49 protein-coding genes (2 of these 49 running past the window's edge) are annotated in these 57,671 nt (G+C 61.1%); 16 read left to right on the top strand and 33 right to left on the bottom strand.

All coding sequences use genetic code 11. The features are described from left to right. Nucleotides 1–47, bottom strand: partial view of a class I adenylate-forming enzyme family protein gene (locus BLV41_RS07325; protein ID WP_083360646.1) — the beginning only. It extends 1,453 nt beyond the left edge of the window; 47 of the gene's 1,500 nt are visible here — the first part of the coding sequence; its start codon is at nt 45–47; the stop codon falls past the left edge of the window. A gap of 50 nt (nt 48–97) precedes the next feature. Here BLV41_RS07325 and ypfJ point away from each other — a divergent pair, with 50 nt between their 5' ends. Further along, nucleotides 98–1,003, top strand: coding sequence for a KPN_02809 family neutral zinc metallopeptidase (ypfJ, locus tag BLV41_RS07330; RefSeq protein ID WP_074711193.1), 906 nt, complete (start codon nt 98–100; stop codon nt 1,001–1,003). Nucleotides 1,004–1,171: 168 nt separating this feature from the next. On the opposite strand, the gene BLV41_RS07335 is transcribed toward ypfJ, so the two are convergent. From BLV41_RS07335 to BLV41_RS07360, 6 genes are read right to left on the bottom strand one after another with little or no spacing between them, the layout of a single operon-like run. Further along, nucleotides 1,172–1,522, bottom strand: a complete 351-nt coding sequence (locus BLV41_RS07335; protein WP_074711194.1) for a metal-sulfur cluster assembly factor — start codon at nt 1,520–1,522, stop codon at nt 1,172–1,174. Nucleotides 1,523–1,557: 35 nt separating this feature from the next. Continuing rightward, nucleotides 1,558–2,325, bottom strand: a complete 768-nt coding sequence (gene sufC / locus BLV41_RS07340; RefSeq protein WP_074711195.1) for a Fe-S cluster assembly ATPase SufC — start codon at nt 2,323–2,325, stop codon at nt 1,558–1,560. A gap of 40 nt (nt 2,326–2,365) precedes the next feature. Continuing rightward, a complete protein-coding gene (locus BLV41_RS07345; protein WP_074711196.1) occupies nt 2,366–2,722 on the bottom strand; it encodes a non-heme iron oxygenase ferredoxin subunit in 357 nt (118 codons plus the stop codon). Continuing rightward, nucleotides 2,719–4,035 (bottom strand): Fe-S cluster assembly protein SufD, encoded by a 1,317-nt coding sequence (gene sufD / locus BLV41_RS07350; RefSeq protein ID WP_074711197.1) that lies wholly within the window; start codon nt 4,033–4,035, stop codon nt 2,719–2,721. The genes BLV41_RS07345 and sufD overlap by 4 nt, the downstream gene beginning before the upstream one ends. Continuing rightward, nucleotides 4,036–5,511 carry a Fe-S cluster assembly protein SufB gene (gene sufB, locus BLV41_RS07355; protein WP_044572144.1) on the bottom strand — a complete coding sequence of 492 codons (1,476 nt, stop codon included), beginning with the start codon at nt 5,509–5,511 and terminating at the stop codon, nt 4,036–4,038. Continuing rightward, nucleotides 5,511–6,314: a helix-turn-helix transcriptional regulator gene (locus BLV41_RS07360; protein WP_044572142.1), complete on the bottom strand. Its 804-nt coding sequence runs from the start codon at nt 6,312–6,314 to the stop codon at nt 5,511–5,513. Before BLV41_RS07360 ends, sufB begins: the two co-directional genes overlap by 1 nt. Nucleotides 6,315–6,466: 152 nt before the next feature. Here BLV41_RS07360 and BLV41_RS07365 point away from each other — a divergent pair, with 152 nt between their 5' ends. Genes BLV41_RS07365 through BLV41_RS07375 form a run of 3 tightly spaced genes read left to right on the top strand, consistent with a single transcriptional unit; the run spans nt 6,467 to nt 9,197 of the window. After that, complete coding sequence (locus tag BLV41_RS07365; protein WP_074711198.1) at nt 6,467–7,444, top strand: ABC transporter ATP-binding protein; 978 nt, start codon at nt 6,467–6,469, stop codon at nt 7,442–7,444. Next, nucleotides 7,441–8,211: an ABC transporter permease gene (locus tag BLV41_RS07370; protein ID WP_074711199.1), complete on the top strand. Its 771-nt coding sequence runs from the start codon at nt 7,441–7,443 to the stop codon at nt 8,209–8,211. The genes BLV41_RS07365 and BLV41_RS07370 overlap by 4 nt, the downstream gene beginning before the upstream one ends. 14 nt (nt 8,212–8,225) lie before the next feature. Continuing rightward, complete coding sequence (locus BLV41_RS07375; protein ID WP_244516779.1) at nt 8,226–9,197, top strand: COX15/CtaA family protein; 972 nt, start codon at nt 8,226–8,228, stop codon at nt 9,195–9,197. Between the two features lie 268 nt (nt 9,198–9,465). Here the strand turns inward: BLV41_RS07375 and BLV41_RS07380 are convergent, their stop codons facing one another. Continuing rightward, nucleotides 9,466–10,437, bottom strand: coding sequence for a heme o synthase (locus tag BLV41_RS07380; protein ID WP_044572297.1), 972 nt, complete (start codon nt 10,435–10,437; stop codon nt 9,466–9,468). A gap of 391 nt (nt 10,438–10,828) precedes the next feature. Between BLV41_RS07380 and tkt the strand changes: the two genes are divergently transcribed. The 6 genes from tkt (at nt 10,829) to pgl (ending at nt 19,247) form a co-directional block, all read left to right on the top strand. Next, nucleotides 10,829–12,967 (top strand): transketolase, encoded by a 2,139-nt coding sequence (gene tkt / locus BLV41_RS07385; RefSeq protein WP_074713171.1) that lies wholly within the window; start codon nt 10,829–10,831, stop codon nt 12,965–12,967. A 216-nt stretch (nt 12,968–13,183) separates the two neighbouring features. Then, nucleotides 13,184–14,305, top strand: a complete 1,122-nt coding sequence (tal, locus tag BLV41_RS07390; protein WP_074711201.1) for a transaldolase — start codon at nt 13,184–13,186, stop codon at nt 14,303–14,305. 5 nt (nt 14,306–14,310) lie between these two features. Further along, a complete protein-coding gene (locus BLV41_RS07395; RefSeq protein ID WP_074711202.1) occupies nt 14,311–15,948 on the top strand; it encodes a glucose-6-phosphate isomerase in 1,638 nt (545 codons plus the stop codon). Between the two features lie 16 nt (nt 15,949–15,964). Then, the gene (zwf, locus tag BLV41_RS07400; RefSeq protein WP_074711203.1) at nt 15,965–17,509 is read left to right on the top strand and encodes a glucose-6-phosphate dehydrogenase; all 1,545 of its coding nucleotides are present in this window, start codon (nt 15,965–15,967) and stop codon (nt 17,507–17,509) included. Then, nucleotides 17,506–18,447 carry a glucose-6-phosphate dehydrogenase assembly protein OpcA gene (locus tag BLV41_RS07405; protein WP_074713172.1) on the top strand — a complete coding sequence of 314 codons (942 nt, stop codon included), beginning with the start codon at nt 17,506–17,508 and terminating at the stop codon, nt 18,445–18,447. The genes zwf and BLV41_RS07405 overlap by 4 nt, the downstream gene beginning before the upstream one ends. After that, on the top strand, nt 18,444–19,247 hold the full coding sequence (pgl, locus tag BLV41_RS07410) for a 6-phosphogluconolactonase (RefSeq protein ID WP_074711204.1): 804 nt from the start codon (nt 18,444–18,446) through the stop codon (nt 19,245–19,247). The genes BLV41_RS07405 and pgl overlap by 4 nt, the downstream gene beginning before the upstream one ends. 105 nt (nt 19,248–19,352) lie before the next feature. On the opposite strand, the gene secG is transcribed toward pgl, so the two are convergent. The 17 genes from secG to BLV41_RS07495 all read right to left on the bottom strand — a co-directional run bounded on the left by secG (nt 19,353) and on the right by BLV41_RS07495 (nt 39,489). After that, nucleotides 19,353–19,607 (bottom strand): preprotein translocase subunit SecG, encoded by a 255-nt coding sequence (gene secG / locus BLV41_RS07415; RefSeq protein ID WP_044572123.1) that lies wholly within the window; start codon nt 19,605–19,607, stop codon nt 19,353–19,355. 229 nt (nt 19,608–19,836) lie between these two features. Further along, nucleotides 19,837–20,652, bottom strand: coding sequence for a triose-phosphate isomerase (gene tpiA / locus BLV41_RS07420; protein WP_044572121.1), 816 nt, complete (start codon nt 20,650–20,652; stop codon nt 19,837–19,839). A 92-nt stretch (nt 20,653–20,744) separates the two neighbouring features. After that, nucleotides 20,745–21,983: a phosphoglycerate kinase gene (locus tag BLV41_RS07425; RefSeq protein WP_074711205.1), complete on the bottom strand. Its 1,239-nt coding sequence runs from the start codon at nt 21,981–21,983 to the stop codon at nt 20,745–20,747. Between the two features lie 7 nt (nt 21,984–21,990). Then, nucleotides 21,991–22,998, bottom strand: coding sequence for a type I glyceraldehyde-3-phosphate dehydrogenase (gene gap / locus BLV41_RS07430; RefSeq protein ID WP_044572117.1), 1,008 nt, complete (start codon nt 22,996–22,998; stop codon nt 21,991–21,993). A gap of 233 nt (nt 22,999–23,231) precedes the next feature. After that, nucleotides 23,232–23,855: a superoxide dismutase gene (locus BLV41_RS07435; protein WP_074711206.1), complete on the bottom strand. Its 624-nt coding sequence runs from the start codon at nt 23,853–23,855 to the stop codon at nt 23,232–23,234. A gap of 124 nt (nt 23,856–23,979) precedes the next feature. Further along, a complete protein-coding gene (gene whiA / locus BLV41_RS07440; RefSeq protein WP_044572114.1) occupies nt 23,980–24,960 on the bottom strand; it encodes a DNA-binding protein WhiA in 981 nt (326 codons plus the stop codon). Nucleotides 24,961–24,976: 16 nt separating this feature from the next. Next, nucleotides 24,977–25,981, bottom strand: a complete 1,005-nt coding sequence (locus BLV41_RS07445) for a gluconeogenesis factor YvcK family protein (protein WP_074711207.1) — start codon at nt 25,979–25,981, stop codon at nt 24,977–24,979. A 2-nt stretch (nt 25,982–25,983) separates the two neighbouring features. After that, complete coding sequence (gene rapZ, locus BLV41_RS07450) at nt 25,984–26,925, bottom strand: RNase adapter RapZ (RefSeq protein WP_044572110.1); 942 nt, start codon at nt 26,923–26,925, stop codon at nt 25,984–25,986. Nucleotides 26,926–27,102: 177 nt separating this feature from the next. Continuing rightward, nucleotides 27,103–29,091, bottom strand: a complete 1,989-nt coding sequence (uvrC, locus tag BLV41_RS07455) for an excinuclease ABC subunit UvrC (RefSeq protein ID WP_074711208.1) — start codon at nt 29,089–29,091, stop codon at nt 27,103–27,105. Between the two features lie 3 nt (nt 29,092–29,094). After that, a complete protein-coding gene (locus BLV41_RS07460; protein ID WP_074711209.1) occupies nt 29,095–29,763 on the bottom strand; it encodes a lysophospholipid acyltransferase family protein in 669 nt (222 codons plus the stop codon). Next, nucleotides 29,750–30,553 (bottom strand): HAD hydrolase-like protein, encoded by an 804-nt coding sequence (locus BLV41_RS07465; protein WP_244516781.1) that lies wholly within the window; start codon nt 30,551–30,553, stop codon nt 29,750–29,752. Before BLV41_RS07465 ends, BLV41_RS07460 begins: the two co-directional genes overlap by 14 nt. An 84-nt stretch (nt 30,554–30,637) precedes the next feature. Next, nucleotides 30,638–33,526: an excinuclease ABC subunit UvrA gene (gene uvrA / locus BLV41_RS07470; protein ID WP_074711210.1), complete on the bottom strand. Its 2,889-nt coding sequence runs from the start codon at nt 33,524–33,526 to the stop codon at nt 30,638–30,640. Nucleotides 33,527–33,676: 150 nt separating this feature from the next. Continuing rightward, nucleotides 33,677–34,060 carry a GntR family transcriptional regulator gene (locus tag BLV41_RS07475; protein WP_244516783.1) on the bottom strand — a complete coding sequence of 128 codons (384 nt, stop codon included), beginning with the start codon at nt 34,058–34,060 and terminating at the stop codon, nt 33,677–33,679. Further along, nucleotides 34,057–35,997, bottom strand: coding sequence for an ABC transporter ATP-binding protein (locus tag BLV41_RS07480; RefSeq protein WP_074711211.1), 1,941 nt, complete (start codon nt 35,995–35,997; stop codon nt 34,057–34,059). Before BLV41_RS07480 ends, BLV41_RS07475 begins: the two co-directional genes overlap by 4 nt. Further along, on the bottom strand, nt 35,994–37,763 hold the full coding sequence (locus tag BLV41_RS07485) for an ABC transporter ATP-binding protein (RefSeq protein ID WP_074713175.1): 1,770 nt from the start codon (nt 37,761–37,763) through the stop codon (nt 35,994–35,996). Before BLV41_RS07485 ends, BLV41_RS07480 begins: the two co-directional genes overlap by 4 nt. Before the next feature lie 200 nt (nt 37,764–37,963). Beyond that, complete coding sequence (locus tag BLV41_RS07490; RefSeq protein WP_074711212.1) at nt 37,964–38,662, bottom strand: PIG-L deacetylase family protein; 699 nt, start codon at nt 38,660–38,662, stop codon at nt 37,964–37,966. Continuing rightward, complete coding sequence (locus BLV41_RS07495) at nt 38,659–39,489, bottom strand: trans-aconitate 2-methyltransferase (protein WP_074711213.1); 831 nt, start codon at nt 39,487–39,489, stop codon at nt 38,659–38,661. Before BLV41_RS07495 ends, BLV41_RS07490 begins: the two co-directional genes overlap by 4 nt. 44 nt (nt 39,490–39,533) lie before the next feature. Between BLV41_RS07495 and BLV41_RS07500 the strand changes: the two genes are divergently transcribed. The 3 genes from BLV41_RS07500 to BLV41_RS07510 are packed head-to-tail and all read left to right on the top strand — an operon-like array spanning nt 39,534 to nt 43,886. After that, nucleotides 39,534–42,071 carry a DEAD/DEAH box helicase gene (locus tag BLV41_RS07500; protein ID WP_074711214.1) on the top strand — a complete coding sequence of 846 codons (2,538 nt, stop codon included), beginning with the start codon at nt 39,534–39,536 and terminating at the stop codon, nt 42,069–42,071. Between the two features lie 22 nt (nt 42,072–42,093). Next, nucleotides 42,094–42,612 (top strand): GNAT family N-acetyltransferase, encoded by a 519-nt coding sequence (locus tag BLV41_RS07505; protein ID WP_074711215.1) that lies wholly within the window; start codon nt 42,094–42,096, stop codon nt 42,610–42,612. Then, nucleotides 42,609–43,886, top strand: coding sequence for an alpha/beta fold hydrolase (locus BLV41_RS07510; RefSeq protein ID WP_074711216.1), 1,278 nt, complete (start codon nt 42,609–42,611; stop codon nt 43,884–43,886). The genes BLV41_RS07505 and BLV41_RS07510 overlap by 4 nt, the downstream gene beginning before the upstream one ends. Nucleotides 43,887–43,921: 35 nt before the next feature. On the opposite strand, the gene BLV41_RS07515 is transcribed toward BLV41_RS07510, so the two are convergent. Both BLV41_RS07515 and uvrB read right to left on the bottom strand, forming a co-directional pair. Next, nucleotides 43,922–44,896, bottom strand: coding sequence for an aldo/keto reductase (locus BLV41_RS07515; RefSeq protein ID WP_074711217.1), 975 nt, complete (start codon nt 44,894–44,896; stop codon nt 43,922–43,924). Nucleotides 44,897–44,960: 64 nt separating this feature from the next. Continuing rightward, nucleotides 44,961–47,045 (bottom strand): excinuclease ABC subunit UvrB, encoded by a 2,085-nt coding sequence (gene uvrB, locus BLV41_RS07520; RefSeq protein ID WP_074711218.1) that lies wholly within the window; start codon nt 47,043–47,045, stop codon nt 44,961–44,963. A gap of 160 nt (nt 47,046–47,205) precedes the next feature. Between uvrB and BLV41_RS07525 the strand changes: the two genes are divergently transcribed. Further along, the gene (locus BLV41_RS07525; protein ID WP_044572089.1) at nt 47,206–47,565 is read left to right on the top strand and encodes a DUF4190 domain-containing protein; all 360 of its coding nucleotides are present in this window, start codon (nt 47,206–47,208) and stop codon (nt 47,563–47,565) included. Between the two features lie 64 nt (nt 47,566–47,629). Here the strand turns inward: BLV41_RS07525 and coaE are convergent, their stop codons facing one another. Continuing rightward, entirely contained in the window at nt 47,630–48,541 is a 912-nt protein-coding gene (coaE, locus tag BLV41_RS07530) for a dephospho-CoA kinase (RefSeq protein WP_074711219.1), read from the bottom strand. A gap of 106 nt (nt 48,542–48,647) precedes the next feature. Between coaE and BLV41_RS07535 the strand changes: the two genes are divergently transcribed. Beyond that, entirely contained in the window at nt 48,648–49,325 is a 678-nt protein-coding gene (locus BLV41_RS07535; protein WP_083360926.1) for an IMPACT family protein, read from the top strand. A gap of 226 nt (nt 49,326–49,551) precedes the next feature. Here BLV41_RS07535 and rpsA read toward each other — a convergent pair whose 3' ends face one another. The 3 genes from rpsA to polA all read right to left on the bottom strand — a co-directional run bounded on the left by rpsA (nt 49,552) and on the right by polA (nt 55,434). Then, a complete protein-coding gene (gene rpsA, locus BLV41_RS07540) occupies nt 49,552–51,033 on the bottom strand; it encodes a 30S ribosomal protein S1 (RefSeq protein ID WP_044572087.1) in 1,482 nt (493 codons plus the stop codon). 406 nt (nt 51,034–51,439) lie between these two features. Continuing rightward, nucleotides 51,440–52,792, bottom strand: coding sequence for a GNAT family N-acetyltransferase (locus BLV41_RS07545; RefSeq protein ID WP_074711220.1), 1,353 nt, complete (start codon nt 52,790–52,792; stop codon nt 51,440–51,442). Between the two features lie 14 nt (nt 52,793–52,806). Further along, nucleotides 52,807–55,434, bottom strand: coding sequence for a DNA polymerase I (gene polA, locus BLV41_RS07550; protein ID WP_244517000.1), 2,628 nt, complete (start codon nt 55,432–55,434; stop codon nt 52,807–52,809). A 127-nt stretch (nt 55,435–55,561) separates the two neighbouring features. On the opposite strand from polA, the gene BLV41_RS07555 reads away from it, so the two are divergent. After that, nucleotides 55,562–56,020, top strand: a complete 459-nt coding sequence (locus tag BLV41_RS07555; RefSeq protein ID WP_074711222.1) for a hotdog fold thioesterase — start codon at nt 55,562–55,564, stop codon at nt 56,018–56,020. A gap of 94 nt (nt 56,021–56,114) precedes the next feature. Here BLV41_RS07555 and BLV41_RS07560 read toward each other — a convergent pair whose 3' ends face one another. Next, nucleotides 56,115–56,369 carry a hypothetical protein gene (locus BLV41_RS07560; protein WP_044572085.1) on the bottom strand — a complete coding sequence of 85 codons (255 nt, stop codon included), beginning with the start codon at nt 56,367–56,369 and terminating at the stop codon, nt 56,115–56,117. After that, nucleotides 56,369–57,671: the 3' portion of an inorganic phosphate transporter gene (locus BLV41_RS07565; protein ID WP_083360649.1), read on the bottom strand. The gene runs 158 nt beyond the window's last position; only the last 1,303 of its 1,461 coding nucleotides appear in the window; the start codon falls outside the window, past its right edge — the gene reads right to left on this strand; it ends in the stop codon at nt 56,369–56,371. Before BLV41_RS07565 ends, BLV41_RS07560 begins: the two co-directional genes overlap by 1 nt.

Genomic DNA, 57,671 nt, shown 5'->3' on the forward strand with positions numbered 1-57,671 from the left:
GTGGCGGCCCAGTGTTTGAGTTCATCGATGAATGGCATTGTTTTCATGGTAGATGAGATTTCCACCGCCAACGCCAGGCAGCCGCTACTCTAAGTGCATGACATTTAATGAAGGGGCCCGCCTGGACCCATCACAGGCAGAGGACCGCAGGGGCCGCGGCGGAATGGGACGCGGCGGCAAGGTGGGACTTGGACTTGGCGGTGGCATCGTGGTCCTGATTGGCGCCTTGCTGGGCATCAATCCCGACCTCTTGTCATCCCTGCTTGGCGATACCGGCGAGCAACCAGCGATCGAGCAATCCGGGGGCTCCGCGCTTGAAAGCTGCCGGACCGGCCAAGACGCCAATGACCGTCTTGACTGCCGCATCCTTGGCACGGCCAATTCACTTAATGCCTTTTGGCCCAGCTATCTGGAACCGCAAGGGATCTCCTACTCCGCACCAAAAACTGTGATTTTCTCAGGGAGCGTCAGTACGGCGTGTGGGCTGGCCAGTTCGGCCGTGGGACCGTTCTACTGCCCGGGCGACAACAAAGCCTATTTCGACCCTGATTTCTTCGCCCAACTTGAGACGCAGTTTGGTTCCTCAGGTGGCCCCTTGGCCCAGGAATATGTGGTCGCCCATGAATTCGGGCACCATGTTCAAGACCTGCTCGGTACCATCGGTCAGGCTCAGCAAGACCCGCAGGGCGCCCAATCGGCCTCCGTGCGCACCGAGCTGCAGGCTGACTGCTATGCGGGAATCTGGATGCGTTACGCATCCTCCCAAGCCGCTCCCGGCAGCGACCAGCCATTCCTGGTGGCGTTGACCCAGACGGACCTCAACGACGCCCTGTCGGCGGCGTCATCGGTGGGCGACGACAGGATTCAGCAGGCAGCTACGGGGCGCACCAACCCGGAAACCTGGAGTCACGGCTCCAGTGAGCAACGGCAAAAGTGGCTCTACACGGGCTATCAAAGTGCCGATCTGGCAGCGTGCGACACCTTCGCCGTACCCAAGGTGTAGCCAACAACCAAAAACGAAAGAACCGCCGTCGTCCAGGCCAAAGCCAGGAACGACGGCGGTTCTTTTATATGTGGACCTCTCACACACCCGGCACCATTTTTGGGGCCGGGGAGTGGCCTCGGGCGCCGCGGCGGCCACACCGACGACGTCGTATGTGGCCGCCGGGTACTAGATGTTGAAGCCGAGTGCCCGCATCTGGTCGCGGCCGTCGTCGGTGATCTTCTCCGGACCCCACGGCGGCATCCACACCCAGTTGATGCGCCATTCGTCAACGATGGGGCCAAGTGATGCTTCCACTTGTTCCTCGATGACGTCCTGCAGGGGGCAGGCTGCCGTGGTGAGCGTCATGTCCAACAGCAGGGCGCCGTCTTCGCCGTAACGCAAGCCGTAGAGCAAGCCCAGGTCTACAACATTGACGCCCAGTTCGGGGTCAATGACGTCCCGCAGGGCTTCTTCAACGTCTTCCAGGTTAGTTTGTCCAGCAACGCTGGCTGCACTTGTTTCGCTGATGTCAGTCATGATTCCTTCTTGACGGTGGTTGGTTGGCGAGGCGATTAAGCCGTTGCCGACTCAGCAACCAGGTAGCGGTCGTAACCTTCTTCTTCCAAGCGGTCGGCAAGTTCCGGTCCGCCCTGTTCGGCGATGGCACCGTCAACGAATACGTGCACGAACTGCGGCTTGATGTAGCGCAGGATGCGGGTGTAGTGGGTGATCAGCAGGGTGCCGAGGCCGCCGCCGTCGATGGCACGGTTCACACCTTCGGAGACAACCTTCAGGGCGTCAACGTCGAGGCCGGAGTCGGTCTCGTCCAGGACGGCGAACTTCGGTCGAAGCAGTTCCAGCTGGAGGATTTCGTGACGCTTCTTTTCGCCACCGGAGAAACCTTCGTTGACGTTGCGCTCGGCGAACTCGGGTTCGATGCGCAGCTGCGCCATGGCAGCCTTGACGTCCTTGGTCCACGTACGAAGCTTCGGGGCTTCGCCGTCGATCGCGGTCTTGGCGGTGCGCAGGAAGTTGGTCATGGTGACACCGGGGATTTCCACGGGGTACTGCATGGCCAGGAACAGGCCGGCGCGGGCACGCTCGTCGACGCTCATCGCCAGGACGTCTTCGCCGTCCAAGGTGATGGAACCGCTGTCGACGGTGTAGCGGGGGTGGCCGGCAATCGTGGAGGCCAGGGTGGACTTGCCGGAGCCGTTGGGGCCCATGATGGCGTGGGTTTCACCGGTGTTGATGGTCAGGCTGACACCCTTGAGGATCGCCTTGATGCCCTGTTCCGTCTCAATGCTGACGTGCAGGTCCTTGATTTCCAGAGTAGACATACTCTATTTTCTCCTAAAAGTTTGTGTGCGGGCCGCGGCGCTACTGCGCGCTGACGCCATTAAGAATGTTGGTGACGTCCACATAGACGTCGCTGCCGTGAATGCTCAGGGCAAAGACGGGCACGGGCTCGAATGCGGGCAATGTCAGCGGCTGACCTGTGGTCAGGTCGAAGGAGCTGCCATGTGCCCAGCATTCGATGGTGCCGTCCTCCACGTCGCCTTCGCTGAGGGAAATTTCTGCGTGTGAGCAGGTGTCCCCGATTGCGTGGAGTTCCCCGTAGGAATCCCGCACAATGGCGATGGGGTAATCGTCAACCTCAACGAGCAAGGATGATTTCACCTGTACATCGTCGGCTTGGCAGACAACAACGCCGGCTGGCGCGGAGGATTCACTCACTGTGGTGTCGCCGCCAATTCGCGTTCCACGGATTCGCGCAGACGCTCTTCGAGGGCAGGTACCTGAATGCGCTGGATGACCTCGTTCAGGAAGCCGCGAACCACCAGACGGCGGGCCACGTCTTCGGCAATGCCACGTGCCTGGAGGTAGAACAGCTGCTCATCATCGAAGCGGCCGGTGGCACTTGCGTGTCCGGCTCCTTCGATCATGCCAGTCTCAATTTCCAGGTTCGGCACCGAATCGGCGCGCGCACCCTGGGTCAGGATGAGGTTGCGGTTCATCTCGTAGGTATCGGTGCCTTCAGCCTGCTTGCGGATCAGCACATCGCCAATCCAGACGGCGTGAGCGTTGTCGCCCTGCAAGGCACCCTTGTAGGTGACACGGGATTTGCAGTTCTTCGTGGAGTGATCCACAAACAGACGCTGTTCAAGGTGCTGGCCGGCGTCGGCAAAGTACAGACCGTACATTTCAACTTCCGCACCGGTGCCGCTGTAACGGGCTGCCGGAGTGGTGCGCAGCAGGTTGCCACCGAGGTTGATGACCACGTGCTTGACCTTCGCGTCGCGGCCAACCAAAATGTGCTGGGCGCTGGCGTGTACGGCGTCGTCGTTCCAGTCTTGGATGCTGACAACCGTAAGGTTGGCACCGTCCTCGACGAGGATCTCAACGTTCTCACTCAGTACGGCGGAGCCGCGGTGGTCCAGGACAACAACGCCGGTGGCAAACTTCATGGCGTGAACCAGGATGTGTGCGGCGGCGGGAGTGTCTCCTTGGCCCGTGAGCGTCAACGTGGTGACGTTTTCGGCGTTGCCGGCGAATTCGGCGGGCAGCGTGACAACGGTGGCTTCGCTGAAGTTCTCCCATGCGGCGGCAGCCACGCGATCTTCAGGGATGCCGGCAGTTCCGATGCGGGCATCGTCGCGGCCAACCGTCTCTACGGTGACACCTTCTGGCTTTGAAACTTCGACCACGGGGGCGGGGCCGTTCAGCACCATGCCCTTGATGCCAACGCGGTCCAGGCCACGGAGGCGCTTGAGCGGGGTGAAACGCCACTCTTCCTCACGGCCGGTGATGGCCGGGAAGTCTGCAAGCTTGTAGGAGGTCAGGCGGCCGGCGCGAGAACTGTCCGGTACGCCGATCCCGCCACCGTGGCTGTCGCCGCCATGGCTGTGCGCCTTGGCGGCGCTGCCGCCGAGCGGACCTGATTCGGGGTTGATCTCTGAGAGGCTTTCGCCTTCTTCGGTCATGCCCTTGATGAAGCCCTGGGACCAGACCTTGGAATCTGTTTCTTGTTCTTGTGTGAGCTCGGTCATTTAGCCGACGGCCCCTTCCATCTGCAGTTCGATCAGGCGGTTCAGTTCGAGCGCGTATTCCATGGGCAGTTCCTTGGCGATCGGCTCGATGAAGCCGCGCACAATCATGGCCATGGCCTCGTCTTCCGGCATTCCGCGGGACTGGAGGTAGAACAGCTGCTCTTCGCTGACCTTGGACACTGTGGCCTCGTGACCCATGGAGACATCGTCTTCACGAACGTCAACATAGGGGTAGGTGTCCGAGCGGGAGATGTTGTCCACCAGGAGCGCATCGCAACGCACGGTGTTGGCGGAGTGTGTGGCACCTTCACGAATTTGGACCAAGCCACGGTAGGCGGCACGTCCACCGCCACGGGCAACAGACTTCGAGATGATCGAGGACTGCGTGTTCGGGGCAATGTGGACCATCTTGGATCCGGTGTCCTGGTGCTGGCCTTCGCCGGCGAAAGCAACCGACAGTGTCTCGCCCTTGGCATGCTCTCCAACAAGGTAGACGGCCGGGTACTTCATGGTGACCTTGGAACCGATGTTGCCATCGACCCACTCCATGGTGGCGCCTTCGTGTGCGATGGCACGCTTGGTGACCAGGTTGTACACGTTGTTGGACCAGTTCTGGATGGTGGTGTAGCGAACGCGGGCGTTCTTCTTCACCACGATCTCGACGACTGCCGAGTGCAGGGAGTCCGAGGTGTAAATCGGCGCCGTGCAGCCTTCAATGTAGTGAACGTAGCTGCCTTCATCGGCGATGATGAGCGTGCGCTCAAACTGGCCCATGTTCTCGGTGTTGATGCGGAAGTAGGCCTGCAACGGAATTTCCACGTGGACGCCCGGGGGGACGTAGACGAAGGATCCACCGGACCAGACTGCGGTGTTCAAGGAGGCGAACTTGTTATCGCCCACCGGAATCATGGTGCCGAAGTATTCCTGGAAGATCTCCGGGTATTCGCGCAACGCGGTGTCGGTGTCGGTGAAGATGACGCCCTGTGCTTCCAGGTCCTCGCGGATCTGGTGGTAGACAACCTCGGACTCGTACTGAGCCGTGACGCCACCGACCAGGCGGTTACGCTCAGCTTCGGGGATGCCCAGCTTCTCGTACGTGTTGCGGATATCTTCGGGAAGTTCTTCCCAGGTACCGGCCTGCTTCTCGGTGGAGCGGACAAAGTACTTGATGTTGTCGAAGTCGATGCCTGAGAGGTCTGCACCCCAGGTGGGCATGGGCTTGCGGTCAAAGTACTTCAGGCCCTTCAGGCGCAGATCCAGCATCCACTGGGGCTCGCCCTTCTTGGAAGAGATGTCGCGAACAACTTCTTCGCTCAGGCCGCGACGGGCATTGTCGCTGGCCGCGTTTTTATCCGACCAACCGAAGGCATAGTTGCCCAGGCCCTCAAGTTCGGGGTTTCTCTCGAGGATGTCGTGGTTGGTGGCGTCTGCCACCTCACCATTGGCGCTTACATCCTGCGCTAATTGATCCGTCATCACGGCCTTTCTTGCTGATGTTTGGAAACAAAATTCGATGGGCGTTCAATGCGCACTGTTCGCCCTGATACCGGAGCGGACTCGACGACCGCCGGGGTCAACTTGCGGACAACTGCGCGCCCTGTCGGAACGTGGGTGGTGCAGACGTGTCCGCCACTTGCCATGGTGGAGAGCCTGCGCACATCGACGCCGATGAGCCGGGAAAAAACCTGGGTCTCGGCATCGCAAAATTCGGGGAAGGAACTGGCAAGTTCCTGAATGGGGCAATGCCCTTGGCACAGTTGTTCAGCTGCCATGGCCGAACCTGGATTCAAGGAATTGGACGTCGCAACAAAGCGATCCTTGTTCAAGGCCATGGCAAGCGCCTTGGACCGGGCAGCAACGTCAGCACCGGCAGCGTCAACAACTGACTGGTAGGTGGCTTCCATCTTGGCGAACCTGCGCTGCGCGAATTCAATCACACCAGCTTCTCCGCTGGTCTTGGCAATCTCAGCCAAGGCAAGCGAAGCGATCTCAAGGTAGTCGTCACCAATTTCGGTTTGCCCCTGGCGGGACACCACGTAGCGGCGAGCCGGTCTACCGGCGCCGGTCTTGGCGTTGCTGATGAGCTTTACCTCAATGATTCCCTCACGGGTCAAGGTATCAAGATGCCTGCGCACCGCTGCTGGAGTCAGCCCCAGAAGGCTGCCAAGTTGCGCGGCACTGACGGGGCCTTGTTCAAGCACCGCCGTCAGGACACGGTCTCGGGTACGTTCGTCAGGCTCGATTCCCGGGTTGGCCCCGGTGTCTACATGCTGACTCATTCACACCTCCACGCAGTCGAAATAACACACAAGATTACACAACACAAGTATGCCGTAATTGCCGCGGGGGTTCCACTAAGGTGAGCCTACCCACTCAATGGCCCGCTTTTCTTCACGGCCAAGTTCCCATCTACGTCACGTAGAATGGCCGCGTGACAAACACATTTTCCCCTGCCCTGGAGATCTCTGGGCTCATCAAGGACGTGGGACCCGTTCCGGGTCTGGATGGCCGGATGAAGCGCGTCGTTTCCAACATTAGCCTGACCGCCCACTTTGGTGCAGTGACGGCGCTGCTTGGCGCCAACGGTGCCGGCAAGACCACCACGATCGAATGCGCCCAAGGGCTTCAAGTGCGCACCGGGGGTGAAATTTCCCTGCTTGGCCAGGACCCGCAAAATGCCGACGCCGGTCTCCGCGCCAGGGTGGGTGTCATGCTCCAGGACGGCGGGCTCCCGCCGTCGGCGCGACCCGTTGCCTTGCTACGCCATGTTGCCACCCTGTACGAGAACCCGCTCAGTGTTGATGCGCTGGTTGAACGATTGGGCATCGCTGAATTCGCCGACACCAACATCCGCCGCCTCTCCGGAGGGCAAAAGCAGCGCGTGTCCTTGGCCGCCAGTCTCATAGGCAATCCTGAGGTTCTCTTTCTGGATGAGCCAAGCGCTGGCCTTGACCCACAATCGCGGCTCATGGTTTTCGAATTGATCCGGGAACTTCGCGATAGCGGCAAGGCCATCGTCTTGACCACCCACCTTCTTGATGACGCCCAGCGCCTGGCCGATTACGTCTACATCGTCGACAAGGGCGCATCTGTGGCCCAAGGCACCGTGCAGGAGCTCCTGGAGCAGTCAACGGCAGCCCTGAGCAAGCGCGTCATGACCTTTGAAGCAACGCCGCATCTGAACGTGGATGCTTTGCTGCGCCCCGGCATCAGTTGCACCGAAACCAGGCCTGGCAGCTACAGCATCGCCGGTGACCTGGAGCCTTCGGACCTTGGCCGATTCGGCACATGGTGTACGCAGAACGCCATCATGCCGACCTCGGTGCATTTGGCCTCCCAGTCCCTTGAGGACGTCTTCCTGTCCATTTCAGGTGCAGGCAACAACCACGAAACCATGGGGATTTCATGAGCACCTTATTTCACGACGCGCCCTCGGGCCGGCCCGCCACCCTGGCCCGACGGATCATCAGCCAAGGCCGCTACGAAGCCGCCACGATGTTGCGCAATGGCGAGCAATTGGTGCTGATGGCTGTCATGCCCCTGCTGGGACTTCTAGCCTTGGTGGCGACACCCATCCTTGATGACATGGGCCAGCCCCGAGTCGCCATTGCAACACCTGGCATCTTGGCGCTGTGCGCCCTGTCGACGGCGTTTACCGGCCAAGGCATAGCCACAGGCTTTGACCGCCGCTACGGCGTGCTGCGCTTCCTCTCAACGACGCCGCTGGGCAAAGGCGGTTTGATCGCAGGGAAGTGCATTGCGGTTTTGGTTGTCCTGGCGCTCCAGAGCGTGCTCATATCAACTGTGGCAGCATTCATGGGCTGGCGACCGCCGGTGGCCGGCGTGCTCCTTGGCATCCCGCTCTTAATCCTTGGCGCAGCCGCCTTTACCGCCCTTGGCCTGCTGATCGCCGGAACAGTGCGGCCCGAGGCTACTCTCGCCATTACCAACCTTGGCTGGATTCTGCTGGCGGCCGTTGGCGGCATTGTCCTGCCTGCCGGAAAGTTCTCCAGCTCCTTGGAGGGACTCGTGCAGTGGCTTCCCTCCGGCGCTCTGGGAAACCTGATGAGAGCGGCCTTGATCGAGAGCCGCCTTGATGTGTGGGGCTTGATTATTTTGCTGGCATGGGCAGCGGTTGCAGCCGTTGCCGCGCTTAAGTGGTTCAAATGGAATTGAAAGGCGTCACCGAAGTGAGTCAAAGCAATACCGCATCGAAGAAATTGAAGAATGCGTACCAAAACTTCACAAACAAGCTCCCCACCACCATTACACCGGCAATTCGACGGCTGGCCATTGGCACGCTGATTGGCCAGGGAGTCTTAATTGTCTCCGGCGGCGTGGTGCGGGTGACAGGTTCAGGCCTTGGCTGCCCCACGTGGCCCAAGTGCACGGACGAGTCACTCACGAATACCGCAGAGATGGGCATTCACGGCTTCATCGAGTTTGCCAACCGTACGCTCACCTTCGCCTTGGCCGCCGTCGCCCTTGCCTTACTCGTGCTGCTCTGGAACATGCGCAAGGAACGAAAGGACCTATTTTGGCTGGCCTTTGGCCTGCTGGCAAGCATTCCTGCGCAAGCAGTCATCGGTGGCATTACGGTTCTGTCCGGGCTCAACCCGTACGTGGTAAGCCTGCACTTCCTGGTGTCCGCCGCTCTCGTGGTGGTCTCCATGCTATTGGTCAACAGGGTCTACGGCAGAACCGGCACCACCTCGCTGCGTGAGGTACCCCGACCCCGGCCGCTGATCAGAAAACTCAGTGTCGTCGCGGCCCTTGCCAGCTACCTGGCCGTTGTCTTGGGCACCCTGGTTACAGGTTCGGGACCGCACTCGGGCGATTCCACCTCACCGCGCATGGAGCTTGATGGTTACCTGACCACGCGCATCCACGTGGTCCCGGTCTACGTTTTGGTGATTGCTGCGCTGCTTCTTCTCATCTTGCTGTGGCGCAACGGCAAGGGCGACATGCTCCGCCACGCGGCCATGCTGCTTTTCGCTACCGTGATTTTCCAAGGGTTCATCGGCTACTGGCAGTACTTCACGGGCATTCCCGCCCTGCTCGTGGGCGTTCACATGCTCGGTGCATCACTGACCCTGGCCGTGGGGACCAACATTGTTGATGTAGCACTCAACCGTGGCAAGGATCAGCCCGCAACCCACTAAAGCACTGGTCCGTCATTGGGCAACTGGCCAGCACACAAAGCCCGGCACTCCACCATTTACTGGTAGGTGGGCCGGGCTCTTTGCTGCCTTGAATCCAGGCGGCGCCCTTATGCGGCGCCGCGATCAGAACAGGCTGAGCCAAACGAGCCGGACACCATCGGCCAGTCACGGGAGATGTGGACACAAGAACGGCGGCCGGCGAGCTCTCGTGAGTGAGAGCTTGCCGACCGCCGTCGCGCCTAAGGTGTGGTGCTTATGGTGAGGACTACTAGCCCATGAGCGCGGAACCTACAAAGGGATCCACGGCGAGGGACAGGAAAACCAATGTCAGGTACGTGATGGAGACGTGGAATACCTTCATGGCGTTTTTCTTCGTGACCAGGTCCTTCTTGGAGTTGTTGTAAAGCGTGTGCGCCTCATAGAGGAACCAGATGCCCGACGCGGCCGTGACCACGGTGTACACGATGCCGGCGCCGCCGAGAGGGATCATGAGCAGCGAGCAGGCCACCATGGCCCAGGTGTAGAGGACCACCTGAACGGCAACAGTCCTGGAGCCGGCAACGGCACCGAGCATGGGCACATTGGCTGCGTTGTAGTCGTCGCTGTAACGCATGGACAGCGGCCAGTAATGGGGCGGGGTCCAGAGGAAAATAATCATGAAGAGGATGACGGCGGGCCACTGGACCGTGTTGGTCACGGCAGCCCAGGCAATCAGCACGGGCATGCAGCCGGCGGCCCCACCCCACACAATGTTCTGGGTCGTGCGGCGCTTGAGGATCAAGGTGTAGACCACAACGTAAAGGAAGATGGCGCCAATGCCGAGCATGCCGGTCAGCGGGTTGATGCTCCACAGCAGCACAACGGCCAAGACGGTCAGCACCCACGAGAAGACCAGCGCCTCACGCGGGGTGATCACACCGGTTACCAAGGGACGCTTGGAGGTGCGGTGCATGATCTTGTCCATGTCGCGGTCAATGTAGCAGTTGAATGCGCCTGACGCGCCGGCGGCCAAGGCTCCGCCAACCATGGTGGCAACCATGAGCCACAGGCTGGGGACACCACCCTTGCCGGAGAAACCCTGGGCAAAAAACATGGTGGGCAACGTTGTGACCAGCAAGAGTTCAACGACCCGAGGTTTTGTCAGGGCCAAATAGCCTTTGGCCTTTTCTGAAAAACCGACAGAAACCTTTGGGGAAGTCTCAGAGATCGGGGCATGCGTTGCACTCACGTGTAAAGTCACCATGTTTTCGTTGTGAGTTCCACACCTGCCGCAAAATGGGAACTGTTACTTCATTTGAACCTACCGGTACGCGTCTTGCGGGACTGGCCGTTACCGTAGCTAATCACTCCATATCATAGCCGCCCTAGCCGCCGCAGCACTAAAAGCAGGAATGTCCAAGCATGACGAGAGAGTTCTCACCATGTGAAAACTAATCACGTTTAGACCCCATGTCGTGTAACTTTAGAAGCGCCTTACACCGCGGAGCCGAGCGACTGTGCCGCTCCGCAGGAGATGGCTAAGCTTACTGAAGGAGTACCGGGGCGCGGAGCGCAGAGCACTGTTGACGTTGCGTCTTTCCGAGCACGCCCCGGAGTTGCATTTTTATGCCCATAACGAGAGGGACCTGTCAGTGTCACATCTGGAATTGCCTACATTTACCTGGACCGCCGAAGATCAGCGAGCAGTAGACACTGCACGTATTTTGGCCGCTGACGCTGTGGAAAAGGTCGGTAACGGCCACCCGGGCACCGCAATGTCCCTGGCTCCGGCCGCCTACCTGCTGTTCCAGAAGGTCATGCGTATTGACCCGAAGAACCCGGACTGGCTTGGCCGCGACCGCTTCATCCTGTCGCCCGGTCACACGTCATTGACGCTCTACGTACAGTTGTTCCTGTCCGGCTACGGCCTGGAACTTTCTGACCTGGAAGCCCTGCGCACCTGGGGTTCCTTGACCCCGGGCCACCCCGAATACAAGCACACCGCCGGTGTCGAGATCACCACGGGCCCGTTGGGCCAGGGTCTGGCCTCGGCCGTCGGCTTCGCGTACTCCCAGCGCCGCATGCGCGGCCTCATGGACCCCGACGCCGCACCGGGCACCAGCCCCTTCGACCACACGGTCTGGGTTATCGCCTCCGATGGCGACCTCCAGGAAGGTGTCACCAGTGAGGCCTCCAGCCTTGCCGGCCACCAGGAACTGGGCAACATGGTTGTCATCTACGACTCCAACCACATCTCCATCGAAGACGACACCAACATCGCCTACTCCGAAGATGTGCTCAAGCGCTACGAAGCCTACGGCTGGCATGTACAGCGCGTTGACTGGACCAAGACCGGCGAATACGTGGAAGATGTTGCGGAACTGCACGCGGCACTGGCAGCGGCCAAGGCCGAGACCACCAAGCCGTCCATCATCTCCTTGCGCACCATCATCGGCTTCCCGTCACCGAAGAAGCAGAACACCGGAGCCATCCACGGTTCGGCTCTGGGTGCCGCTGAAGTGGCAGCGTTGAAGGAAGTTCTGGGTTTCAACCCGGAAAAGAACTTCGAGGTTGAGCCTGCTGTTCTGGAGCACGCCCGCAAGCTCGTTGAGCGCGGCGCGGCAGCCCGTGAAGAGTGGAACACAGGCTTTGAAGCCTGGAAGTCCGCCAACCCGGAAAACGCGGCAACTCTTGAGCGTATCGAGAAGAAGGAACTCCCCGCTGACTGGGAAGAAAACCTTCCCGTCTTCGAAAGCGGCAAGGACGTCTCCACCCGCGTTGCCTCCGGAAAGGTCCTCAACGCCATCGGAGGTGTCTTGCCTGAGCTCTGGGGTGGCTCCTGCGACCTCGCCGGTTCCAACAACACCACGATTGAAGGCGCTGGCTCCTTCATCCCGGCGTCCAAGCAGACCGACACCTGGTCAGGCGGCCCCTACGGCCGTGTCCTACACTTCGGTATCCGTGAGCACGCTGCCGCGTCGATCGTCAATGGTATTCACCTGGGTGGGCCTACCCGCGCCTTCTCCGGTACGTTCCTGATCTTCAGCGACTACCAGCGCCCGGCCATCCGCCTTTCAGCACTCATGGGCGTGCCCTCCATTTACGTATGGACCCACGACTCCATCGGGTTGGGCGAAGACGGACCCACGCACCAGCCCGTTGAGCAGCTCTCGAGCCTGCGTGCCATTCCCGGACTGGACGTTGTCCGCCCCGGTGATTCCAACGAGGTTGCCGCTTCCTGGAAGAAGATCCTGGAAACCAAGGAAAACCCGGCTGGAATCGTCTTGACCCGCCAGAACATCCCCACCTACGCCCGCGGCGCAGGCGCAGCGACGGCCACCGAATTTGCTTCGGCAGATTTAGTTGCCAACGGCGGCTACGTCTTGGCAGAAGCAGTGTCCGACGGCGCCGTCGTCACCCCCGAGGTCATCTTGATCGCGACGGGTTCCGAGCTTCAGCTGGCTGTTGACGCCCGCGAAACCCTGGCCGCTGAAGGCATCGCCGCCCGCGTTGTTTCCATGCCGTGTGTTGAGTGGTTCAACGCTCAGGGCGCCGAATACCGCGAACAGGTTCTGCCGTCCTCGGTCAAGGCGCGCGTGTCCGTCGAAGCCGGCCTGGCTTTGGGCTGGCGCGAATTCGTCGGCGACGCTGGCCGCTCCATCTCACTCGAGCACTTCGGTGCATCAGCTGACTACAAGGTGCTGTTCAACGAATTCGGTATCACCACCGAAGCCGTCGCGGCTGCTGCCAAGGATTCGCTGGCCGATTCCCTGGCCACCGCAAACGCCTAAAACTAAAAATAGTAGGCCACGTCCGGCAGCTAAACTCTGCCGGACGTGGCACCAGGGCTACCCCACATTCTTCAAGGTGTTCCCGTAGGCGCCAGAAAGCCTAGCCGGTCCAATCCGGCCAAACTTCATTGGCCGCGGGAACACGACACCCCGCCTGCAGGGCTGAAACTTTCAGCAGTAAACCTGCCGGTACTTACGTTCAAGGAAGTAAGCACAATGACGAATTCCACTCCCACTGCAGACCTCTCAGCTGCCGGTGTCTCGATCTGGCTTGACGATCTTTCCCGCAGCCGTATCAGCAGCGGCAACCTCACCGCACTGATCGCTGAAAAGAACGTTGTTGGCGTAACCACCAACCCGAGCATTTTCGAGGCAGCCATCACCAAGAGCGATGACTACAAGGCCGAGCTGAAGAAGTTCTCCGCAGCAGGTATCTCCGCCGAGGAAGCCGTCTTCGAACTGACCACGGCCGATGTTGCTGATGGTTGCGATATCTTCGCTGGCATCGCCGATGCAACCAAGGGTGTTGACGGCCGCGTCTCCATCGAAGTTGATCCGCGCAAGGCCTGGGACACCGCAGGTACCTTCGAAGAGGCCAAGCGCTTGTACGCAAAGGTCAACAAGAAGAACGTCCTGATCAAGATTCCGGCAACGCTTGAGGGCCTCGAAGCCATCACCTCCACCTTGGGCGAGGGCATCAGCGTTAACGTCACCCTCATCTTCTCCCTTGACCGCTACCGTGCCGTCATGAATGCGTTCCTGAGCGGTCTGGAATTGGCCAAGGCCAACGGTCACAACCTCGCCGATATCCACTCCGTTGCCTCCTTCTTCGTGTCCCGCGTGGACCTGGAAATCGACAACCGTCTGGACGCCGTTGGCACCGAAGAAGCCACAGGCTTGAAGGGCAAGGCCGGACTGGCCAACGCACGCCTCGCCTACCAGGCATTCGAGGAAGTCTTCTCCTCCGAGCGTTGGGCGCTGCTGGCCGAGGCCGGGGCACTCCCCCAGCGGCCGCTGTGGGCCTCCACCGGTGTCAAGAACCCCGCCTACCCGGACACCATGTACGTCACCGAATTGGTTGCCGCCAACGTGGTGAACACGATGCCCGAAAAGACCTTGGATGCAACCTTCGACCACGGCGTGGTCACGGGTGACACCATCACCGGCACGTATGAGGAAGCCAACGCCCTCCTAAACCAGCTCGAAGGCCTGGGCATCTCCTACAACGACGTTGTGGGCGTTCTTGAGAGCGAAGGCCTGGACAAGTTCGTTGCCAGCTGGAAGGACCTCCTTGACCACGTTCAGGTTGCTCTTGACGCTGCCGGCGCGGAAGGCTGATCACCATGACAGCACTGGCATTTGCGGCCACTGGCGCCGCTAAGTCTGCTGGCGATGCCCACCTGATGACGCTCGTCGCCGATCAGGTTGCTTCGCGAATCTTCGCCAAGGACGCCACACTGTGGGGCCCTGACGCTGAGGCAGAATCGGCTGTCCGGCTCGGTTGGGTTGAAGCCGCTGAGGTTTCTGCCCCCCTGGTCGAGGAAATCACCGTCCTGCGCGATGAGTTGCGTGCCGAAGGCATCAATCACATCGTCCTGTGCGGCATGGGCGGGTCCTCACTGGCGCCCGAGGTCATCACGGCTACTGCCGGCGTTGAACTCAGCGTGCTGGACAGCACCGATCCGGCGCAGGTTCGTGCCGCGATCAGCGACCGCTTGGCCACTACGGCCATCGTGGTTTCCTCAAAGTCCGGCTCCACGCTGGAAACCGATTCGCAGCGACGGATCTTTGAGCAGGAATTCACGGCAGCCGGCATCGATGCGAAGTCACGCATCATCATTGTCACGGATCCGGGATCGCCCCTGGATGGCTCGGCCCGTGAAGCCGGCTACCGGAAGGTCTTCAATGCTGATCCCAATGTTGGCGGCCGCTACTCGGGCCTGACAGCATTTGGCTTGGTTCCCTCCGGTTTGGCCGGTGTGGACATCGCCGCCTTGCTGGATTCGGCGGAGGAAACCTCCGAGATGCTGCGCGATGACGATGTTGACAACGTGGGCCTGCGCCTTGGTGCCGCCCTCGGTGGCACCTCGCCGCTGCGCAACAAGATTGTGATCGTCGAAGACGGCTCGGGCATTGTCGGTTTCGCCGACTGGGCCGAGCAGCTCATCGCGGAATCAACGGGCAAGCTCGGCACGGGTGTTCTGCCCGTCGTGGCATCGCCAACCTCCCCCGAGATCACCGATGGAGCCTCTGACGTTTTGGTTGTACGCCTCGTCTCGGGCGACTCCGACGTCGAGCTTCGTGAGAACGAGGTAAGCATCGCCGGTGATCTGGGCGCCCAGATGTTGGTGTGGGAATTTGCCACGGCCGTTGCCGGACGCCTGCTGGGAATCAACCCCTTCGATCAGCCCGATGTTGAGGCCGCTAAGACGGCTGCTCGTGGCTTGCTTGATGCAACCCCCGCACCCACACCGGCGCTGTTCACCGATGGTGCCGTGGAGGTTCGGACGGCAAACAACGACGCCGAATGGTTGGCTGGGGCCTCAACCCTCGCCGAGGCCATCACGGCGTTGAACGGAACCTTGGCCAGCGATGGTTACCTTAGCGTTCAGGTTTACCTGGATCGGCTGGCAAACGCGCCGCTGGAACAGGTGCGCGACGAGCTTGCCGGCCTGACCGGCCGTCCGGTTACCTTCGGGTGGGGTCCTCGCTTCCTGCACTCCACGGGCCAGTTCCACAAGGGCGGTCCCGCTGTAGGTGTCTTCCTGCAGGTAACTGGGGCTGCACAGGATGACTTGGCGATTCCGGAACGGCCGTTTAGCTTCGGTGAGCTCATTGCGGCTCAAGCCGCTGGCGACGCCGCCGTTCTCGCTGACCATGGGTGCCCGGTACTGCGACTGCATCTGACAGACGTGGCCGCCGGCGTCGCCCAACTCGAAACTGTGGTGGCCGAGCTTGCCGGCCGTCACTTAGACGCATAAGGCTACCTCTCTCAAGATGCCAACCTCTGCCACAACACATAATGAAAACCCGCTCCGGGACAGCCGCGATCGCCGGCTGTCCCGGGTGGCGGGCCCGTCATCCCTGGTGCTCTTTGGAGTAACCGGGGATTTGTCCCGCAAAAAGCTCATGCCTGCGGTGTATGACCTGGCTAACCGTGGTTTGTTGCCGCCGAGTTTTGCCTTGGTCGGTTTTGGTCGCCGGGCGTGGTCGGATGCGGAGTTTGCGGCAGAGGTGAGAGCTTCAGTTGAGGCTCACTGCCGTACCCCGTTCGATGAAACCGTGTGGCACCAGCTCAGCGAAGGAATTCGCTTTGTTCAGGGTGAATTTGATGAAGACGCGGCCTTTGAACGCTTGAAGGCCACCCTTGCCGAGCTAGACGATACGCGTGGTACGCGTGGCAATCACGCCTTCTATCTCTCCATACCGCCGAAGGCATTCGAATTGGTGTGCCGCCAGCTGTCGATGCATGGTTTGGCGCAGGGCCCCGGCGACACCTGGCGACGGGTTGTCATCGAGAAGCCTTTCGGCCACAACCTCGAGTCTGCGCGCGCCCTCAACGACATCGTTGAATCGGTGTTCCCTGCGGATGCGGTCTTTAGGATTGACCATTACCTGGGCAAGGAAACCGTCCAGAACATTTTGGCTTTGCGTTTTGCCAATCAGCTGTTTGAGCCACTCTGGAATGCCAACTACGTTGACCACGTGCAGATCACCATGGCCGAGGACATCGGCACGGGTGGCCGCGCTGGTTACTACGACGGCGTGGGTGCGGCCCGGGACGTTATCCAGAATCACCTGTTGCAGCTGCTGGCCTTGACTGCCATGGAGGAGCCTATTTCCTTCAACGCAGATCATCTGCGGGCTGAAAAGGAAAAGGTGCTGGCTGCCGTTAATCTGCCTGATGACCTGTCGGCGCACTCAGCACGAGGGCAGTTCGCTGGCGGTTGGCAGGGTGGGGAGCACGTCCTTGGCTACTTGGAGGAAGAAGGCATTCCCGCCGATTCCACCACCGAGACATTTGCTGCCATTCGGGTGGATATCAATACCCGCCGCTGGGCCGGTGCACCGTTTTACCTACGTGCAGGCAAGCGTCTTGGCCGTCGCGTGACTGAGATTGCAGTGGTGTTCAAGAGGGCACCAAATCTGTTGTTCACCGATCACGCCGAGGATGATTTTGGCCAGAACGCCGTGGTTATTCGGGTTCAGCCTGACGAAGGCGTGACCATTCGGTTCGGCTCCAAGGTTCCCGGAACCCAGATGGAAGTCCGCGATGTAACGATGGACTTTGGCTACGGCCACGCATTCACCGAATCAAGCCCGGAAGCCTATGAGCGCCTGATCCTGGATGTGTTGCTGGGCGAACCGCCGTTGTTCCCCCGCCATGAGGAAGTTGAGCTGTCCTGGAAGATCCTTGATCCGTTCGAGGAGTTCTGGGCGGCCGAAGGCATCCAGCCGGAAGCCTATGAACCAGGCAGCTGGGGCCCGTCCTCAGCTGACGAACTCTTGAAGCGTGATGGAAGGACGTGGCGCCGACCATGATCGTTGAACTCCCAGATACAACCACGTCGAAAATTACCAAACGCATTGTCAAGATGCGCGAACAAGGCGGAGTTGTTGCCTTGGGCCGTGTATTGACCCTTGTGGTGATTACCAAAAGTGGTCGTGAAGAAGAGGCCATCGAGGCTGCCAACCTGGCCAGCCGGGAGCACCCCTGCCGGATTATTGTTTTGGCTGCTGGTTCGCCCGAGGCGAAAACGTGCCTTGACGCCGAAATTCGTGTGGGCGGCGACGCCGGTGCGTCCGAGGTAATCGTGCTCCGGGGTTCCGGTGAACTTGCCGCCGAAAGCGAGTCGGTGGTTTCGGCGCTGCTCCTGCCGGACGCTCCAATCGTGGCCTGGTGGCATAGTGGGGCCCCGGAATCACCGAGCCAGTCTCCTGTGGGTCGAATTGCGCACCGCCGCATTACGGATTCGGCCAACGCGCCGGATCCGCGTGATGCACTCAAACACATTGCAGAGACTTATGCAGATGGTGACACCGATCTGGCGTGGACTCGCCTGACCAACTGGCGTGTCCAGTTGGCGGCTGCTCTTGACCAGTACGATGGCTCTGATCCCATCACGGGTCTGCAGGTGGAGGGTGCAAGCGACTCCCCCAGCACCTTGTTGCTGGCTTCGTGGCTGCACCGCGCCTTGAATGTTCCCATCACGGTGACTGAGGATCCGCGCGGGACAGGTATACGCAAGGTGGTCATGGAGCGTTCCAAGGGCAACGTGGAACTTCACCGGCCGGGGACGTTGGAGGCAACTCTGAGTCAGCCTGGCCAACCGCACCAGAAGATCTCGCTGCCGCGCCGTTCGTTGCAGGACTGCCTGGCGGAGGAATTGCGCCGACTGGACCCAGATCTGGTTTTCGGTGAAGTTGTCACCGAGGGTCTGACAAAACTGTTGGCTGAAGAAAAGGTAATCAAAGCATGAGCAAGAACGTCCGTATCACCCCGCACCCGTCCTTTGATGTTCTGGCCGCTACAACGGCAGCCCGTCTCATCACCCGGTTGCTGGATGTTCAGAGTGAACGCGGCGAGGCGACGGTTGTCCTCACGGGCGGCAGCGTTGGTATTGCCACCCTGCGTGAGATTGCCAAGTCTCCGGCCCGTCTGGCCGTTGACTGGAGCAAGGTCAACTTCTGGTTTGGCGATGACCGCTTTGTCCCTGCGGATTCCGAAGACCGCAACTATGGCCAGGCGGCGCAGGCGCTGCTGAACCATGTTCCGGTGGACCCGGCCCGTGTTCACATCATGGCCGCATCCGATGAGGTTGCGGACTTGGACGAGGCCGTCACCAAGTACGCTGCGGAGCTTGCAGAAGCTGCACAGCGTGAGTGGGAGAACGACGACGCGGCCCCCGATGAGGCTCCTGCCGTGCCACGTTTCGATGTGCTGCTGTTGGGCCTGGGACCGGACGCTCACATTGCGTCCCTGTTCCCGGAGATGGCCGGTATTCGCACGAAGGGCTGCCCGGTGGTGGGTGTTCACAACTCCCCCAAACCGCCGCCGTTGCGCGTGTCATTGACGCTGGAGACCATCAACTCTGCCCAGGAGATTTGGCTGGTCGCAGCCGGTGCCGACAAGGCAGCCGCGGTTGGTCTCGGTTTGGCTGGGGCCAACGAGTATCAGGTACCTGCCTCTGGTGCGCGTGGCATCAACAAAACCATGTGGCTGATCGATGAAGCAGCGGCTGCGAAGGTTCCCGAAGCACTCATGCGGAGAGACCGCTAGCTCGTCTCTTTGAGATGCGAGCAATGAAGAAAGGTCCCGCCCGGCAGATGCCGGGCGGGACCTTTCTTCATTCTGGAAATCCTTGTTGCTGCGGGCAGCTTTTACTTAGCCGCCGATGTTTCCGTAGGACATGATCAGGCCCAGACCAATGATGACCGCACCCCAGACAAGTCCAAGGATCACCGTGAAGCGGTTGAGGTTGCGCTCAGCCACACCGGAGGAGCCGAGGTTGGAGCTCATGCCGCCACCAAACATGTCGGACAGGCCTCCGCCACGGCCCTTGTGCAGCAGAATCAGCAAGGTCAACAGCAAGCTGGTGACACCCAGGAGGATCTGCAGGGCGATTTGTAGTGCTTCCACGAGTTGCCTTTCAGCATGGTGATGGTGCCGCCCGGGTAGTGGGCTGCGAATAATAGGCGTTCAAGACGCGCGGCTGCAGCTAAATGCTGCCGCGGGTGCATCCGCAGTCAAGTGTAACCGTGTCCAGCCGCACAAGGCGAATGGACACGGTCACAGACACAACAGGTCCCACGCGCGCGAGGGGCCCCATTGCAGTCGCGCCAGCGGCTGCACTGGGCGGGCGTGGGGCTTAGTTGGTGACTAGGTGGTTTTCAAAGCGGGCGATGTTGGCAAATTCGCCAGCATCCAGGCTTGCGCCACCTACCAGTACGCCGTCAACATCACGCTCGGCCATGATGGCACCGACGTTGTTGGCCTTGACGGATCCACCGTAGAGCAGGCGGGTCTTGGCAGCGGTTTCGGCGTCAAAGAGAACTTCCAGCTCGGCACGGATGGCGGCACACATTTCCTGTGCATCCTCCGGTCCGGCGACTTCGCCGGTGCCGATGGCCCAGACGGGCTCATAGGCGATGACGAGTGTTGCGGCCTGCTCGGCAGTCAAGCCGGCCACACCGCCACGAATCTGCTCGAGGGTGTGCTCAACGTGAGTACCGGCCTGACGGATCTCAAGACCTTCACCGGCGCACAGGACAGGAGTGACCTCGTTGCGGAAGGCCGCCTTGACCTTGGCGTTGAGCAGTTCGTCGCTCTCATTGTGGAACTCGCGGCGTTCGCTGTGTCCAACGAGGACGTAGGCGCAGCCAAGCTTGTTCAGGAAAGCTCCGGAGATGTCACCCGTGTAGGCGCCTGAATCCTTGTCGGACAGGTCCTGACCGCCGTAGACCAGCTTGAGCTTGTCGCCCTGGACCAAGGTCTGGACGCCGCGAAGGTCTGTGAACGGCGGGAAGACTGCAACTTCCACCCGGCTGAAATCGTGGCGCGCATCGGACAAGGTCCATGCAAGCTTTTGCAGCAACGTGATGCCCTGGACGTGGTCCATGTTCATCTTCCAGTTGCCGGCGATCAGCGGCGTCCGGTCAAAGTTACCGTTGGTTGAAGTTGTCATCGTTATCTCGATTCTTGCGTAACTTGCATTAGAACTGTTGTACGTCTGTGCAAAAAGGTGGCGGCAGGCTTGCCTGCCGCCACCTGGGGCACTTAGCGGTCTAGGGCCAAAAGGCCCGGGAGTTCCTTACCTTCAAGGTACTCAAGGCTTGCGCCACCACCGGTTGAGATGTGACCGAATGATTCATCGGCAAATCCCAGTGAACGGACGGCGGAAGCGGAATCGCCGCCACCAACCACGGTGAAACCACCGTTGCTGCTGTTGGTGCTCAGCGCCTGTGCAACAGCGCGGGTACCTTCGGCGAAAGCGGCAAACTCAAACACACCCATGGGGCCGTTCCAGAAGACGGTCTTTGCACCGGCAATAGCTTCGGAGAAGGCAACACCAGATACTGGACCAATGTCCAGACCCAGTCCCTTCTCGCCGAAGGTGCTGGCTTCAATGGCGTCTGCGGCAACAACTTCGTGGGCTGCATCAGCGGAGAAGCCGGCAGCAACAACTACGTCGCTGGGCAGGACAAAAGTTGTTCCGGCCTCGGCGGCACGCGCCAAGTAATCCTGGACTACCGGGATCTGGTCAACTTCCAACAGTGAGGAGCCAACTTTGTGGCCCTGTGCAGCGAGGAAGGTGAACAGCATGCCGCCACCCACCAGAATGGAGTCGGCCTTGCCGATCAGGTTGTCAATCACTGCCAACTTGTCAGAAACCTTGGACCCGCCCAGAACAACAACGTACGGCCGTTCTGACTCGGTGGTGAGCTTGCGCAACACCTCAAGCTCCGTCCGGACAAGATCGCCCTGGTAGGACGGCAGAATCTTTGCAATGTTGAAGACACTGGCGTGCTTGCGGTGAACCGCGCCGAAGGCGTCGTCCACGTAAGCGCCGTTGGTGCCTGTCAACGCGGCAAGCTCGGCAGCGAAGGCTGCCCTCTCGGCGTCGTCCTTGGATGTTTCACGCGCGTCAAACCGTACGTTTTCCAAGACCAGGACGGAACCGTCGGCCAGGGCTGCGGCAGCGGCCGTGGCAGCAGGACCGGTTGTGTCAGCAGCCAAGGTCGCGTTGAGCTCGGGAGCCAACTCGGCCAGGCGGGCAACCGCGGGAGCCAAGGAGTACTTGGCCTCGGGAGCACCCTTCGGGCGACCCAGGTGGGCGCTGACCAGAACACGGGCACCGGCGCTAGCCAGAGCCGTGATAACAGGGATTGACGCCTTGATGCGTCCATCATCACTGACGTTAGAGCCGTCGAGCGGCACGTTCAGGTCACTTCTGACCAGAACGTACCGCCCGCGGACACCTTCATCGATGAGTTCGTTGAGGGTGTGAAGTGTCATTTTTACCCTAGAGCTTGGAGGCTACGAGCTCGGTCAAGTCGACCAGGCGGTTGGAGTAGCCCCACTCGTTGTCGTACCAGGAAACAACCTTGACCTGGTTGCCGATGACCTTGGTCAGGCCCGAGTCAAAGATGGAGGATGCCGGGTCGCCAACAATGTCCGAGGACACGATCGGGTCTTCGGTGTAGGTCAGGTAGCCGGCGAGCTTGCCTTCGGCAGCTGCAGCCTTGTAGGCGGCGTTGACTTCTTCAACGGTGACCTCGCGGCTCACAGTTGCGGTCAAGTCGGTTGCCGAACCTGTGGGGACGGGTACGCGGATGGCGTAACCATCGAGCTTGCCCTTGAGCTCCGGCAGAACCAGGCCAATGGCCTTGGCTGCACCTGTGGAGGTCGGGATCATGTTCACGGCTGCTGCGCGTGCACGGCGGAGGTCGCTGTGCGGGCCGTCCTGCAGGTTCTGGTCGGCAGTGTAGGCGTGGATGGTGGTCATCAGGCCACGCTCCAAACCGAAGTTGTCGTTCAGGACCTTGGCCAGCGGGCCCAGGCAGTTGGTGGTGCATGATGCGTTGGAGATGATGTGGTGTGCAGCGGGATCGTAAAGATCGTCGTTGACACCCAAAACAATGGTGATGTCCTCATTCGACGCCGGAGCGGAGATGAGGACCTTCTTGGCGCCAGCATCGATGTGCTTCTGTGCGTCTGCAGCCTTCGTGAAGAAGCCGGTGGATTCGATGACGATGTCAACGCCCAGCTCGCCCCAGGGGAGGTTTGCGGGATCGCGCTCAGCCAAAACGGTGATGGTCTTGCCATCAACGACGAGGTGGCCGTCTACAACCTCAACGGAAACGGACAAGCGGCCGTTCACGGAGTCGTACTTGAGCAGGTGTGCCAAGGCCTCGGGGCTGGTGAGGTCGTTGACAGCAACAATCTCAATGTCCGCACCCTGAGCCAAAGCTGCGCGGAAGTAGTTGCGGCCGATGCGGCCGAACCCGTTAATACCAATACGAGTAGTCACTTAGTTTCTCTCCTTGGGTGTTCTAACGAACACACGTAGTCAGGTTGAAGGACTCCTTCAACCATTATTTCCCGCACGACGTTGGGCAGAGATTTTGCATGGCGCGGATCGACAAGAGCGCGCCGTGATCTATATTACGTTCTATGGTGCCCGCCCCGTAAATCAAACGGAGCGGGCGTCCATATATTGGTCACACATTTCGCCTCGCGGCGGTTGTGTGGCTCGGCTGCAGCTTACGGCAGGATCAGCGAGCTGGCGTTCTTGCGAGCAGCTTCGAAGCGCTTGGAAACGTCGGCCCAGTTCACAATGTTCCAGAATGCCTTGACGTAGTCAGCCTTGACGTTGACGTAGTCCAGGTAGAAGGCGTGCTCCCACATGTCCAGCATCAGCAGCGGGGTGGTGGCTACGGGGATGTTGCCCTGCTGATCGAAGAGCTGCTCGATCAGCATGTTGCCGCCGAGGCCTTCGTAGGACAGCAATGCCCAGCCGGAGCCCTGGATGCCCATGGCTGCTGCGGTGAAGTGTGCGCGGAATGCATCGAAGGAACCGAATGCATCGTCGATTGCTGCGGCCAGTTCACCTTCGGGCTTGTCGCCGCCTTCGGGGGAAAGGTTGTTCCAGAAGATGGAGTGGTTGGTGTGGCCACCGAGGTGGAATGCCAAGTCCTTGGAGAACCTGTTGATGTTGGCGAAGTTGTTGGTCTCGCGTGCTTCGGCAAGCTGTTCCAGAGCCTGGTTGGCTCCTGCAACATAGGCAGCGTGGTGCTTGCTGTGGTGCAGTTCCATGATGCGGGCGGAAATATTGGGCTCCAGTGCAGCGTAGTCATAGCTGAGTTCTGGAAGTGTGTACTTAGTCACGGTTCCTCCGTTGCGATTCTTCTGTGGTTTTACCGGTGCGGCTTTTCGGAACCGAAAAGGACCGGCAGTGCAAAGACGGCCTATGCAGACCTTGCTTCTTCTCTACTCTTCCATACTAGGCGTGTTAGCCGTCGAGCATGTCAAAGGTGACGTTGGACTCAGTGCCTGGAATGCCCAAATCTTTGGCTTTTTTATCCGCCATGGCAAGCAGCCGCCTGATCCTTCCGGCAATGGCGTCCTTGGTCAGGGGCGGGTCGGCGAGCCGGCCCAGTTCGTCCAGGCTGGCTTGTTTATGCGCAACGCGCAATGCGCCAGCGTATTTGAGGTGCTCGGGTACGTCCTCACCCAGAATTTCCAGCGCGCGTTCAACGCGTGCACCTGCGGCTACCGCCGCTTGGGCGGAGCGGCGTAGATTGGCGTCATCAAAGTTGGCCAGGCGGTTAGCTGTGGCACGAACTTCCTTGCGCATGCGCCGTTCTTCCCACACGAGGAAGGTGTCATGCGCGCCCATGCGGACCAGCAGTGCCCCGATCGTGTCGCCATCACGAATAACCACGCGGTCAATGCCGCGCACGTCCCGGGCCTTCGCCGTAATGTCCAACCGCCGGGCGGCACCAACGAGTGCCAGCGCGGCCTCGGGCCCCGGGCAGGTGACCTCCAAAGCCGAGGATCGGCCGGGTTCGGTCAATGAGCCATGGGCCAAGAATGCGCCGCGCCAGACGGCCTCGGCATCGGCGGCCGAACCATTGACGACGGCGGACGGCAGTCCGCGAACGGGGCGGCCACGGCCGTCGAGGAGACCGCTCTGGCGGGCGAGAGATTCGCCGTCGCGCACTACGCGGACAACGTAGCGGCTGCCGCGGCGCAGGCCTCCACCTGACACCACCACAATCTCGCTTTGGTGCCCGTACATCTCTGCGATGGCAACGCGTAGACGCCTGGCAGTTGCCGCAGTGTCCACCTCGGCTTCAATCACGATGCGCCCGGAGATGATGTGCAGTCCCCCGGCAAAGCGCAGGAGTGCCGAAACTTCCGCCTTGCGCACCGAGGACTTTTTAACGTCCAGCCGGGACAGTTCCTCTTTGACAGCTGCGGTCAGCGCCATGGTTCAGCCTTCACTTTCACGTAACTTTTTGGTCCCCAAAAATATCCCGGTACACCGCTGCCAACCGCAGTGGGTCGTGCACAGCTTTTGCGCCGGAACTTCCAACCTTACCGAAAACAACCTCGGCACCAATCATCGCGGCTGCTTCTGTGAATTCCACAACATCGCCTACCGACTCAGGATCCGCCATAACTACGTCAATCGTGAAATCCGGTGCGTAGCGGGCTATCACGTGGAGATGATCTGCGGCGTTCATCCCGGTGGCTTCAAGATCGTTGACGTCCAAGTTCATGGTGAGGAGTCGCTTGGCCTTCGTGGTGCACAGCGCCCTTCGCATTTCCGGCAGCAACAGGTGGGGCAGGACCGAGGTGTACCAGGAGCCTGGCCCCAGGACCACCCAGTCAGCGTTGTGGATGGCTGCAACGGCTTCCTTGCAGGCGGGTGCGTCCTCGGGCAACAGCCGGACGTCCTGGAGCTGACCGGCCTTGGCGAGCACTGACTGGCCCTGAATCAATTCGCCCGGCACGCCGTTGCGGTTGACCCGGGCCTCGATGGTCAGGGGAACGCTGGCCATGGGAAGCACCTCGCCGCGGGCGCCAAGCAGCGCACCGGCCCAGCGCAATCCGGCCACCGTGTCGCCGAGGAGTTCCCACAGCGTCACGATCAGGAGGTTGCCCATGGCGTGGTTGTCGAGTGAACCGGGATCGCCATTGCGTGAGGAAAAGCGGTGTTGCATGACGTCACGCCAGGTCCTGCCCCAGTCGGTATCGTCACAGAGCGCCGAGAGGGCCATGCGGAGATCACCGGGGGGCAGTACATCGAGTTCTTGGCGAAGCCTGCCGGAGGAACCGCCGTCGTCCGCGACAGTGACGACGGCGGTGACCTGGCCTGTGACCAGCCGCAATGCCGACAAGGACGCGTAGAGGCCGTGTCCCCCGCCCAGCGCAGCAACCTTCACTCCGGCCTCCGGGCTGGAGAGCTTCGTGGCCGAAGGAATGATCGGCAGAATTCCTGTGTACACGCCTACTCCCGGCCGAGGTCGCGGTGACGAATGCTGGTAGTGACGCGCGGCAGCTGGCTCAAGCGCCTGGCGAGCTCAATTGCCACGGCGACGGAACGGTGTTTTCCTCCCGTGCAGCCAACGGCGATCGTGGCGTAGTGCTTGTTCTCCCGGCGGTAGCCTTCAAACACGGGTTCGAGCGCGTGGACATAGCGGTCCACGAAGTCTGCGGCACCGTTGTCGTTGAGCACGAAGTTGCTAACGGCTTCATCCTGTCCCGTGAGGGGGCGCAGCTGCGGGATCCAGTGGGGGTTGGGGATGAAGCGGACATCGGCAACGTAGTTGGCGTCCACGGGTAGGCCGTATTTGAATCCGAAGCTCATGATGGTCAGGCTAAGAACCACGGGGCCGGATTCGGAGAACAGTTCCGTGACGGCGGTGCCTAGCTGGTGAACGTTGAGGTCAGAGGTGTCCAGGACCATCTCGGCCTGATCCTTCATTTCCGCCAGCAGCAAGCGTTCGGCGCCGATGCCATCGAGGATCCGCCCGTCCTTCTGGAGGGGGTGGGGGCGCCTGCCCTGTTCGAAGCGACGGACCAGGGTGTCGTCGTTGGAATCGAGGAAGAGAACCCGGTATTTCACGCCAGCTGCCGAGAGTGCGTTGAGGGATTCACGGATGTCGGCAAAGAGGGCCTTGCCGCGAACGTCGACCACCACGGCCAGTTTGGGCAGGGCGGCAGGCATGCGTGAGACGAGCTCGGCCAAGGTGCCCAGCATCTGCGGTGGCAAGTTCTCAATGACATACCAGCCGTGATCTTCGAGCGCGTTCGCAGCGGTGCTGCGACCGGCACCGGACATGCCGGTGACGACGAGCAGTTCTGGCTCTACGGGCTTGATCGGGGTGAGGTCTCCCTCAACCGCAGTCGGTTCAACGTCGTTTGCGGAGGTGTCTTGCTGTTCAGTCATTGCTCTTCCCTGTCACTTGGTGGCTAGGACACGGGGGCAACCATCGTCCCCACCACGTCTATGTGCAAGCCTAGTCCCCACACTCTCCCACCGCTTGTTCCTCGCGGCGGGTCCCTCGAGCGAGTGGGCCCACCCGCGGGGCCCCGCGCGAGCGAAGCGATGGGGAGGGCGCCGCAGCTACTCGAGAATCTCGCCCGTGGTCATGTTGACGGCTGGAGCAGCTTCGGCCCCGGCCGCGTCGTCTCCATGAACGACGTCGTGGATGGCCTGGGCGAGCACCTGGCCGACGCCCTTGGCGCCGGACAACTCCTCGAGTGTTGCTGCGCGCACCTTCTTGAGCGAGCCAAAATGAGCCAGCAACGACTTTTGTTTGGCCGCGCCTAGTCCGGGAACCTGATCCAACACCGAGGCCGTCATGGCCTTGCCTCGTTTGGCTCGATGGAAGGTGATGGCAAAGCGGTGGGCCTCGTCACGAATGCGCTGGAGAAGGTACAAGCCCTCAGAGGACCGTGGCAAGATGACAGGGAAATCACTGCCCGGCACCCAAACCTCTTCAAGGCGTTTGGCCAGGCCCACCACGGCGACGTCCTCGATGCCGAGATCGGCGAGGGCCTTGGATGCGGCGTTGACCTGGGGTACGCCGCCGTCGACCACAACAAGGTTGGGCGGGTAGGCGAACTTGGACTTGGGGGCCTCGGGCGAATCCTGCCCTGGACCAGCAAGATCAATGCTGCCGGAGGCTTGGACAGCCCGTGAACGCTCTTCTTTTTCACTGAGATAGTTGCGGAATCGGCGCGTGATGACGTCATACATGGAGGCGGTATCGTCAATCGCGGCCTCCCCCGTGATGGCGAACTTGCGGTACTCGCTCTTCTTGGCGAGGCCGTCTTCAACCACCACCATGGAGGCAACCACGTTGGTCCCCTGCACATGTGAGATGTCGTAGCACTCAATGCGCAGCAGGGGCATGGGCAGTTCCAACGCTTCTTGCAACTCCTGCAACGCCAACGATCGGGTGGTCAAATCCCCTGCACGCCGTGACTTGTGCAGCATCATGGACTGGCGGGCATTGGCCTGTACGGTGTCCATGAGGGCAGCCTTCTCGCCACGCTGGGGGACCTTGATGGAAACCTTGCCGTGACGTAAGTCGCCCAACCATTGGGCCAGGTCCTCGTGGTTGCTGGGCAGCTCCGGGACCAGGATTTGGCGCGGAATGGCGTCTTGCTGGGATTCCTCGGCCCCGTAAACCTGCTGCATGAGATGTTCCCAGAGCTCGGCGTCGGAGGCGTCTTCCACCTTTTCCACAACCCAGCCACGCTGGCCACGGATTCTACCGCCGCGGACATGGAAAACCTGAACGGCCGCTTCGAGATCGTCCTGTTCGACGGCGAAAATATCGGCGTTCGTGTCTTCCGTCAGAACAACAGCGTTCCGCTCAAAAACCTTGCGCAGGGCGATCACGTCATCGCGCAGCCGGGCGGCTTGCTCGTAATCCATCTCCGCGGCCGCCTCCGCCATCTTCTTTTCCAGCGTGCTGATGAAGCGCTTGGCCTCGCCGCCCATGAAATCGCAGAAATCCTGCGCCAGCGCTTTGTGTTCCTCGGGGCTGACGCGTCCCACACATGGGGCCGCGCACTTGTCGATGTATCCCAGCAAACAGGGCCGGCCACTGCGCTCGGCGCGTCGCAGGACTCCGGTGCTGCAACTCCGGACAGGGAAAACCCGCAGCAGGGTGTCCATGGTTTCACGGATAGCCCCTGCCGTGTAGGGCCCAAAATACTTGGTGCCTTTGCGCCGCTCGCCCCGCATGACCTGAACTCGCGGGTATTTCTCGCTCATGGAGACTGCGAGGTATGGATAGGTTTTGTCATCCCGGAAGGCCAGGTTGTAGCGCGGCTCGAATTCCTTGATCCAGGTAAATTCCAGCTGTAGCGCTTCCAATTCGCTGCCCACAATGGTCCACTGCACGCTCGCAGCATGATGAACCATGGCGTAGGTCTTGGGCAGCAACGTGGCCGGGTTCGCAAAATACGAGTTCAGGCGCGACCGCAGGTTTTTGGCCTTGCCCACGTAAATGATGCGCCCGTGTTCGTCGCGGAAACGGTATACACCTGGGTCAGTGGGAATCTCGCCCGGTTTGGGCCTATAGGAAGCTGGATCTGCCACGGGTCACTCGACGCTGGGGCTCTGGTTGTACTTGGGGCTGCGTTCCTGGCCGGTCAGCTCGGCGATGGCATCCATGATGGTGTCCGTGACGTGACGACGGGCCGGCAGGGAATGATCCGGCCCCGTCTTCTCAAAGTACAGCGGCTTGCCGAAGCGCAGCGTGAACTTGGCTGGTTTGAACCCCTTGCTGCCGGCGGGTTGCAACTTTTCGGTGCCGATCATGCCGACCGGTACTACGGGTGCGCCCGTGGTCAGTGCCAGCCAACCCACACCCGTCCTGCCACGGTAAAGGATGCCGTCGCGGGAACGGGTACCTTCGGGGTAAATGCCCACGCCTTCATTGCGTCCCAGAATTTCCAGAAGCGTCTTCAGCGCCTGCACGCTGGCTGCCTGCTCGCCGCGTTCCACCGGAATGGAGTGCACGGATTCAAAGAACTGCTTCATGAGCTTGCCTTTGACGCCCTTGCCGGTGAAGTATTCGGCCTTGGCAAAGAAAGAAACCGGCCGTGGCGTCAGCGCCTGCACAATCACCGAGTCAAAGAACGACAGGTGGTTGGGCGCCACAATGAATGGCCCGTTGACGGGGACGTTCTCAAGACCTTCCACCGTGGGGCGGCATAGCGTACTGATGGTTCCTCGGGTCAATACCCGGGTCAGGTCATAGAGCGCCACGGACTCCCTTTCCTGAGTTCAGAGCGGTCTCCGAACCGTCCAGACCAGCCAGTTCGGCTGCCAGTTCCACCGTGGAATGCACGACGACGGAAACTCCTGCCGCCGCCAGCTCACCTTCGGCGGCAAATCCCCACGCAACGCCGATGCAATCAAGGCCGTTGCTGCGGGCTCCGTCCACGTCCTGGTGCCTGTCCCCCACCATCACTGCGGGCAGTTGGGTGGCGTCTGCGGATAGGAGCGACACGTCGCGCAGGGCGGCAGCGATTATTTCCGCCTTGCCCGGGCGGTAGTCCGCGTCGCCGGGCTTGAGGGTTTCATCGGCGTGGGAGCCGCGGATGACGTGGAAGTACTCATCGATCCCGTGATGGGCCAACAGCTTTTTAGCCAGCGGCTCGGGCTTTTGTGTGGCAACTGCCAAGGCAACGCCACTGGCCCTCAGCTGTGCCAAGAGTGTCTTGATGCCCGGGTAAAGCTGCGACATGGCCATGCCTTGGCCCGCGTACCACTGCCGGTACACGGCAATGACCTCATCGACCTTGTCTGAGGGTACGTCAACAAGGCTGATCAGCGCATCGGCAAGTTTCGGGCCGATCATGGCCGCAAGCACCTCGGCCTCCGGCACGGGCAGGTCCATGGCGCTCAGGGCATGGGCAATACCACCTGTAATGCCACCTGCAGGGTCAACGAGGGTTCCGTCAAGGTCAAAGAGAACGGCGCTGCGGGGGCTGCCGGCCTCCGGGGCGTCCCGAAGCAGGCCGTCATGAGCGAGGGTGGGGGAAACAGTAGTCACGTCCATAGTTTCTCATGGTCACGCCCCACCCTCCCCCATCCATGCCACGGGAGGCATGCATTCAGGGGGTGGGGCCGGATCTGATCAGGCGTCGAGGACCTCGCGCAGGAACGTGGCCGTGTAGCTTTCATCGCTCTTGGCAACCTTTTCGGGGGTGCCGGTTGCGATGACCCGCCCACCGCCGGTGCCTCCGTCAGGCCCCAGATCCACGATCCAGTCGGAGCTCTTGATGACGTCAAGGTTATGTTCAATCACGATTACCGTGTTGCCTTTGTCCACCAGCCCCTGCAGTACCAACAGGAGTTTGCGGATGTCCTCAAAGTGCAGGCCCGTGGTGGGCTCGTCGAGGACATAGATGCTCCGGCCGTTCGAGCGCTTCTGCAGTTCCGCTGCCAGCTTCACGCGTTGCGCCTCGCCGCCGGAGAGCGTGGTGGAGGCCTGCCCCAGCCTGACGTAACCAAGTCCGACGTCGACCAGCGTGCGCAGGTGCCGGGCTATCGGGGTGAAGGCGGCGAAGAAGTCAGCGCCTTCCTCGATGGGCATGTTGAGCACATCGGCGATGGACTTGCCCTTGTAGTGGACCTCGAGCGTTTCCCGGTTGTACCGGGCACCGTGGCACACCTCGCAGGGGACGTAAACGTCCGGCAGGAAGTTCATTTCAATCTTCAGCGTGCCATCACCGGTGCAGGCTTCACAGCGCCCGCCCTTGACGTTGAAGGAGAAGCGGCCCGGCTGGTAGCCGCGCATCTTGGATTCATTTGTCTCGGCAAAGAGCTTGCGGATGTTGTCGAACACGCCCGTGTACGTTGCAGGGTTGGAGCGCGGTGTGCGGCCGATGGGGCTCTGGTCCACGTGCACCACCTTGTCGAGGTGTTCGAGCCCGTCCACGCGCAGGTGCCGTCCGGCCACCTGCTTTGCACCGTTGAGCTTGTTGGCCAGGACCTTGTAGAGGATCTCGTTGACCAGGGTGGACTTGCCGGAGCCGCTCACACCGGTCACGGCCGTGAGGACGCCGAGCGGGAACTTCACATCAATGTTCAGGAGGTTGTTTTCGCGTGCCCCAACCACCGTGAGCTCACGCTTTTTGTCGTATTTGCGGCGCTTGGCCGGCAGCGCAATGCTCTTGCGTCCAGACAGGTAATCCCCTGTCAGCGATCGAGTGTTGGCCAGCAACTCTTCCAGGGAACCGGAGTGCACCACCTCGCCGCCGTGTTCACCGGCACCGGGGCCAATATCGACGATCCAGTCGGCTTCCTTGATGGTGTCCTCATCATGCTCCACCACAATCAAGGTGTTGCCGAGGTCGCGCAGACGCGTCAGGGTCTCAATGAGGCGGCGATTGTCCCGCTGATGCAGGCCGATGGACGGCTCATCGAGAACGTACAGCACGCCAACAAGGCCTGAACCGATCTGGGTGGCAAGGCGGATGCGCTGTGCCTCGCCTCCGGACAGTGTTGCCGACGCACGTTCGAGGTTCAAATATTCAAGGCCAACGTCGAGCAGGAAGCGCAGGCGCGCCTGGATTTCCTTGAGCACCTGGCTGGCGATCTGGGCCTCGCGGCCAGTAAGCACCAGGTTGGACAGGAACTCGAAGCAGTCGCGCATGGACATGGCGCAGACCTCGGCAATGGACTTGCCGTTGATCAGGACGGACAAAGATGCCGGATTCAGGCGTGCACCACCACAGGACGGGCACGGAATCTGCCGCATGTATTCTTCGTAGCGGTCACGGGCCGAATCGGATTCGGTCTCGATGTGCTTGCGCTGGATGTACTGTACGGCGCCTTCGAAACCCGTGCTGTACTTGCGTTCACGACCAAAACGGTTCTTGTACTGGACAACGACCTTGTGGTCCTTGCCGTACAGGATGGCGGTCCGGGTGTCCGTGTCCAGCTTGTTCCACGGGGTCTCCATTTTGAAGTCCAGCTCCGTTGAGAGCCCTTCAAGGAGCCGGTTCCAGTATTCCGTGGTGGCGGTGCCCAGGGACCACGGCGCGATGGCACCCTCACGCAGTGAGAGGAAGGGGTTTGGAACTACCAGTTCCTCGTCAACCTCCAGCTTCGTGCCGATGCCGCTGCAGGCGTTGCAGGCGCCAAAGGGGTTGTTGAAGGAGAAGGAACGCGGCTCGATCTCATCGATGGCCAGCGGATGTTCGTTGGGGCAGGCCAGGTTCTCGGAGAAGGAGCGGATGCGGCCGGCATCATCCTCGGCAAGGTCAACGAGTTCGGCAAGAACGCGACCCTCGGCAAGACCCAGGGCCGTCTCCACTGAATCTGTGAGGCGCTGCTGAATGCCTTCCTTGACCACGAGCCGGTCAACCACCACCTCGATGGTGTGCTTGAACGTTTTCTTGAGCTTGGGCGGATCGCTCAACTGCACCTGTTCGCCGTCGACCTTGGCACGCGAGTAACCCTTTGCTGTCAGTTCCCTGAACAAGTCAACGAACTCGCCTTTGCGATCCCGCACAACCGGCGCCAGAATCTGGAAACGGGTGCCGTCGGGCATCTCGAGGAGCTGGTCCACAATCTGCTGCGGGGTCTGCTTCGCGATGGGCTCGCCGCACACAGGGCAGTGCGCCGTGCCAACGCGCGCCCAGAGCAGACGCATGTAGTCATAGATCTCGGTGATGGTGCCCACCGTGGACCGCGGGTTTTTCGACGTCGATTTCTGATCGATGGAAACGGCCGGGGACAGACCCTCGATGAAGTCAACGTCAGGCTTGTCCACCTGGCCAAGGAACTGCCGCGCGTAGGCGGACAGCGATTCCACATAGCGGCGCTGGCCTTCGGCAAAGATGGTGTCAAACGCGAGCGACGACTTGCCCGAACCGGAGAGGCCAGTGAAAACGATCATGGCATCGCGCGGCAAGTCGAGATCCACGTTGCGCAGGTTGTGCTCACGGGCTCCCTTGACCACAAGGCGGGACAAATCCGGGCGCTTTAGGGCAATTTCGGGGGTTACAGACTGGGCCATTGTTTCCTTCACATCGCTGTCTGCCACGACGCCGGCGTGGCAAGGGCACGGCCGCTTGAGCGCCGTGCAGTGCAAACTCTTGCAGTGCAAACACTAGTAAGTGTAATCGAAAGTTCGTTCGAACGCATGCTTGACCGTGCGCCTCAGATCCTAGCTGCGGTCCAATGCCGCCGTCACGATCCGCAGGGCCTGAGCCGCTGGCATCCCCAGGTCTCGAACGACGGCGGCAAACGCTTCTGCGGCACTCGCCACCTGAGCGGCAATCACGTCGCCACCGGACGCTATGGCCGTGCCACTGCGACCGGCTGTGACAACAACACCCGCCTGCTCAAGTTCGCGATATGCTCGCGCAACCGTGTTGGCCGCAACACCCAGGTCCGTGGCCAAGGAGCGCACCGAGGGAAGTTTGGTTCCCACGGCCAGGTCCCCGGCCGAGGCCAGGTCAAGGATTCGCAACCGGATCTGTTCAAACGGCGGCACACTGGATTCTGTATCGAGACGCCAGCGGCGCATCATGACATCCATGGCATTCATACCGTGCTCGCCTCTTCCACCAATGGGTCACCAAACTGTGACATGTATAGATCGTAATAGAAACCCCTGTGAGCCAACAGCACGTCATGGCTGCCCTGCTCGATGATCCGGCCCTGGTCCATGACGAGGATCAGGTCCGCATCACGAATGGTGGAGAGCCGGTGGGCGATCACGAAGCTGGTCCGGTTGGCACGAAGTTTGTTCATGGCTTGGCGGATCATAACCTCGGTGCGGGTATCCACAGAGCTTGTGGCCTCGTCAAGGATCAAGATTCCGGGGTTGGCGATCCACGCCCTGGCAATCGTCATGAGCTGGCGTTGCCCCTGACTGAGCCCGCCGCCGTCCTCCGTCAGCACCGTGTCATAGCCATCGGGAAGTGACCGAACAAAGTGGTCAACGTGGGTGGCCTCTGCCGCCTGAATGATCTCTTCCTCGGTGGCGCCAAGCCTGCCATAGGCCAGGTTGTCCCTGATGGTTCCGCCAAAGAGCCACGCATCCTGCAGGACCATGCCAAATTGGCTCCGCAAATCCTCGCGTGTCAGGTGCGCCGTGTTGACGCCATCCACTGTGATGGTGCCAGAATCGATCTCGTAGAACCGCATCAAGAGGTTCACCAGCGTGGTCTTGCCGGCACCGGTAGGGCCAACTATCGCCACCGTCTCGCCCGGCTCCGCCACAAGGGACAAGTCCTTGATCAGGGGCTCGCCCGGCGTGTAGGAAAAATTGACATGGTCAAACACCACACGGCCGGCGGGCTCCGCCAGTTGCGCGGCAGGGCTGTAATCGGGGCTTTGCTCCTGCGCATCCAGCAGGTCAAAGACACGCTCGGCCGAGGCCACACCCGATTGCAAAAGGTTGATCATGCCTGCCAACTGGGCCATGGGCTGGCTGAACTGCCTCGAATACTGGATAAAGGCCTGAACGCTACCAATGGTGAGCGCGCCCTGCGCCACCTGAATGCCGCCCAACACGGCAACCACCACATAGTTGAGGTTTGAGACAAAGTTGGTCCCGGGCATGATGATGCCGGAGATGAACTGCGCCTTGGCGCTGGACTCGTACAGGCGGTCATTGTTTTCCCGGAACTTTTCAATGGCCGCCTGCTGCTGGCCAAATGCCTTCACAATTTCATGCCCCGTGAACATCTCCTCAACGTGGCCATTGAGATCCCCCGTGCTCTTCCACTGAGCAGCGAACTGCACCTGTGAGCGCTTGGCGACCAAGAACGTCAAGCCGGCAATCAGGGGAACTGCCAACACGGAAATACCGGCCAGCAGCGGGGAAATCGAAAACATCATGCCCAACACACCACACACCGTCAAGGTGGAAATCAGGATCTGCGTCAGCGTTTGGTTGAGTGTTTGGGAGAAGTTGTCAATGTCATTCGTCACGCGCGAGAGCACATCGCCGCGGGACTCCTGTTGAAAGTGCTGCATGGGCAAGCGGTCAAGCTTCTCCTCGATGTCCCGGCGCAGCCGGAACATGGACCGTTGAACTATCCCGGCCGTAATGAATCCTTGCGACCAGTTGAAGAAGAACGCCACCAGATAAAGACCCAGGACTGTCAAAAGAACGGCCCCCAGTGCCGTGAGATCCAAGCCCTGGCCGGGCACCACGTTCATGGCCGCGAGCATGTCGGCAAGTTGACCCTGGCCACTGGCACGCAGGGCAGCAACGGCCTGCTCCTTCGTGGTGCCGGCCGGGAACTGCTCCAACATTTTGCCGACAACACCATCGAAGATGATGTCGGTGGCATGTCCAAGGATCTTCGGCGCCACCACTGACAGGCCCACCGAGACCGCAGCCATGGCTATGACGGCAACAATGCGCACCTTGTCCGGCGCCATGAGCCGTATGATCCGCTTGAGGCTGGGCCCGAACGACACTGCTTTTTGCGGCGGCCCTCCGCGACCACCACGCGCACCCATCATGGTCATGCCGGGCTCCCTTGTCCGTTGAGTTCTGGTTCTCCTTGAGAATCATCACTGCTTAACTGTGAGGTGACGATCTCCTGATAGGTGGGGCACGTTTCCAGCAAAGTTTCATGGGTGCCCTGCCCCACCAGGCGTCCTTCATCCAGCACCAAAATATTGTCCGCGTCCTTGATGGTGCCGACCCGTTGAGCAACCACGAGGACGGCAGCGTCCCGTGTCACGGGCTTGAGTGCTGCCCTCAGTTTGGCGTCCGTTACATAGTCCAACGCCGAGAAACTGTCATCGAAGAGGTAAACCGACGGCCCTGCGGCGATGGCGCGGGCAATGCATAGGCGTTGGCGCTGACCACCCGAGACATTGGAGCCGCCCTGTTCGATGGGCGCATCCAGTCCCTCTGGCATTCCGCGCACAAAATCAGCGGCCTGGGCCGTCTCCAGGGCCTGCCAGACTTGCTGGTCTGTGGCCTGCGGATTTCCCATGCGGACATTGCTGGCTACGGTTCCGGCAAATAGATAGGCCCTTTGCGGCACCAGACCGATCGAACCTCGCAAGGAGGATAGGGTCAAGGTCTTTATGTCGTGGCCACCCAACTCGACCGTCCCTGCGGTGGAGTCCAGCAATCTGGGTATGAGGTTCACCAGCGTTGACTTGCCGCTGCCGGTTGAGCCAATGATCGCCGTCGTGGTTCCCGGCGCAGCAGAGAAACTGACACCAGAAAGGACCGGATCCTGCGCGCCGGGGTAACTGAAGGCGGCGTCGCTCACCCGAAGGACGCCGTCGAGCCTGGCCACCGAAATGGCATTCGGCGCGTCAATCACGCTGGATTCGGTGTCCAGTACTTCCATGATGCGTTCGGCACTGACGGCTGCGCGAGGAATCATCATGAACATAAACATGGCCATCATGACGGACATGAGGATTTGCATGATGTAGCTCAGGAATGCTGTGAGCGCGCCAATCTGCATTTGACCGGCGTCGATGCGCTGCCCGCCAAACCAGAGCACTCCCACGCTGGTCACATTGACCACAAAGAAGATCGTGGGGAACATGAGCGAGAGGAGCCGGCCGGTTCTCAGTTGCGAGGCTGTGAGGGCGCCGTTGGCGGTGGCGAAGCGCTCGGCCTCGTAATCGCGGCGGCCGAACGCCCGAATGACGCTGATGCCGGTGATTTGTTCACGAAGAACTCCGTTGATGTCATCCAGCTGACTCTGCACTTTGCGGAAGGTGGGGACCAGAACGCGGACGATCAGTCCGATGGCGATGACCAGCACCGGCAGGATCACCAGCAACAATCCGGACAGGGGAACATCCTGCGCCATCGCCAAAACGATCCCGCCAACGCACATGATCGGCGCCATGACCATCATGGTGAACGACATCAGGGTCAGCATTTGAACCTGCTGGACGTCGTTGGTGGTGCGCGTGATCAGTGACGGCGCTCCGATGATGCCCACTTCCTGGGATGAAAACGTCTCAACCTTGTCAAACAGGTCGCGTCGAATGGCCCGGCCAACACCCATGGCCAACCGCGCACTGAGGTAGGTCGCCGCGATGGCGCAGACAACCTGCCCGGCCGTGATCAGAAGCATCAACAGGCCAAGGTTCATGATGACGTCGATTCGACCCTTCACCACACCGTCATCGATGATGTCCGCGTTGAGTGTTGGAAGGTACAACGTGGCGATAGTCGAGAGGAACTGCAGCACAACAATGGCAATCAGCGGCCCCTTGTGCGGGGCGAGGTTGCGGGCAATCAAGCGAAACAGCACAAATCCTCCTAGGGCCGGGCCCGTGTTCATCCAGCTATCAACGTACTCCTGCGCGACCCTAATTGTCAGTGGTCAGGCTGGGAGTTTGCCGTGGTTGCTCATCCACCCCACCGCTCCCCCTGACCCGTCAGATAATGCCGTTATGTCCGCGCATTGCGACATTATCTGACCACTGACCAACGGGTCAGGGCCCAGCCGGCCTATCCATACAGTTCAAAGGCCACAACACCACCGGCCGTCACCATCTGCGTCTGTTTCCTGGCTTGTTCCTCCACCGGCTCGTCCGTGAGCATCTGCAGGTATCGGGCGTGTTCGGCCAGCGAGGCCACAGCCTTCTCGATGCTGGCCGACGACACGGGCTGGGCGTGGGTGGGCCGCGGGGACATGACGGCGACCCAGCGCGTCTTGTGCCGTGGCAGTCCCTCCGTCAACAGCTCGGGGAAGATCCATTCATTGTCTGCGTCCCCCACGGCGTCCAGCACGGCCCTGCCCACGGCGCGGTGATCTGCGGAGTTCCACCGGCCCGGGCCCCATTCATCGCGGTGGTTCAAGGTCAGCACCAGGTCTGGCCGGACACGCCGGATTTCCCGGGCCAGGTCCCGCCGCAGCGCCACGCCTTCCTCGATCCGCCCGTCGGGATGGTCTAGAAACACCAGATCCGAAACGCCGACCTTGGCGCAGGCATTTTCCTGTTCCAGGGATCGCAGCGGTGCGGATTCAGCCGGCGCAAGACCTGCGATTCCAGCTTCGCCACGCGTTGCCAGGACGTAGCTGACATGCTTGCCGGCCCCGATCCACTCGGCGACGGCGGCCGCCATCCCATACTCGGGGTCGTCGGGATGGGCCACCAGCACCAGAGCCCGGTCCCAGTTCTGCGGAAATTCCAAGAGTTCGCTCATTGTTTTTCTCCTGCCATGAAGATTCTGCGGAAGGGAAAGATCGTCCCATAGTCGCCTGCCGGATAGGCCTTCGCCACCAGCGCCGCGTATTCCTGCTCAAAGAATTTGCTGTCGGCCGGCCCCAGGGCAGCCAACACCGGCCGCAGTCCTGTGCCGCGGACCCATTCCAGCACGGGGTTTTCTCCCCGAAGGAGCTGGTTGTAGGTGGTTTCCCACACCTCAACTCTGGCGCCGGCCCGCAGGAACAGCTCCTGATATTCGGCTGGCTCACCCACGGCATCATTGTGCCGCAGCACCCCGTCCAGTTGTTTGCGCCACCGCGGGCTGTCGGCCAACTCACGCATAAGGACGTGCGACGGCGCCCCAAAGTTCCCGGGCACCTGCACCCCCAGCCACGCACCAGGGCGCATGGCCACGAGCCAGTCCACCATGAGTTCCCGGTGGGTGGGAACCCATTGCAATGCGGCATTGGAGACCACCACGTCCGTGGAATCATCGGGCCGCCAGGCCGTGATGTCCTTCTGCGCAAAGGAAAGCCCCGATGCAGTGTGGGGTGAGACACTCGAGGTTGGGCCGGCGTCGTTCTGGGACGTGAGTTTTTGCGCCTCGTTGACCATGGCCGCGGAACTGTCCAGGCCCAGCACCTGCGCGGATGGCCAGCGCTGCGCCAGGGTCGCGGTGAGATTGCCCGGCCCACAGCCGAGGTCAACCACGGTGCGGGGCGCGGACGCAGTGATCCGGGACATCAGGTCAAAGAACGGCCGATTGCGGAAATCAGCGAATTCAACGTACTTGGCCGGTTCCCAAAGAAACTGTTGATCACTCATGGCGTTATCTTGCCACAGCCGTGAGCGCCTAAGCTGGGAACATCATGAATCTTCTTGAACAGCTTGCCACCTTGAATCCGCAGACCTCAACCGACGACGACGTGTTGGACGCGTTTTTGGAGTGGACGCTCGAGAAGGGGCTGGAGCTGTACCCGGCGCAGGAAGAGGCTGCGCTGGAGCTGGTCAGCGGCAACAATGTCATCCTGTCGACGCCCACGGGCTCGGGAAAGTCCTTGGTGGCCATCGCAGCGCACTTCAACGCCATGGCCCGCGGCGCCGCAAGCTACTACACGGCCCCCATCAAGGCCCTCGTGTCCGAGAAGTTCTTTGCCCTGTGCGAAATTTTCGGGGCGGAAAACGTCGGCATGATCACCGGTGATTCTTCCGTCAACCAGGACGCCCCCATCATCTGCTGCACGGCGGAAATCCTGGCCAACATCGCCCTGCGCGAAGGTGAGAATGCCGACGTCGGCGTTGTCATCATGGACGAATTCCATTACTACTCCGACCCGCAGCGCGGCTGGGCCTGGCAGCTGCCCTTGTTGGAGCTGCCGCAGTCGCAGTTCTTGCTCATGAGTGCCACCCTGGGCGACGTCAGCCGCTTCGAGCGCGAGCTGACCGAACTGACGAATCGCACGACCACCACGGTGTCCTCCGGCGAGCGTCCCATCCCGCTGCACTACTACTACGTGCAGACCGGAGTCCACGAGACTCTCGAGGAGCTGCTGGCCACCAAGCAGGTGCCCGTCTACGTGGTGCATTTCAGCCAGGCCGAGGCCATTGACCGCGCCCAGAACCTCATGAGCATCAATGTCTGCACCCGCGAGGAGAAGGACAAGATCAATGATCTCGTTGCCGGTTTCCGCTTCTCGGCCGGCTTTGGCAAGACCCTCAACCGCCTGGTCCGCCACGGCATCGGCGTGCACCACGCTGGAATGTTGCCCAAGTACCGCCGCCTCGTGGAGCAGCTGGCCCAGGCCGGACTGCTGAAGGTCATCTGCGGCACCGACACCCTGGGCGTGGGCATCAACGTGCCCATCCGCACCGTGCTGCTGACAGCCCTGAGCAAGTACGACGGTGTCAAGACGCGAGTTCTGCAGGTTCGAGAGTTCCAGCAGATTGCCGGACGTGCGGGCCGCGCCGGCTACGACACTGCCGGCACCGTCATTGTGCAGGCCCCCGAGCACGTCATTGAAAACACCAAGGCCATGGCCAAGGCCGTTGCGAAGTTCGGCGATGACCAAAAGAAGCTGCGCCAGGTGGTCAAGAAGAAGCCCATGCAGGGCTTCGTCTCCTGGGGAGAGCCCACGTTCACCCGCCTGGCCGAGTCCGTGCCGGAGCCGCTGACCTCCAGCTTCACCATTACGCACGCCATGCTGCTGAACCTGCTTGAGCGCCCCGGCGACCCGTTCCAGGCCGCCAAGGCCCTGCTGACCGACAACCATGAATCGCCATCCAAGCAGCGCATCCTCATGCGCAAGGCAATCGGCATGTATCGTGAACTGCTCGGCGCAGGCGTTGTGGAACGGATTCCCGAGGACGAACTCGAGAATGACGGCCGCACGGTCCGGCTCACCGTCCACCTGCAGATGAACTTTGCCCTGAACCAGCCGCTCTCCCCCTTTGCCCTGGCCGCGCTGGACCTTTTGGATGCGGAGTCTCCCAGCTACGCACTGGACGTCATCTCCGTCATCGAAGCCACCTTGGAAAAGCCGCGCCAGATTCTTGCGGCCCAACTAAAGCGGACCCGCACCGAGAAGGTCGCGGACATGAAGAGCCAGGGCATCGAGTACGACGAGCGCATGGCCATCCTCGACGAGGTCACCTACCCCATGCCGCTCTCGGAGCTGCTCTTCGACGCCTTCGACGTGTACCGCAAGGCCGCCCCGTGGATGGGCGATTTTGAGCTGAGCCCCAAGTCGATCATTCGCGACATGTATGAGCGCGCCATGAACTTCGGCGAATACGTCCAGTACTACTCGCTGGCCCGTTCCGAGGGCATTGTGCTGCGCTATCTGACCGACGCTTACAAGGCGCTGCGCCAGACCGTTCCTCAGGATGCGCTGCGCGAGGACCTCGAGGACATCATCTCCTGGCTGGGCGAGCTGGTTCGCCAGGTTGACTCCAGCCTGCTGGACGAGTGGGAGAAGATGACCAGCGGCGAGGACTCCGTGCCGCTGGAAGAGACGGCGCTGCCCCCGGCTCCCCCTCGCTTGACGGACAACTCCCGTGCCTTCCGCGTTATGGTCCGCAATGAGATGTTCCGCCGTGTGGAGCTGGCCGCCGACGACGACTTTGAGGCCCTGGGAACGCTCGACGCCGAGCACGGCTGGGATTCCGATCGCTGGGCCGACGCCTTGGATGCGTACTGGGACGAACACGAGTTCATTGAATCCGGGCCCGCCGCCCGCGGCCCGGCCCTGCTGCACATCACGCCCTCTGCGGACTCCTGGGCTGTGCGGCAAACCATTGTGGACCCGGAAGGCAACCACGACTGGTTTATGTCGGCCACGGTGGATCTGGATGCATCCAACGAAGCCGGGTCCGCCGTGGTCCTGTTCAAGGAATTCAGCCGAATGTAGAGGGCGCGATAAGCTCGATAACATGAGTCTGCTTCGCACTGCTGTGCCCTCCGATGTCCCCGCCATCCTTGGCATGATCCACGATCTGGCTGTTTACGAGAAAGAGCCTGACGCCGTCAAAAACACGGCGGAAATGCTCCATGCCAATCTATTTGGTGTCAGCCCCCAGATCTATGCGCACGTTGTGGAATCCCCCGTTGCGGGCGAGCCAATTGTGGGCTTCGCCCTGTGGTTCCTGAATTACTCCACGTGGGAGGGCACGCACGGGATCCACCTTGAGGACTTGTACGTTCGTCCCGAGGCGCGCGGCGGCGGCCATGGCAAGGCGCTGCTGCGGGAGCTGGCAAGGATCGCCGTGGAGCGCGGCTACGCCCGGGTCGAGTGGAGCGTGTTGGACTGGAACGAACCGTCCATTAATTTCTACAAATCCTTGGGCGCGGCGCCCATGGAAGGATGGTCGGTATTCCGGCTCGACGGCGCTGCACTGGACGATTTCGGCGCGTCTGCCGCCGAGACAGCTTCTGTCGAGGCAACAGCGTGACCGCCCCTGCGCCGTATGTGGTCCGCGGACTTCGCGTCCAGGACCATTGGTTCTCCGCGCCCCTGGATCACGCCAATCCGGCCGGCCCGGCCATCAAGCTCTTCGCCCGTGAGTTTAGCGATCCGGCCCAGGACGGCCTGCCGTGGTTGCTATTTCTGCAAGGCGGTCCCGGCGGCAAAGGAAACCGGCCCACGGGACTCAACGGTTGGGTCAAAGAGGCGGCCAAGGATTTCCGTATCCTCATGCTCGACCAGCGCGGCACCGGACTCTCAACGCCTGCCAACCGCCAGTCACTGCCGCTCGCCGGAGACGTCGCCGCTCAAGCCGATTACCTTTCACACTTCCGGGCCACGGACATTGTGGCCGATGCCGAGCTCATCCGGAAGTCCCTGGGGTCCGACCCCTGGAGCATTTTCGGTCAAAGCTACGGCGGATTCTGTGCCCTGACGTACCTGTCGTTCGCCCCCGAAGGCCTCAAGGAGGCTCTCATCACGGGTGGCCTCGGCCCGCTGGCGGGACCGGCCGATCAGGTGTATCAAGCCACCTTCGAGCGCTTGCGCCGCAGAAACGCGGAGTACTTTGCCAAGTATCCTGCCGATCGGGACCGCCTGACACAGATCGTGCACCACGTTGGCGACGTGGCGGAGGTCCTCCCGACAGGTGAGCGTCTCACGGCCGAGCGTGTGCAGATGCTGGGCAACTACCTCGGCGGAAACACACGTTTTGACGCACTCCATTTCGTTTTGGAGGACGCATTCATCGATACGCCAAGCGGCGTCCAGCTCTCGGATTCGTTCCTGAACAACATCTCGGCCTATGTGGGCCGGGCCACCAATCCCCTCTATGCCTTAATGCATGAGTCCATCTATGTGCAGGGCGAGGCCAGTGATTGGGCCGCGGCCCGGGTTCTGGCCGCCAACCCCGACTTCTTCCCTGACGCGGTCGTGCCATTGCTTACGGGTGAAGCGATTTATCCTTGGTACTTCGATCAGGACCCCGCGCTTGCACCCCTGCGGGAGCTGGCCCACGTCCTTGCCGCCCGCACCGAAGGCTGGGACGCGCTCTATGACGTGGGGCAGCTGTCACGGAATACTGTTCCTGCTGCCGCAGCCGTCTACACAGACGATATTTTCGTCGACAGGGAGATTTCGCTGGCCACCGCCGGCGCCGTCCAGGGCCTGCATGTGTGGGAAACCGCCGATTTCCACCATGACGGCATAGCCGACGACGGCGAGGGCATCTTCGCCCGGTTGCTGCGGATGGTGCGGGGGTAGTTTCCGGAAGGCCGGCCAGCCGTTCCAGCTCGGCGCTAGGGCATGGCGGAGCCGCGGGCTTCCGTCCACAGCGCGTACCAGGCCTCCCGCGACATCTCGGCGGCAATTCGCGGGGCGTCCGCACAGGCGGCAATCCGGGCCGGGTTGCTGGTGCCGATGACCGGCGAGATGCGTGCGGGGTGCCGCATGAGCCATCCCAGGACAACGGCCTCGGCCGTGGTGTTCCATCCCTGGGCGAGTGCCTGGACAAGGCCGGCCGTGGCCAGATCAGCCGCGGTGCCTGATGGCCTCCCGCTGTAGAGGCCCTGGGCCAGCGAGCCGTAGGCCTGGAGCTCGATGCCGTGCGTTGCCGCATGTTCCAGGGTGCCGTGCGGGAAGCCGGTGTCGAAGCCGGTGTCCTGGTTGACCAGAACGGTGCTTTCCACCCAGGCCCGTTTGCCCAGGCTCATCTCCAGCTGGTTGGCAACGATGGGCGTCTCCAGCCGGTCCTGCAGGTGCGAGATCTGCGCGGCGGACATGTTGGAAACGCCCAGGGCACGAACCTTGCCCTCCTCCATGAGGCGGCCGACGGCGCCGGCAAGCTCAGCCACGTCCGTGAGCGGGTCGGGGCGGTGCAGCAGGAGGATGTCCACGTAGTCGGTGCGAAGGCGCTGCAGGCTGCCGTTGACGCTGGCCAGGATGTGTCCGGCGCTGAAGTCGTAGCGGCCGGGCAGCCCGTCACCGGCCTGGCGGATGCCGCACTTTGTCTGGATCAGGAGCTGTTCGCGCAGTCCCGGCGTCGCGGCGAGCACGTCACCAAAGACCTGCTCGGACTTGCCCCTGCGGTAGATGTCGGCATGGTCAAAGAGCGTGATGCCAAGATGCCGGGCAGCGTCGATGGCCGCCGCGGCCTGGTCCACCTCGGCCGGGCCGTAAGGGGCGTCGTCCCAGCTGCCACCCAAGCCCATGCAACCGTAGATGAGGCGGCCGGGCGCCGAGGCGTTTGTTGCTGCGGTGGGGTGTGAAGTCATGGATCCAAGCTTGCCACTCGCACCCGGAGCCGCCGGGATCCGGGCGCGGCGCGCCGCGTGCCTGCTAGTCGTGGCCGGCTTCTCGCATTTGGCGTAGTTCCTTCTTCAGGTCCCCCACCTCATCGCGCAGGCGGGCGGCCAGTTCAAAGTGCAGGTCCGCGGCCGCACCGTGCATCTGGGCCGTGAGTTCCTCGATGAGATTGATAAGTTCGGTCGCCGGGCGGGACGCTGCCGCGGTTGAGGTTTTCTTTTTTCCGCCCTTCCCGGCGCCCTCACGCTTGGACCGGGCTTCTTCGAGCAGTGCAGCAGTGTCGGCATCCTCACGGGCCAGCTGATCGGTGATGTCGGCGATCTTCTTACGCAGTGGTTGCGGGTCAATGCCGTGCTGTTTGTTGTAGCTGACCTGAATCTCCCGGCGCCGGTTCGTCTCGTCAATGGCGAACTGCATGGAGGCCGTGATGCGGTCAGCATACATGTGCACCTCACCGGAGACGTTGCGGGCGGCACGGCCTATGGTCTGGATAAGCGAGGTGGAGGATCGCAGGAAGCCTTCCTTGTCAGCGTCCAGGATACTGACAAGTGAGACCTCGGGCAGGTCAAGGCCTTCACGGAGCAGGTTGATGCCCACCAACACGTCGAAGACACCCATGCGCAATTCCCGCAGCAGTTCCACGCGGCGCAGCGTGTCAACATCGGAGTGCAGATATTCAACCTTGATGCCATTGCCAAGGAGATAGTCCGTCAAGTCCTCGGACATGCGCTTGGTCAAGGTGGTGACCAAGACGCGCTCATTCTTGGCTGTACGCTTGCGAATCTCACCCAGCAGGTCATTGATCTGATCCTGCGACGGCTTGACGATGATCTCTGGATCAATCAACCCCGTGGGACGGATGATCTGTTGCACGTAGCCATCGGACACGCCCAGCTCGTACTTGCCCGGCGTGGCAGACAGATAGACGGTCTGGCCAATCCGCTCAAGAAATTCATCCCACTTCAACGGCCGGTTGTCCATGGCCGAGGGCAGACGGAAGCCATGGTCCACCAGGGTGCGCTTGCGGGACGAGTCGCCCTCGTACATGGCACCGATCTGTGGCACCGTCACGTGGGATTCGTCAATGACCAGAAGGAAGTCATCCGGGAAGTAGTCGATGAGGCAGTGCGGGGCGCTGCCCTGTTCACGGCCGTCAATGTGCCGGGAGTAGTTCTCAATCCCGTTGCAGAAGCCCATCTGCTCCATCATTTCAAGGTCATAGGTGGTGCGCATTCGCAGCCGCTGTGCCTCGAGGAGCTTGTTCTGGCTTTCGAGTTCCTTCGTGCGCGAGGCCAGCTCGTCCTCGATCTGCTTCACTGCACGGGCCATCCGGTCCGGGCCTGCAACATAGTGCGAGGCCGGGAACACGTACATCTCGTTTTCCTCCCGGATGATCTCCCCCGTGAGCGGATGCAGCGTGTAGATGTTCTCAATCTCGTCGCCGAAGAATTCAACCCTGATGGCTTGCTCTTCATACATGGGAATGATCTCGACGGTATCACCGCGAACCCTGAAGGTGCCGCGGTGGAAATCAATGTCGTTGCGGGTGTACTGCATGCTGACAAACTTGCGCAGCAAGTCGTCGCGGTTCATCTGGTCACCGCGGGTCAGGGTCACCATCCCGGCCACGTATTCTTCTGGAGTTCCCAAGCCGTAGATACAGGAAACCGTGGCGACAACTATCACATCGCGCCGGGTCAGCAATGCGTTGGTGGCGGAGTGACGCAGCCGCTCAACTTCCTCGTTAACCGAGGAGTCCTTTTCAATGAAGGTGTCCGACTGGGGAACGTACGCTTCCGGCTGGTAGTAGTCGTAGTAGGAAACGAAGTACTCGACGGCGTTGTTGGGCATCAGTTCCCTGAATTCGTTAGCCAGCTGCGCCGCAAGAGTCTTGTTCTGCACCAGGACCAAAGTGGGTCGCTGTACCTGCTCAATGAGCCACGCAGTCGTGGCGGACTTACCCGTACCGGTGGCGCCGAGCAGCACAACGTCTTTTTCGCCGTTGTTAATGCGCTCGGTCAGCTCCTTGATCGCCGCGGGCTGATCACCGGCCGGTTTGAATTCGCTGATGACTTCAAAGGGGGCCACTACACGATTAATTTCCTGGGCAAGACTCATGAGCTTAACGCTACCCCCGATGGGGAAATTAGAACACCTGATCGAAGACGCCATGGGGACTACTACCCACCGAATATCCAGCGAGTGGAGGAACATCTGTGTGATTATTAGTATCAGAGTTCATCACACTCACGTCCCGCACGCCCTTTGAGAGGTAATCATGACCCAGAATCCAGAAAACTCGTACGAAAAGCCCGTTCAGCAGCCTTACGGGCAGCAGCCGGCTCCCTATGGCCAGCCTGGCTACGCTGCACCTTATGGCGCTCCGGCTGAAGACCCGGGAAAGACCCTGGGCATCATCGGCCTGGTGCTGTGCTTTGTTGTCTCCCTTGCCGGCCTGATCGTATCGATCATCGCCAAGAAGAAGTCTGAAGCTGCCGGATTCACCGACAACACCCCGGCCAAGGTCGGGGTCATCCTCGGCTGGATCTTCACGATCGTGGGCTTCCTCGTCTTCATCGGCTACATCATCTTCATCGTGGTCCTGGTCAACAGTGGCGAAATGACCACAACGTACTAAGACTCACGTTCCGTGACTGAGGGCCAGCTCATTGTGAGCTGGCCCTCAGTTGCTTAATTGGCCATTAGTCCACGATGTGAATGCAGGCGCGTACAGCAGGATCGGCGAATCCAAGGCTGTCGCCTGAGGAGCCAAGCTCCGCACAGGGAAAAAACCCGGCAACGGCCAGCGCCTCCTTGACGACGTCCGCACTGGCACCCTGTAGCCGCAGCCCGAAGACAAGTCGGTCACCGTCAGCCTTGGTTGCTTCCACCGAACTGGCCAGATCTCCTACTGCACGGACAAGACGCTCCCGCAAGCGTGCGGCGTCCCTGTCTCCAGGAACTCCCAACTCCAGCTCACTGTCACCGTGGGCCGCGGCTGTCCCCGCCGCAATGTTGGCTGCAAACGGGACCAGCCGCTGGTGCCACACAGCATCCAACTGTGCCACCGCCCGTTCCGGCGAGCCATCATTGTGGATGAGGACGTCGGCAACGGCCGCTCGCTCATCGTCGCTGGCCTGGGCCAACATCCGTGCCAAGGCGTCCGCCTCGGACATGCCCCGGTCCCGGACCATGCGGGCAATGCGTTCCTCACGAGGCGCTTGGACAACCACCACGAGATGAAAATTGGAGCCTTGACCCGACTCGACCAGTAGCGGGATGTCCTGCACAACTATCGCACCCGGTCCGGCGTCGAGCTTGAGCGAATCGGCAGCAGCCCTGACCAGAGGGTGCACGATGGCGTTGAGGGCCAGGCGGTGTCCGTCGTCCGCAAACACAATTGAGCCGAGTTTGGGACGGTCGAGGGAGCCGTCCGGGAGCAGAATACCCTGCCCAAAGCGCTCCACGACGGCCGCAAGACCAGGCGAACCCGGGGCAACCACTTCCCTGGCCAGTTGGTCGGCATCGATCACGACGGCGCCCAGCTCACGGAATCGGTTGGCGAGCAGTGATTTGCCGGCCGCGATGCCGCCGGTCAGTCCCAAGGAAAGCATGACTCCACACTAGACTGTATCGGTGAGCCCGAAAGCCCAACCCCAGCCGTCCCCGCCGCTTCCTGCGCACCAGCTGGAGACCCCCGGACCCAACAAGTACACCACCCTGGCTCCTGGCCCGGACTTTAGGCACGAGCTGACCATCAAGCGTTCGCGCTTTATCACGGTGCTGCGTCGGGTAGATGATGAAACCATGGCTCGGGAGTTGGTCACCGACCTTAGGCGCGAATTTTATGACGCGCGGCATCACTGTTCCGCCTTTGCGATTGGCGCGGACAGGAGTGTGCAGCGTTCCAATGACGACGGCGAACCGTCCGGCACGGCGGGCGTCCCCATGCTCGATGCACTCGTCAAACGGGAAACTCGTTCCGCCGCCTCCCCCGCATCAGCCGCCGCCGACCTCAGCGACGTGTGCGCCGTCGTCGTCCGCTATTTCGGCGGAATTTTGCTTGGCGCGGGCGGGCTGGTGCGTGCATACTCGGAATCCGTCAGCGCCGCGCTGGATATGGCTCCGCTGGTTCGGCGCGAGCGGCTAAGACTATTCACGATTCACGCGCCACATGCCGAAGCCGGGCGGTTGGAGAACGAACTGCGCAGTGCCGGATACGTCATGACGGGCAACAAGTACGACGCCGTCAACACTCATGTTGGGCTGGCCATGGCCGACGCGGACGCCGTGATCACAGCTGCCGTGGAACGCCTGGCCTCCCTCAGTGCTGGCCGGTGGCACCTGGAAGGCGCTGGCACCGATTGGGTGGACACACCCATGGATTCCGGCCGCTAGCTTTCCCGGCCCAGCCGACCGTCAAGGCAGGGCAGGCGGCCCGGGCGTGGTTTGCACGCCGTGACTCGTCACATAATGCCGTTTTGACGATTCAAAGCAGCATTATGTGACGAGTCACCGCGCATTCCCCTGCAAACAAATGCACGTGCTGGGCTTAACAAAACGGGTCCCCCACCCGAAGGTGAAGGACCCGTTCAATGCTGCCGGCCTAGGCCGGAGCCGGAAATTAGTTTCCGGTCAGCTTTTCGCGCAGTGCAGCAAGTGCCTCGTCAGATGCCAAGGTACCGGCACCGACTTCGGTTGCAGCAGGCTCAGAGGAGTAGGAAGTCCCTGCGGACTCGCCACCTTCTGCGGCGTTGTCAGCAGCTGCATCTTCTGCAGCGTGCTCGGCAACCTGCTTCTTGTGAGCTTCCCAGCGAGTCTGGGCGTCAGCGTACTGCTGCTCCCAAACGGCGCGCTGGCTCTCGTAGCCTTCAAGCCACTCGTTGGACTCGGAATCGAAGCCCTCCGGGTACTTGTAGTTGCCTTCTTCGTCGTACTCAGCAACCATGCCGTAGAGTGCGGGATCGAACTCGGTGGAGTCGACGTCAACACCCTCGTTGGCCTGCTTGAGGGACAGCGAGATGCGGCGGCGTTCCAGGTCGATGTCGATGACCTTGACGAACAGCTCGTCACCAACGGAGACAACCTGCTCGGCCAGCTCAACGTGGCGCACGGCCAGCTCGGAGATGTGAACGAGGCCTTCGATGCCGTCTTCAACGCGAACGAACGCACCGAACGGAACCAGCTTGGTGACCTTACCCGGTACAACCTGCCCGAGGGCGTGGGTGCGGGCGAAGGTCTGCCACGGGTCTTCCTGCGTAGCCTTGAGCGAGAGCGATACACGCTCGCGGTCCAGATCCACTTCGAGAACCTCGACGGTGACTTCCTGGCCAACTTCGACAACCTCGGACGGGTGGTCGATGTGCTTCCAGGACAGCTCGGAAACGTGAACGAGACCGTCTACGCCGCCAAGGTCCACGAATGCACCGAAGTTGACGATGGAGGAAACAACGCCGGGACGAACCTGGCCCTTTTCCAGCTTGTTGAGGAACGTGGAGCGAACCTCGGACTGGGTCTGCTCGAGCCAGGCACGGCGGGAAAGAACAACGTTGTTGCGGTTCTTGTCCAGCTCGATGATCTTGGCTTCGATCTGCTGACCGATGTAGGGAGCCAGGTCGCGCACACGGCGCATCTCGACGAGCGATGCGGGCAGGAAGCCGCGCAGGCCGATGTCGAGGATAAGACCACCCTTGACCACTTCGATGACGGTACCGGTAACGACGCCGTCTTCTTCCTTGACCTTTTCGATGTCGCCCCAGGCACGCTCGTACTGAGCGCGCTTCTTGGAGAGGATCAGGCGGCCTTCTTTATCTTCCTTCGTGAGGACCAAGGCTTCGACCTGATCGCCAACGGCGACAACGTCACCGGGATCAACGTCGTGCTTGATGGACAGCTCACGGGAGGGGATGACACCTTCGGTCTTGTAACCGATGTCGAGCAGAACTTCGTCGCGGTCAACCTTGACAACAATTCCTTCGACGAGGTCGCCGTCGTTGAAGTACTTGATGGTTGCGTCTACTGCGGCGAGGAATTCTTCAGCAGTACCAATGTCGTTGATTGCAACAACGGGAGTGGTACTAGTCTTCTCGGGGGTCGTGATGGTCATGTAGTAGGGGCTCCGATGTGGATAGTTGGTTTCGCCGAACCCTAGCAAGTTACGCACATTAGGGTGCGTCTTGCTGGACAGGGTCCGGAATTATTATGGTTGCAGGGGTTCCTGCGGATTGTTCATACACATTCCGCGCGCGGTAGCGACGGCCTGGCCGTGCCACTTCACGCATTACATGCCTACTTAGTCTAGTTGTTTGGGACTAGGAGCGCAAAACCATGTACGACGGCGATAATCGCGTTTGTGAACAGCTCAATCCTGCTGCTTCTGGGCCCCAGGACATGGTTTTTGCTGGCAGTTTTCCTGTCCGGGACGCCTTTGTGGCCATGATCATAGGCGGGCCCGGTCGCCTGGACCCGTCCGCGCGGTGAAGCGAACAGGGTGCGGTTTTGCGGACAGCAAACTAGAAGTGCGTGAGGCAGTGCGGGCTTTGAGCTGGGCGGAAGAGGGCATCGAATCGGGTTGCGGCACCGGCGTGGTGCTCGTGCACGCGTCCGGCCGCCACGAGTGTCTGCGCGGAGACCCCGCCAAGATAGAGGCTGGACAATTCGGCCACCCCCAGGCTTAGTTCGGGTTCGTTCCCCGCCGCGGTCTCAGATTCATCGACCTTGAGCACTGAAGCTGTACCACCCACAACGGCGATCCGGAAGACGCCCGAGGCGTGGCCCAACGAGTCGCGAACATCGATGGTGATGGCCCCATCCTGCTGATATGGCCGGGCGGCCAGCGCAGCCGGAACGTCCAGAATGCGCAGCCACAAGAGATCCTCGGTCTTGATTCGCTTGTAGTCGCGCTTTGAAACCATGGCCCATTCAAGCGGATCAACAACAGGCGCCTGATTCCACTTGATGCAGTCGATAAGATCCAGTGAACCAAGGAAGTTCCACAACGAGAGGTACGCTTCCTCCGTGGCAGCCAGCATGTCCACAATCTCCACCACGGAGCGGGCGCTGTCCTCCAGGGGCTTGTAGGTGACGTATCCATCCACTACGCCGGCTTCGTTGTAGTGCAGGGCCGCCCGGATGTTCTTGACGGCTTCCATGGACTCGTAGCTACCCCGGCCGGAGGCCGTGAGCCGATACATGTCGTGCCGGCCGATCGAGCCGTAGGTGGAGTCGTGCACCTGGGCGAAGACTTCATTGTGCAGGTCGAGGATCATCAGCGCATCGGCAACTTCAACACTGCCGTGCCCGGCAGCGGCGGGGTTGTGGAAGGCAATACCACCCTTGACCGCTACCTCCACCTCACATTCGTGTGTGGCCACACCAAAGCCAAACCTGCCGTAGATAGTGGCTTCGGAAGCCGTCAACGCAGCAATCGAAAGGCCTGCAGCCTTGGCCTGGGCGAGATCGGAGCTCATCATGGCCCGCAATATCCCACGACGGCGATGGCTGGGCCGCACCGTCACCGCCGTGATCTGGTGGACCGGAAGCAGCCCATCTGCTCCAATGTTGAGGGTCTTGCGGTGGTAGGCGTAGGTTGCCACGGGGTAGTCCGTACCCCATGCGCCAGCTGGGGTCGCCACGCCGTTGAGATAGGCCCCCGTCACGACGCGCGCGTCGACGCGCTCGGTCTCTACATAGTGCTTGGACATTTCCGGCGTGGGGATGTTGCCGTAGAAGCCCAAGGCAACTGCCTGTATCCAGTGGGCAACTTCTCCGGGAATTTCACCGTCCACGAACTGGACAGGAAATGACCGCAGCTCGTAGGGAAATGCCCGCTGGTGGCGGGTTGATGTCTCGTGTGCTGCGGTCATCTTCAGTCCTTAGGTCAGTGGCCAGCGTCGTTCCAGCTGGCGCCGAGGCCAACTTGAACTTCCAGAGGAACCAGCAGATCCGCTGCGGCTCCCATTTGTTCAACTACGAGAGTCTTGACGGCCTCAAGCTCGCCAGGCCAGATTTCCAGGATCAATTCATCATGAACCTGCAGCAGCATCCGTGACTTGAGGTCTTTTGCCGTCAGTTCTGCCGCTACACCGAGCATGGCGTGCTTGATAATGTCTGCCGCGGAGCCCTGGATGGGTGAATTCAAGGCGATGCGCTCGGCTAGTTCACGCAGTTGCCGATCGGAGCTGGAGAGGTCGGGCAGGTAACGGCGTCGGCCCTCAATGGTGGAGGTGTAGCCGTCCTTGCGCGCCTGTTCGACGACGCCGCGCAGGTAGTCGCGCACCCCACCAAAGCGGTCAAAATAGTCCTTGACCAGGGTGCGGGCCTCATCCACGGAGATTTCCAATTGCTTGGACAGGCCAAAGCTTGTCAACCCGTAGGCCAAGCCGTAGGACATGGCCTTGACCTTCGAGCGCATGGCGGAGGTGACGTCTTCCGGTGCCACACCAAAGACGTGGGAGCCAACATAGCGGTGTAGATCCTCGCCTTCCGCATATGCCTGAATCAGGCCGGCATCTCCTGAGAGGTGGGCCATGATGCGCATTTCGATCTGTGAGTAATCCGCAGCCAACAGGCATTCATATCCCTCACTCACAACGAAGATGTCACGCACCCGGCGGCCTTCTTCGCTGCGGATCGGGATGTTCTGCAGGTTCGGGTTGTTCGAGGACAGCCGCCCGGTAGCGGCCACGTTTTGGGCGTAGGTGGTGTGGATACGCCCGTCGGAGTCAACCGACTTCTTGAGCGTCTCCACCATCTGCTTCAGCTTGGACGCTTCGCGGTGCGCCATGAGCTGGGCCAGGAATTCATGCCCGGTCTTTTCCAGCAGCGACTTCAACGAGGCGGCGTCCGTGGTGTATCCGGTCTTGATCTTCTTGGTTTTGGGCAACCCCAATTCCTCGAACAAGACTTCCTGCAGCTGCTTGGGGGATCCGAGGTTGACCTCGTGGCCAATGGCGGCGTAAGCGGCTTGCTGCGCGGCGTTCATGGCGGCCGTAAAATCAGCCAGCAGGGTGGTCAACCGCTCCTGTGAGATGTCAATTCCCGTCAGCTCCATGCGGGCTAGCACCGCAGCCAGCGGCAGTTCCAGATCGCGCAGCAACACCGCGGCGCCGCGTTCCTCGAGGAGCGGCTCGAAGTGCTCGCTGAGCAGCAGCGCCACATACGCACGCTGCACGGCCTCGCCAAACTTCGCATCAGCTTCAAGGCCAAGGTCCAGCTGGCCGGCATCGGAGGCGGTTCCAGCATCAAAACCGACCTTGAGGTGCACCTGGCTCAGCTCGTCCAATTCGTAGCTGCGGCGGTCAGGCTGGATCAGATAACCCGACAGAGAGGTGTCATCAACCACGCCATTGAGCGACAGCCCGCGGACGGACAACGCCTTGAGCGCCTCCTTGTACTCGTGCACCACCTTGGGGGCATCAGAGACTAACCAGGCAGCCACGGCTGAATCCAGCGCAGCATCCGCCGCACCCAGGTCAACGACGACGGCGGACTCCTTGCCTACCAGCGCCACCGCGGTGGCCTCGTGCCCCATGCCAACCTTCGCGGCAAGCACGTCAACGGCCACGTTGCCTGTTGCCGCCGCCAACCAGGCTTCCAATGCCGCAGCCTCGGTGACCACCTGGTGGGCGGGCACCTGGTGCACTTCACCGGCGTCGGCCGTTTCTTCTTCGCCAAACAAGTCAAACAGGCGCTTGCGCAGCTGGTTGAACTCGAGGGAGTCGAAGAGTTCCTCGACGGCGTCGCGATCGGGCGCCTGCAGCAAGGTGTCCTCCAGGGGTACCGGGAGTTCCATGTCGCGCAGCAGGTGGTTCAGGCGGCGGTTGCGCTTGACGTCCTCAACGTGCGCGCGCAGGGACTCGCCAACCTTGCCGCCAATGGCGTCCAGGTTTTCAAAGATCCCTTCAAGACCGCCATACTGGTTGATCCATTTGGCGGCCGTCTTGGGTCCCACACCCGGAACACCGGGCAAGTTGTCGGCGGTTTCTCCGACCAAGGCCGCCAAATCGGAGTACCGGTTGGGCGGCACAAAGTACTTCGCCTCAACGGCCGCCGCGTCCATGGGCGGAATGTCGGAGATGCCCTTCTTGGGGTAAAGCACCGAAACCTTGTCAGTGATGAGCTGGAAGGCGTCACGGTCACCGGAAACCACCACCACATCCCAGCCGGCAGCCTCTCCCTGGGTGGAGAGCGTGGCGATGATGTCATCGGCTTCAAAGCCGTCCACGGAAATGGTGGGAATCTTCATCGCTTCCATGACCTTGATGATCAAATCGATCTGGCCGTGGAACTCCTCGGGCGTCTTGTTGCGCCCGCCCTTGTATTCCGTGTACTCCAAGGAGCGGAACGTGGGGGTGTCCAGGTCAAAGGCCACAACCACGTGTGTGGGCTTTTGCTGACGAATCATGGTCAGCAACATGGCGGTAAAACCATGGACGGCATTGGTGTATTGGCCGGCCTGAGTCACAAACTTGTCCACGGGCATGGCGTAAAAAGCGCGGAAAGCCATGGAATGACCATCGAGGACCAGAAGGCGCGGCGTTGCACCCTCGGCCAGTTCGGTTCCGGGGGTGGCAGTGGCTGTGGACTGGGGGGCCGTTTTGGCAGATTCACTCACAAGTGCCAGCCTAGTCATCATGAGCGATAAATTCACACTGCACCCCAAGGCCGACGAACTCATAGCCGCGGGCATCCCGGCCCACTTCCATTCCGTCTTGGGCCCGCATGGGGTGGGCTCCCTCGTCACCAAGATGGGGATCGTCTTCACCCACATGAGCGTTGAATCCATGGTTGCCACCATGCCGGTGGAGGGAAACACTCAGGTGACGGGCCTGCTGCACGGCGGGGCACATGTGGTTTTAGCCGAAACCCTAGGGTCATTTGCCGCCGCTTTTCATGCCGGAGCCGGCCGGAAAGTTGTAGGTATTGAGATCAATGCCACACATCACCGCGGGGCTTCAAGCGGCCTTGTCACGGGCACGGCCGTGCCGATTCACCTTGGCCGCACGCTCACCACACACGAGGTGGTCATGACGGATGAGGCCGGCCGCCGCCTCTCCACCTGTCGGATTACCAACATGATTCTGGATCGCTGACGCTCCCCCGAGAACGCATTAAAGAACGACGCCGGGCACCTGTCTTTCCGATCATGCGGAAGGACAGGTGCCCGGCGTCGTTGGTACCGAAACCTTAGAAGATGTTGCCGATGATCTCGGCTGCACCCTCATTGAGGAACGGAACAATCAAGATAATTCCGGCAGCGACGGCCAGGATGCAGAAACCAAAGCAAACGTAGGATCCCCACTTGGCGGCGTGGTTGACACGGCCGTCGTCGTCACCGCTGACGGCCGTGAACCGTACCCCAAGTGAGTACATGGTGACCACAAATCCCGCACCTACGAGAGTTGTCAGTGCAACTGTGAGGAATGAGAACCAGTTGATCATTACTTCTCCGTCTCAGTGTTGGTAGGGACAGTGTTGCTGGGGGCAGCCGTGTCGTTTGAGGCTTCAGTGACGTTCGCGTTTTCCCTAGGCTTCACCTTCACCATCTTCACCTTGGGCGCCTGAGCGTCTTCGGCGGCCTTGGTCATGGCCTTGAGCACGGCGGTGTCGGCATGGTCCAAAGCGCTCTGGGCCAGGGCACGGGCGGCGTCGGTTTCAGCAGCACGCTTGGCAGCCTTTTCAGCAACCTTCTGTGCGGCGCGGGCCTTGGCCGCCAACTTTTCCCGCTCCTTCTTGTTGGGAATGTGCACGGCTTCACCCACGGCGTCAACGTCACTAAGTGCGTTGCTGTGATCCACCACTTCGCGCTGGGACATGAAGAACATGAAGAGGATGGCACCAAGCCCCAGCACGGCCACAATCACAACACCCACAAATCCGGTGTGAATGATCGCGGCTGCGAGCCCGCCCACAATTGCGGCGGCTGGCAGTGTCAACAGCCAGGCAATGCCGATCTTTCCAATGGCTCCCCAGCGGACGGTTGAACCCTTGCGCCCCAATCCCGAGCCGATGACCGAGCCCGAGGCCACATGCGTGGTGGACAAGGCAAAGCCAAGGTGGCTGGAGGCCAGGATGGCGGCGGCGGTGCTGGTTTCTGCGGCGAATCCCTGGGCGGGCTTCACGTCGGTGAGTCCGGATCCGAGCGTACGGATGATCCGCCAACCGCCAACGTACGTACCACCGGCGATTGCAATTGCACATGCAGTGATAACCCAAATGTGCGGACCCGTTCCAGCGGTCTGCATGCCTGAGGCCACCAGAACCAGGGTGATGACACCCATGGTCTTCTGGGCGTCATTCGTGCCGTGGGCAAGCGCCACCAGCGAGGAGCTGAAGACCTGGCCGCGGCGGAAGCCACCGCGCTTCTGGGTCCGCTTGTCTCCGGAATCCGGATCGGATCGGCGCGTGATGCTGTAGGCAAGCTTGGTGCACAGGAACGCGACCAGTCCGGCAATGGTCGGCGCCAAAACGGCTGGCAACAGGACCTTGGAGACAACCACCATGAAATTGATGGCACCAAAGGACCAGGTGCCCACAACGGCTGCACCGATCAACCCGCCAAAGAGTGCGTGGGACGAACTGGAAGGAAGCCCCAACAGCCAGGTCAGCAGGTTCCACAGCACGGCGCCCATGAGGCCGGCGAAGATCATCTCCGGCGTGATGGCGACACCGTTGGGCCCGCCCTCATTGATGATGCCGCCGGAGATAGTTTTGGCCACCTCGGTCGAAAGGAAAGCTCCCACA

It is taken from the genome of Arthrobacter alpinus (genome assembly GCF_900105965.1).
Taxonomy (GTDB): Bacteria; Actinomycetota; Actinomycetes; order Actinomycetales; family Micrococcaceae; genus Specibacter; species Specibacter alpinus.

Excerpts from the sequence above, each read along its gene's own strand:
- ypfJ (WP_074711193.1), top strand. The coding sequence starts at position 98 with ATGACATTTAATGAAGGGGCCCGCCTGGACCCATCACAGGCAGAGGAC.
- BLV41_RS07335 (WP_074711194.1), bottom strand. The coding sequence starts at position 1,522 with ATGACTGACATCAGCGAAACAAGTGCAGCCAGCGTTGCTGGACAAACT.
- sufC (WP_074711195.1), bottom strand. The coding sequence starts at position 2,325 with ATGTCTACTCTGGAAATCAAGGACCTGCACGTCAGCATTGAGACGGAA.
- sufD (WP_074711197.1), bottom strand. The coding sequence starts at position 4,035 with ATGACCGAGCTCACACAAGAACAAGAAACAGATTCCAAGGTCTGGTCC.
- sufB (WP_044572144.1), bottom strand. The coding sequence starts at position 5,511 with ATGACGGATCAATTAGCGCAGGATGTAAGCGCCAATGGTGAGGTGGCA.
- BLV41_RS07360 (WP_044572142.1), bottom strand. The coding sequence starts at position 6,314 with ATGAGTCAGCATGTAGACACCGGGGCCAACCCGGGAATCGAGCCTGAC.
- BLV41_RS07370 (WP_074711199.1), top strand. The coding sequence starts at position 7,441 with ATGAGCACCTTATTTCACGACGCGCCCTCGGGCCGGCCCGCCACCCTG.
- tal (WP_074711201.1), top strand. The coding sequence starts at position 13,184 with ATGACGAATTCCACTCCCACTGCAGACCTCTCAGCTGCCGGTGTCTCG.
- BLV41_RS07395 (WP_074711202.1), top strand. The coding sequence starts at position 14,311 with ATGACAGCACTGGCATTTGCGGCCACTGGCGCCGCTAAGTCTGCTGGC.
- zwf (WP_074711203.1), top strand. The coding sequence starts at position 15,965 with ATGCCAACCTCTGCCACAACACATAATGAAAACCCGCTCCGGGACAGC.
- BLV41_RS07405 (WP_074713172.1), top strand. The coding sequence starts at position 17,506 with ATGATCGTTGAACTCCCAGATACAACCACGTCGAAAATTACCAAACGC.
- pgl (WP_074711204.1), top strand. The coding sequence starts at position 18,444 with ATGAGCAAGAACGTCCGTATCACCCCGCACCCGTCCTTTGATGTTCTG.
- tpiA (WP_044572121.1), bottom strand. The coding sequence starts at position 20,652 with ATGACAACTTCAACCAACGGTAACTTTGACCGGACGCCGCTGATCGCC.
- BLV41_RS07425 (WP_074711205.1), bottom strand. The coding sequence starts at position 21,983 with ATGACACTTCACACCCTCAACGAACTCATCGATGAAGGTGTCCGCGGG.
- whiA (WP_044572114.1), bottom strand. The coding sequence starts at position 24,960 with ATGGCGCTGACCGCAGCTGTCAAAGAGGAACTGTCCCGGCTGGACGTT.
- rapZ (WP_044572110.1), bottom strand. The coding sequence starts at position 26,925 with ATGACTGAACAGCAAGACACCTCCGCAAACGACGTTGAACCGACTGCG.
- uvrA (WP_074711210.1), bottom strand. The coding sequence starts at position 33,526 with ATGGCCCAGTCTGTAACCCCCGAAATTGCCCTAAAGCGCCCGGATTTG.
- BLV41_RS07475 (WP_244516783.1), bottom strand. The coding sequence starts at position 34,060 with ATGAATGCCATGGATGTCATGATGCGCCGCTGGCGTCTCGATACAGAA.
- BLV41_RS07480 (WP_074711211.1), bottom strand. The coding sequence starts at position 35,997 with ATGACCATGATGGGTGCGCGTGGTGGTCGCGGAGGGCCGCCGCAAAAA.
- BLV41_RS07490 (WP_074711212.1), bottom strand. The coding sequence starts at position 38,662 with ATGAGCGAACTCTTGGAATTTCCGCAGAACTGGGACCGGGCTCTGGTG.
- BLV41_RS07495 (WP_074711213.1), bottom strand. The coding sequence starts at position 39,489 with ATGAGTGATCAACAGTTTCTTTGGGAACCGGCCAAGTACGTTGAATTC.
- BLV41_RS07500 (WP_074711214.1), top strand. The coding sequence starts at position 39,534 with ATGAATCTTCTTGAACAGCTTGCCACCTTGAATCCGCAGACCTCAACC.
- BLV41_RS07505 (WP_074711215.1), top strand. The coding sequence starts at position 42,094 with ATGAGTCTGCTTCGCACTGCTGTGCCCTCCGATGTCCCCGCCATCCTT.
- BLV41_RS07515 (WP_074711217.1), bottom strand. The coding sequence starts at position 44,896 with ATGACTTCACACCCCACCGCAGCAACAAACGCCTCGGCGCCCGGCCGC.
- uvrB (WP_074711218.1), bottom strand. The coding sequence starts at position 47,045 with ATGAGTCTTGCCCAGGAAATTAATCGTGTAGTGGCCCCCTTTGAAGTC.
- BLV41_RS07525 (WP_044572089.1), top strand. The coding sequence starts at position 47,206 with ATGACCCAGAATCCAGAAAACTCGTACGAAAAGCCCGTTCAGCAGCCT.
- coaE (WP_074711219.1), bottom strand. The coding sequence starts at position 48,541 with ATGCTTTCCTTGGGACTGACCGGCGGCATCGCGGCCGGCAAATCACTG.
- rpsA (WP_044572087.1), bottom strand. The coding sequence starts at position 51,033 with ATGACCATCACGACCCCCGAGAAGACTAGTACCACTCCCGTTGTTGCA.
- BLV41_RS07545 (WP_074711220.1), bottom strand. The coding sequence starts at position 52,792 with ATGACCGCAGCACACGAGACATCAACCCGCCACCAGCGGGCATTTCCC.
- polA (WP_244517000.1), bottom strand. The coding sequence starts at position 55,434 with ATGGCTTTCCGCGCTTTTTACGCCATGCCCGTGGACAAGTTTGTGACT.
- BLV41_RS07555 (WP_074711222.1), top strand. The coding sequence starts at position 55,562 with ATGAGCGATAAATTCACACTGCACCCCAAGGCCGACGAACTCATAGCC.
- BLV41_RS07560 (WP_044572085.1), bottom strand. The coding sequence starts at position 56,369 with ATGATCAACTGGTTCTCATTCCTCACAGTTGCACTGACAACTCTCGTA.